At 59.9% G+C, this 57,671-nt stretch carries 43 protein-coding genes and 1 other RNA gene (1 of these 44 cut by a window edge); 11 read left to right on the top strand and 33 right to left on the bottom strand.

Going from position 1 to position 57,671, the window contains the following annotated elements; translation table 11 throughout:
- Nucleotides 1-259: 259 nt before the first annotated feature.
- The 8 genes from recR to MWL89_RS03570 form a co-directional block, all read right to left on the bottom strand.
- Nucleotides 260-856 carry a recombination mediator RecR gene (gene recR, locus MWL89_RS03605; RefSeq protein WP_102378963.1) on the bottom strand — a complete coding sequence of 199 codons (597 nt, stop codon included), beginning with the start codon at nucleotides 854-856 and terminating at the stop codon, nucleotides 260-262.
- 10 nt (nucleotides 857-866) lie between these two features.
- Nucleotides 867-1,175: a YbaB/EbfC family nucleoid-associated protein gene (locus tag MWL89_RS03600; protein ID WP_102378964.1), complete on the bottom strand. Its 309-nt coding sequence runs from the start codon at nucleotides 1,173-1,175 to the stop codon at nucleotides 867-869.
- A gap of 54 nt (nucleotides 1,176-1,229) precedes the next feature.
- Nucleotides 1,230-3,467 carry a DNA polymerase III subunit gamma/tau gene (gene dnaX, locus MWL89_RS03595; protein ID WP_244411788.1) on the bottom strand — a complete coding sequence of 746 codons (2,238 nt, stop codon included), beginning with the start codon at nucleotides 3,465-3,467 and terminating at the stop codon, nucleotides 1,230-1,232.
- A gap of 94 nt (nucleotides 3,468-3,561) precedes the next feature.
- Nucleotides 3,562-4,293 (bottom strand): VTT domain-containing protein, encoded by a 732-nt coding sequence (locus MWL89_RS03590; RefSeq protein ID WP_102378966.1) that lies wholly within the window; start codon nucleotides 4,291-4,293, stop codon nucleotides 3,562-3,564.
- A gap of 44 nt (nucleotides 4,294-4,337) precedes the next feature.
- An RNA gene (ffs, locus tag MWL89_RS03585) (signal recognition particle sRNA small type) lies at nucleotides 4,338-4,431 on the bottom strand.
- A gap of 119 nt (nucleotides 4,432-4,550) precedes the next feature.
- Nucleotides 4,551-5,963, bottom strand: coding sequence for an MATE family efflux transporter (locus MWL89_RS03580; RefSeq protein WP_244411787.1), 1,413 nt, complete (start codon nucleotides 5,961-5,963; stop codon nucleotides 4,551-4,553).
- 185 nt (nucleotides 5,964-6,148) lie between these two features.
- The gene (locus MWL89_RS03575; RefSeq protein ID WP_244411786.1) at nucleotides 6,149-6,814 is read right to left on the bottom strand and encodes a DNA-3-methyladenine glycosylase family protein; all 666 of its coding nucleotides are present in this window, start codon (nucleotides 6,812-6,814) and stop codon (nucleotides 6,149-6,151) included.
- 181 nt (nucleotides 6,815-6,995) lie between these two features.
- Entirely contained in the window at nucleotides 6,996-8,606 is a 1,611-nt protein-coding gene (locus MWL89_RS03570) for an FAD-binding protein (RefSeq protein ID WP_244411785.1), read from the bottom strand.
- A gap of 150 nt (nucleotides 8,607-8,756) precedes the next feature.
- On the opposite strand from MWL89_RS03570, the gene MWL89_RS03565 reads away from it, so the two are divergent.
- Entirely contained in the window at nucleotides 8,757-10,169 is a 1,413-nt protein-coding gene (locus MWL89_RS03565) for a response regulator transcription factor (RefSeq protein WP_244411784.1), read from the top strand.
- A gap of 151 nt (nucleotides 10,170-10,320) precedes the next feature.
- Here the strand turns inward: MWL89_RS03565 and MWL89_RS03560 are convergent, their stop codons facing one another.
- A complete protein-coding gene (locus MWL89_RS03560) occupies nucleotides 10,321-11,931 on the bottom strand; it encodes an FAD-dependent oxidoreductase (protein WP_244411783.1) in 1,611 nt (536 codons plus the stop codon).
- A gap of 302 nt (nucleotides 11,932-12,233) precedes the next feature.
- On the opposite strand from MWL89_RS03560, the gene MWL89_RS03555 reads away from it, so the two are divergent.
- Complete coding sequence (locus tag MWL89_RS03555) at nucleotides 12,234-13,640, top strand: helix-turn-helix transcriptional regulator (protein WP_244411782.1); 1,407 nt, start codon at nucleotides 12,234-12,236, stop codon at nucleotides 13,638-13,640.
- Between the two features lie 134 nt (nucleotides 13,641-13,774).
- Here the strand turns inward: MWL89_RS03555 and MWL89_RS03550 are convergent, their stop codons facing one another.
- On the bottom strand, nucleotides 13,775-15,787 hold the full coding sequence (locus MWL89_RS03550; RefSeq protein ID WP_244411781.1) for an FAD-binding protein: 2,013 nt from the start codon (nucleotides 15,785-15,787) through the stop codon (nucleotides 13,775-13,777).
- A 229-nt stretch (nucleotides 15,788-16,016) separates the two neighbouring features.
- Between MWL89_RS03550 and MWL89_RS03545 the strand changes: the two genes are divergently transcribed.
- Nucleotides 16,017-17,432: a helix-turn-helix transcriptional regulator gene (locus MWL89_RS03545; protein ID WP_244411780.1), complete on the top strand. Its 1,416-nt coding sequence runs from the start codon at nucleotides 16,017-16,019 to the stop codon at nucleotides 17,430-17,432.
- Between the two features lie 165 nt (nucleotides 17,433-17,597).
- Here MWL89_RS03545 and MWL89_RS03540 read toward each other — a convergent pair whose 3' ends face one another.
- The gene (locus MWL89_RS03540; protein WP_244411779.1) at nucleotides 17,598-18,236 is read right to left on the bottom strand and encodes a peptidylprolyl isomerase; all 639 of its coding nucleotides are present in this window, start codon (nucleotides 18,234-18,236) and stop codon (nucleotides 17,598-17,600) included.
- 243 nt (nucleotides 18,237-18,479) lie between these two features.
- The gene (locus MWL89_RS03535; RefSeq protein ID WP_244411778.1) at nucleotides 18,480-19,991 is read right to left on the bottom strand and encodes a helix-turn-helix domain-containing protein; all 1,512 of its coding nucleotides are present in this window, start codon (nucleotides 19,989-19,991) and stop codon (nucleotides 18,480-18,482) included.
- A 267-nt stretch (nucleotides 19,992-20,258) separates the two neighbouring features.
- On the opposite strand from MWL89_RS03535, the gene MWL89_RS03530 reads away from it, so the two are divergent.
- Nucleotides 20,259-21,935, top strand: coding sequence for an FAD-dependent oxidoreductase (locus MWL89_RS03530; RefSeq protein ID WP_244411777.1), 1,677 nt, complete (start codon nucleotides 20,259-20,261; stop codon nucleotides 21,933-21,935).
- Between the two features lie 32 nt (nucleotides 21,936-21,967).
- Nucleotides 21,968-22,627 carry a cytochrome c3 family protein gene (locus MWL89_RS03525; protein WP_102378979.1) on the top strand — a complete coding sequence of 220 codons (660 nt, stop codon included), beginning with the start codon at nucleotides 21,968-21,970 and terminating at the stop codon, nucleotides 22,625-22,627.
- Between the two features lie 112 nt (nucleotides 22,628-22,739).
- On the opposite strand, the gene MWL89_RS03520 is transcribed toward MWL89_RS03525, so the two are convergent.
- Both MWL89_RS03520 and MWL89_RS03515 read right to left on the bottom strand, forming a co-directional pair.
- Nucleotides 22,740-23,006 carry a hypothetical protein gene (locus MWL89_RS03520; RefSeq protein ID WP_102378980.1) on the bottom strand — a complete coding sequence of 89 codons (267 nt, stop codon included), beginning with the start codon at nucleotides 23,004-23,006 and terminating at the stop codon, nucleotides 22,740-22,742.
- A gap of 641 nt (nucleotides 23,007-23,647) precedes the next feature.
- Nucleotides 23,648-25,474, bottom strand: coding sequence for an FAD-dependent oxidoreductase (locus MWL89_RS03515; RefSeq protein WP_244411776.1), 1,827 nt, complete (start codon nucleotides 25,472-25,474; stop codon nucleotides 23,648-23,650).
- Between the two features lie 383 nt (nucleotides 25,475-25,857).
- Between MWL89_RS03515 and MWL89_RS03510 the strand changes: the two genes are divergently transcribed.
- The 3 genes from MWL89_RS03510 (at nucleotide 25,858) to MWL89_RS03500 (ending at nucleotide 29,893) form a co-directional block, all read left to right on the top strand.
- Nucleotides 25,858-27,324, top strand: coding sequence for a helix-turn-helix domain-containing protein (locus MWL89_RS03510; protein WP_244411775.1), 1,467 nt, complete (start codon nucleotides 25,858-25,860; stop codon nucleotides 27,322-27,324).
- Between the two features lie 357 nt (nucleotides 27,325-27,681).
- Nucleotides 27,682-28,773, top strand: a complete 1,092-nt coding sequence (locus tag MWL89_RS03505) for a D-alanine--D-alanine ligase family protein (protein WP_244411774.1) — start codon at nucleotides 27,682-27,684, stop codon at nucleotides 28,771-28,773.
- Nucleotides 28,766-29,893 (top strand): acyltransferase, encoded by a 1,128-nt coding sequence (locus MWL89_RS03500; RefSeq protein WP_244411773.1) that lies wholly within the window; start codon nucleotides 28,766-28,768, stop codon nucleotides 29,891-29,893. Before MWL89_RS03505 ends, MWL89_RS03500 begins: the two co-directional genes overlap by 8 nt.
- 77 nt (nucleotides 29,894-29,970) lie before the next feature.
- Here the strand turns inward: MWL89_RS03500 and MWL89_RS03495 are convergent, their stop codons facing one another.
- The 15 genes from MWL89_RS03495 to MWL89_RS03425 all read right to left on the bottom strand — a co-directional run bounded on the left by MWL89_RS03495 (nucleotide 29,971) and on the right by MWL89_RS03425 (nucleotide 48,595).
- Entirely contained in the window at nucleotides 29,971-30,159 is a 189-nt protein-coding gene (locus MWL89_RS03495; protein ID WP_102378984.1) for a hypothetical protein, read from the bottom strand.
- Nucleotides 30,160-30,219: 60 nt separating this feature from the next.
- Entirely contained in the window at nucleotides 30,220-30,555 is a 336-nt protein-coding gene (locus MWL89_RS03490; RefSeq protein ID WP_244411770.1) for a 4Fe-4S dicluster domain-containing protein, read from the bottom strand.
- 19 nt (nucleotides 30,556-30,574) lie between these two features.
- Nucleotides 30,575-32,935 (bottom strand): molybdopterin-dependent oxidoreductase, encoded by a 2,361-nt coding sequence (locus MWL89_RS03485; protein WP_244411772.1) that lies wholly within the window; start codon nucleotides 32,933-32,935, stop codon nucleotides 30,575-30,577.
- Complete coding sequence (locus tag MWL89_RS03480; RefSeq protein ID WP_244411771.1) at nucleotides 32,932-34,326, bottom strand: MFS transporter; 1,395 nt, start codon at nucleotides 34,324-34,326, stop codon at nucleotides 32,932-32,934. Before MWL89_RS03480 ends, MWL89_RS03485 begins: the two co-directional genes overlap by 4 nt.
- 141 nt (nucleotides 34,327-34,467) lie before the next feature.
- The gene (locus MWL89_RS03475) at nucleotides 34,468-34,803 is read right to left on the bottom strand and encodes a 4Fe-4S dicluster domain-containing protein (RefSeq protein ID WP_244411770.1); all 336 of its coding nucleotides are present in this window, start codon (nucleotides 34,801-34,803) and stop codon (nucleotides 34,468-34,470) included.
- Nucleotides 34,804-34,818: 15 nt separating this feature from the next.
- Nucleotides 34,819-37,179: a molybdopterin-dependent oxidoreductase gene (locus MWL89_RS03470; protein ID WP_244411769.1), complete on the bottom strand. Its 2,361-nt coding sequence runs from the start codon at nucleotides 37,177-37,179 to the stop codon at nucleotides 34,819-34,821.
- A gap of 257 nt (nucleotides 37,180-37,436) precedes the next feature.
- Entirely contained in the window at nucleotides 37,437-37,700 is a 264-nt protein-coding gene (locus MWL89_RS03465; protein ID WP_244411768.1) for a DUF2089 domain-containing protein, read from the bottom strand.
- A gap of 58 nt (nucleotides 37,701-37,758) precedes the next feature.
- Nucleotides 37,759-39,000 carry an MFS transporter gene (locus MWL89_RS03460; RefSeq protein ID WP_180995113.1) on the bottom strand — a complete coding sequence of 414 codons (1,242 nt, stop codon included), beginning with the start codon at nucleotides 38,998-39,000 and terminating at the stop codon, nucleotides 37,759-37,761.
- Nucleotides 39,001-39,285: 285 nt separating this feature from the next.
- Nucleotides 39,286-40,956 (bottom strand): PucR family transcriptional regulator, encoded by a 1,671-nt coding sequence (locus tag MWL89_RS03455; RefSeq protein ID WP_244411767.1) that lies wholly within the window; start codon nucleotides 40,954-40,956, stop codon nucleotides 39,286-39,288.
- A gap of 229 nt (nucleotides 40,957-41,185) precedes the next feature.
- Nucleotides 41,186-41,422 carry a zinc-ribbon domain-containing protein gene (locus MWL89_RS03450; protein ID WP_102378991.1) on the bottom strand — a complete coding sequence of 79 codons (237 nt, stop codon included), beginning with the start codon at nucleotides 41,420-41,422 and terminating at the stop codon, nucleotides 41,186-41,188.
- Nucleotides 41,423-42,124: 702 nt separating this feature from the next.
- Nucleotides 42,125-42,685, bottom strand: coding sequence for a 4Fe-4S dicluster domain-containing protein (locus tag MWL89_RS03445; protein WP_244411766.1), 561 nt, complete (start codon nucleotides 42,683-42,685; stop codon nucleotides 42,125-42,127).
- Nucleotides 42,686-42,695: 10 nt separating this feature from the next.
- The gene (locus MWL89_RS03440; protein WP_244411765.1) at nucleotides 42,696-45,215 is read right to left on the bottom strand and encodes a molybdopterin-containing oxidoreductase family protein; all 2,520 of its coding nucleotides are present in this window, start codon (nucleotides 45,213-45,215) and stop codon (nucleotides 42,696-42,698) included.
- Nucleotides 45,216-45,379: 164 nt separating this feature from the next.
- Nucleotides 45,380-46,069 (bottom strand): response regulator transcription factor, encoded by a 690-nt coding sequence (locus MWL89_RS03435; RefSeq protein WP_244411764.1) that lies wholly within the window; start codon nucleotides 46,067-46,069, stop codon nucleotides 45,380-45,382.
- Nucleotides 46,062-47,750 carry an ATP-binding protein gene (locus MWL89_RS03430; RefSeq protein WP_102378995.1) on the bottom strand — a complete coding sequence of 563 codons (1,689 nt, stop codon included), beginning with the start codon at nucleotides 47,748-47,750 and terminating at the stop codon, nucleotides 46,062-46,064. The genes MWL89_RS03435 and MWL89_RS03430 overlap by 8 nt, the downstream gene beginning before the upstream one ends.
- A 380-nt stretch (nucleotides 47,751-48,130) precedes the next feature.
- A complete protein-coding gene (locus tag MWL89_RS03425; protein WP_102378996.1) occupies nucleotides 48,131-48,595 on the bottom strand; it encodes a type II toxin-antitoxin system RelB/DinJ family antitoxin in 465 nt (154 codons plus the stop codon).
- Nucleotides 48,596-48,956: 361 nt separating this feature from the next.
- Here MWL89_RS03425 and MWL89_RS03420 point away from each other — a divergent pair, with 361 nt between their 5' ends.
- Nucleotides 48,957-49,211, top strand: coding sequence for a hypothetical protein (locus MWL89_RS03420; protein ID WP_102378997.1), 255 nt, complete (start codon nucleotides 48,957-48,959; stop codon nucleotides 49,209-49,211).
- A 54-nt stretch (nucleotides 49,212-49,265) separates the two neighbouring features.
- Here MWL89_RS03420 and MWL89_RS16290 read toward each other — a convergent pair whose 3' ends face one another.
- Entirely contained in the window at nucleotides 49,266-50,795 is a 1,530-nt protein-coding gene (locus MWL89_RS16290; RefSeq protein ID WP_279611954.1) for a helix-turn-helix transcriptional regulator, read from the bottom strand.
- Between the two features lie 175 nt (nucleotides 50,796-50,970).
- Between MWL89_RS16290 and MWL89_RS03410 the strand changes: the two genes are divergently transcribed.
- Nucleotides 50,971-52,728, top strand: a complete 1,758-nt coding sequence (locus MWL89_RS03410) for an FAD-binding protein (RefSeq protein WP_244411763.1) — start codon at nucleotides 50,971-50,973, stop codon at nucleotides 52,726-52,728.
- A gap of 298 nt (nucleotides 52,729-53,026) precedes the next feature.
- The gene (locus MWL89_RS03405; protein WP_244411762.1) at nucleotides 53,027-54,751 is read left to right on the top strand and encodes an FAD-dependent oxidoreductase; all 1,725 of its coding nucleotides are present in this window, start codon (nucleotides 53,027-53,029) and stop codon (nucleotides 54,749-54,751) included.
- Nucleotides 54,752-54,898: 147 nt separating this feature from the next.
- Here the strand turns inward: MWL89_RS03405 and MWL89_RS03400 are convergent, their stop codons facing one another.
- The 3 genes from MWL89_RS03400 to MWL89_RS03390 all read right to left on the bottom strand — a co-directional run.
- A complete protein-coding gene (locus MWL89_RS03400; protein ID WP_244411761.1) occupies nucleotides 54,899-56,449 on the bottom strand; it encodes a response regulator transcription factor in 1,551 nt (516 codons plus the stop codon).
- Nucleotides 56,450-57,087: 638 nt separating this feature from the next.
- Nucleotides 57,088-57,606, bottom strand: coding sequence for a hypothetical protein (locus tag MWL89_RS03395; protein ID WP_244411760.1), 519 nt, complete (start codon nucleotides 57,604-57,606; stop codon nucleotides 57,088-57,090).
- A 29-nt stretch (nucleotides 57,607-57,635) separates the two neighbouring features.
- Nucleotides 57,636-57,671, bottom strand: the end of a protein-coding gene (locus MWL89_RS03390; RefSeq protein WP_244411759.1) for an FAD-dependent oxidoreductase. It continues 1,656 nt past the right edge of the window; the window shows 36 of its 1,692 coding nt (coding positions 1,657-1,692); the start codon falls outside the window, past its right edge; its stop codon occupies nucleotides 57,636-57,638.

The following is a 57,671-nucleotide window of genomic DNA, read 5'->3' as shown; positions in this document are numbered from 1 at the left end:
CTTAAGATGGCAGAAAACAGCGGATTTTCGTTGCGGCGCGGGTTCCCGAAAAGAGAAGCGCGAGGAACGCCTGGCCCGATCAGGTGAAAAGCAACCGTATGCACAAAGGCGATCCGCCCGGGAGGCGCTTATCGCTCGGAGACGACGAAAAACATTCGTTTCCTGCCGCGAATCCAGAGCTTGCCGACGAACCAAGGGCAGAAACGCAATCAACCCGCTAAAAAAGACAGTGACACCTACCGCATCGACGGGCAGGCGGCTATAGCGTTCTTCGGCTTTCGATGGCGCGGCCGAGCGTTACTTCGTCGGCGAACTCAAGGTCGCCGCCGACCGGCAATCCACTCGCAAGACGCGTAACCTTGATGCCCATGGGCTTGATGAGGCGCGCAAGATACGTTGCCGTCGTCTCGCCCTCAACATTGGGGTTGGTGGCAAGCAGCACTTCGCCGACCTCCTCGGAAGCCAAGCGCGAAAGCAGCGGAGCAATATGGAGATCGTCGGGGCCGATCCCCTCCATAGGGGAAAGGGCGCCGCCCAAAACATGATAGGTACCCGAAAACGCCGCCGTGCGCTCTATGGGCGGGATGTCGCGCGGTTCGCTCACCACGCAGATGATTCCCCGATCGCGCTTCGCCGAAGCGCAGATTTCGCACAGATCGTCCTCGGCGTAATTAAAGCAGCGGGAGCAGAAGTGTACGGTTTCCTTCACTTCTGCGATGGCTTCCGACAACCGCATTGCTGTCGCCTTATCGGTATTGAGAATCCAGTACGCGATACGCTGCGCCGACTTCGGGCCAACGCCCGGCAGGCGCTCGAGTTCGTCAAGCAGCTTCTGTATCGACGGCGCAGCGTTCACGGCAGAACCCCTACATCAAACCGGGAATGTTCATGCCGCCCGTGATGGAGTTCAGGCGCGACGAGCTCGCTTCCCCAACGCCGCGCAGGGCCTCGTTCACCGCAGCGACGACCATATCCTCGAGCATCTCGATATCCTCGGGATCGACCGCGTCCTTATCGATCTCGATGCTCTGCAGCGTCATGTCGCCGAGCGCAACGGCCTTCACCATGCCGCCTCCCGCAGTGGCCTCGAAGGTCATATCCTTGATCTCGTCCTGCGCACGGGCAAGCTCCATCTGCATTTTCTGAGCCTGCTTCATCATCTTCTTCATATCCATTGCGGTACTCCTTTGTCGTAATCGCTTGCCACCGGCTCCGTTACGCAAGCCGGGCTAATCAACTTCTTCGATGGTGAATCCCTCGCCGAACCCCGCTGCGAGAATCGACTCGATATCGCCCTCCCCCGCAGCCGAAGCTGCGCCCGCGGGGGCCGAACCCTGTGCAGGCGCTGCGCCCACCGGAGCTGAACCCTGCGCAGAAACCGCACTCGGAGCGGCCGCAACGGCGCTCGCGGCAGATGACTGGGTAGACTGCGCGGGCGATGCAACCGACTGCGCGGGCTGCGCTGACGGAGACGGCACGGAAGCCGCCTGACCTGCACCTGCAACCGAGGCCGATCTCGGCGCCGAAACGGGCGCCTCGTCGGCGTCGAAGGGCACGTACACATCGTCGTACGCATCGACGGGAGGCAGGTCGGGGTCGGGCGCGCCGTACGCGGGAGCGGCCGCTCCCGCAGAGGCTGGCACCGCGCCGCCGCTTCGCGTCGCAGCGGGCTGAGGCCTCTGGGATGAAACCGCACCGGCAGTCTGCGCGGGCTGGGCGGCAGGCTGCGCTGCCGACGGCTGCATTGTCGCAGAAGAGGAAGGCGTCGAAGCGCCGTTGCCCTGCGCATAGCGAAACGGGATATCGGCGCCGGCAGCTTGGAAAAGCGCCGTTTTCACCACGTCGAACACTTCGGGCTTCTGCACCGCATTGTACGCGAACGCGTTCTCGGTCTGGAACTCGATGATGATCCCACCGCGCTCGGCATCGAAAACGGCTTTGGTGTTGAGAAAGAGCACGCCGTATGCGGCCTTTGCCTTCTTGATGCCCGAAAGCGCTGCCTGCCAGATGCGCTGCAGGGCTGCGGGGTTATCGAGGCCGCCTGCCGATGCGGGCTGGGCCGCCGAAGCGGGGGCAGCTGCGGGAGTATCGGTTGCGGGAGCAGCCGCCGGGCTATCCGTTGACGGATCAAAAGAGGGGACGGGTTCGGGCGAAGCGGCAGCCTGCGCGGGATCCTGCTGCATCGGCTGCGAAGTTTGGGCAGCGGGTGCCGGCTGCGCACTCTGGGCAGCTGCGGGCGCGGCGGCGGGCTGCTGGGCTGCCGAAGCCGCAACAGCCCCGGCTCCTTGTGCCGCTGCGGGCGATGCGATAACATGCGCCACCGCAGAATAGCCCGACTCGAGCGCTTCGATGCGCTCGGCGAGCGATTCGAGCGTAAGGTCGGAATCGGGGCGAACCATGCGGGTGAGGGCGATCTCGAAGGAGAGGCGCGGATTGGTCGAGGTCTTCAGCTCGGCCGACAGGTCGCCGAGCACGCCGAGCATCCTCGCCAGGCGATCGGGTCCGAACAACTCCATCTCGCTCACCAGCTCACGGCGGGTTGCCTCGCTGATTTCGAGCACCGTATCGGCTCCCGAGAGCGCAAGCACGTACATGTTGCGGATATGTTCGGCAAAATCGCGGGTAAACTGCGCCAGGTCGGCACCGGTTTCGATGTATTCCGCCGTCCAGGTGAAACACGACGCGATGTCGCGCGTACCGACGAAGCGGACGATCTCGGCCATGTCGTTGGTATCGAGCGATCCGAGCAGGCGCTCGGCATTCTCAAGCGTGACCTTCCCCTCGCCGAACGCGATAACCTGCTCGAGCGACGTGAGCGCGTTGCGCATGCCGCCTTCGGCCCGGTACGCGATGAGGTCGAGCGCATCGCCCTCGAACTCGACGTCCTCCGCCACGCAGATGGCCCCGAGGCGCGAGACGATGGCCTCGGAAGATATGCGGCGGAAATCGAAGCGCTGGCAGCGCGAATGGATGGTTTCGGGAACCTTCTGGGGATCGGTCGTGCACAGGATGAACACGACGTGCGACGGAGGCTCTTCGAGCGTTTTCAGCAGCGCGTTGAACGCGGCCGTCGACAGCATGTGGACCTCGTCGATGATGTAGACCTTCGAGCGACCGCGCGTCGGCGCGAACTGCACGCGCCCGATGATCTCCTCGCGCACGTTCTCGACGCCCGTGCGGCTCGCCGCGTCGAGCTCGTAGACGTCCGGATGGGTTCCGTTGGCTATTTCGGTGCAGTTTTCGCAGGTTCCATCGGGCTCGGCCGTCGGTCCCTTCTCGCACAGAAGCGCCTTTGCAAGCAGGCGCGCCGTCGTGGTTTTGCCCGTGCCGCGCGGACCGGTGAACAGGTAGGCGTGGCTGACCTTATCCTGCTCGATCGCGTTCTTGATCGTGCGCTCGATATGCTCCTGGCCCACCACATCTTCGAAGATCTGGGGGCGGTATTTTCTGTACAGTGCCTCTGCCATGCTATCGCCTTTTCCTACCCTCGCATATGTACGACGCGTCCTGACGGGCTTCGCGCCTCATTGGTATCAAGTTAGTTTACTGCACCTTGGCAGTCTATGCATCCGCCTCGGCATCGCCGTCAGTTGCCGCGACGGCAGCCGGAACGTTCGCCTCGGCGCCCTCGGTTGCGGCGACGGGCTTCTTCTTTCCGAACTTCGCCTTGAGCACGCCGCCCACTGCAGGGATGAGCGATATGAGAACGATCGCCACGATCACCAGCTCGAAATGCTCCTGCACGACGGGAATGCCGCCGAAGAAGTAGCCGAGCAGCGTAAACACCGACGACCAGACGATGCCGCCGAGCACGTTGAAGAAGAAGAACTTCTTGTAGTGCATGCGTCCCAAGCCGGCGAAGAACGGTACGAACGTACGGATGAACGGGAAAAACCTGCCGAGGAAGATGGCGAGCGGACCGTACTTGTCGAGCATGGCCTCGGTCTTTTCGATGCGCTCGGGAGTCATCGACTTGACGCGCCCCGAATCGATGATACGCCTGCCGAACTCGCGGCCGATCCAATAGTTGCACTGGTCGCCGACAATGGCGGCCACCCACACTACGGGCAACAGGATCGCCAGGTTCAAGCCCTGCCCGTCGGCTGCAAAGAAGCCCGCCGTGAACAGCAGCGAATCGCCCGGCAGAAACGGCATGATGACCACGCCGGTCTCGATGAAGATGATGAGGAAAATGGGACCGTATGCACCGAGGGGACCCAAGCTCGCTATCCATTCCGCAATGAAGCTACGGGGGTCTTGGAGCAGGTCGATGAAGAACTGGATGATTTCCATTGCAACCTATCGCATCGCGCGTACAACGTAGAACATGCAAGTATCCCGAATAGGCAAGGGCGCTCGTCAGCGGTCCCTTATGGCTGCTTCCTCCCGGACCTGACCAGGTTCAGGACTTGGCGCCGCCCTAGCCCATTCGAGATACTCGATCTTGAACCAGATCAGTATAGACGAACCCGCTGCAAGCGCCCGGGTATCGGTTGTCGAAGCAACCAAATTCACACAGACAGCGAGGTTTTGCGCACGGATCCATGCCCTCACGCCACCTTCTCAAGCGCCCTCTCGCTCAAGATCGACCGGATGTTCACAAGGAACAGCGTCGAGCAGAAGGCGACCGAAAGCACATCGGATAGGGGCTCGGCAAAATAGACTCCCCACACGCCGACGAAGTGCGGCAGAACGAGGGCAAGCGGGATGAGCAAGACGATTTTGCGCACGGTCGCAACGGCGAGCGAGAGCTTCGCCTGCCCGAGCCCCATGAAGATCGACTGCATGCCCAGCTGCAACCCCATCAGGCTCATCCCCGCGATGAATACGGGCGCCACTTCGCCCACCAGTTCAACGAGCTGCGCATCTTCGGTGAACAGCTGCGCAATCGACGCAGGAAACAACATGACGGCGACGGCGCAGACGAACTCGAATGCGAACGATACGGCGATGAGGCGCTTAGCCGCTCTCTTCACACGATCGAACAAGCGCGCGCCGTAGCTGTAGCTGACGATAGGCTGCACCCCTTGGGTGAATCCGTTCGCCGGGGCGAACAAAAGCTGCAGGATGCTTTGCAGAATGGTCAGCGCCCCCACGTACAGATCGCCGCCATAGGTTTGCAGCGTGCCGTTCAGAACGACGATGATCAAGCTTTCGGTAGCCTGCATGAAAAACGGGGCACCGCCGAGCGCGAGCACCGGGCGCACGATCTCGCCTTCGGGGCGAACAAGGCGCGCCTCGACTCTGAATACGCTCGATTTTCTTCGCAGGAAAGCGACCGTGAGCGCCGCACTCACCCCTTGCGAAACAACGCTCGCCACCGCCGCACCCTGGATCCCCATCCCGCAGACGAAAATGAGCAGCGGGTCGAGCACGATGTTGAGCACCGCCCCTGTCGCAACCGCGATGAGCGCGTACTTGGAATCGCCCTGCGCGAGCAAGAACGGGCACAGGCCCAGGTACGCCATCACGAAAAACGTGCCGACAAGGTAAATGGAAAGGTACGACCACGCGTACGGAAGCGTAGCCTCGCTTGCCCCGAACAACCCCAGCAAAGATCGTCCGAACAGCGCGAACACGACGATCAGGCATACGGCGAATATGACGAGCAGCGTCACGACGTTCGCCATAATGCGGTTCGCCCGCCCGGCATCGCCGTTGCCCAAAGCGATCGAAGCCAGCGGCGCGCCGCCCGCTCCCGCAAACGCCGAAAAAGATGCTATGAGCAGCACGATGGGCAAGCACACGCCCACCCCCGTCAGCGCATCGGCCCCGACGCCGGGAATATGGCCGATGAACACGCGATCGACGATGCCGTACAGCAGATTCACGAGTTGGGCGACCACGGTGGGAATGGCAAGGCGGGCCATCAGCCGTCCGAGCGATTCGGTGGCGAGAAACGCCTTCGAGTCCGATCCCCCCTCGGATGCAACCGCGTCCGCTCCCTTGTTTTCCGCTCCCATACACCACCACTTACCTTGTACGCCCGAAACCGCCGGTTCGCCCAGGCGGCTCGAACCGTTTCAGTTCCCGCTAATGCTGCCGTATCCCCTATGGTGCATAAGTATAAGTATTCGTCTTATCGATATCCAGAAGAGAGGATGCCCGAGCCGATGGTTCGGCGAGCGTCGAAGCCCGCCCGTTGCCTCTAGGAGCGCTTCTTCTGCTGTTTCCTCTTCGGCGCGTAGTCCTTCATGTCCTCGAGCGCGCCGCCCGCGACCTCCCAGAAGTACAAACTCGCAACGCTGTTGTACGGCGCGTAACGGCGGCGGTACTTCTCGAACAAGTCGCGCGGAATCCTGCGGTGATGGTGCACCATGCGCATCCCCTTCTGGATGCCCAGATCCCCGAAACTCAGGATGTCCTTCCGTTGCAGAGAGAAGATCATGAGCATCTCGGCCGTCCATACGCCGATGCCGTCGAGGGCGCACAGGTCGCGGCACACTTCTTCGTCAGGTTTCTCGCGCAGCGCCTCGAGATCGAGCTCACCTGCGGCAACCCTCTCCCCTGCGTTGTGGATGTAACGCGCCTTACTGAAGGTCATGCCGAACTGCTGCAACTCCTCGATCGGAGCCGCGGCGATACGCTCCGGCGTTACCTCGCCAAGCCCCTCGACCATGCGGTTCCATACCGTCTGCGCCGCCTTGCCCGATATCTGCTGGGCAATGATCGAGTCGATGAGCGACTGGAACACATCGGCGTGCACCTCGCGCTCGATAAAACCGATTCGCTCGATGACCTCGGCAAGCCGCTTATCCTTCGCCTTGAGGTAGGCTATCTCTTCATCGCCGTATTCGAAGTAGCGCTTTTCCATGAGATCGCCTTCCGTCGCTCTGAGCGCATGACCGCATTGCACGATCGGGGTCATTGTACACGAACGTTCGGCGCACCTGAATACACCCGAGGCGACAAGGCCCGCACGACACCGGGCCCATGGCCGCTCTCGTCGTGCGGGTCGTTGATATCAAGCGCGGGCATAGATGCCGCCGCTGCCGTCAGAGCACGGTTGCCGCAATCTCCTCGGCAGCCAAAACGCCCGACGTGTGCGCCCAACCGACCGTCTGCCCAAGCGCCCAGTAGTAGTCATTGTGCATGGTTCCCACCGATTCGGTCCCAACAGCATACAGCCCGCTTACCGTAGCTCCCGCCTCTGAAGCCTTTACCTCCATCTTCGGCGTCACGCTCAGATCTCCGCATGTGCCGAAGGGGGTCGGAGCCATGCGCACAGCGAAATACGGACCGTCGCCATACGGCACGAGATACTTCGCATCCTTGAAGAAAACCGGATCTTCTCCTGCTTCGCATAACGCGGCATACGCTTCGAATTCCGCAGAGAACACCGACGGATCCCAGCCGACGGCCTCCGCAAGCGCCCCGGGGGTGGCTCCCTCGAACAGCACACCGGAGTCTTTCATCGATGCCAGATATGCATCGGTAACCGTATCCGGATCGGCTTCTTTCAAGCCGTCGATCGCAGCCCGATCCGCTATGACGAACAGCCACGGTTCGTCATAGGCAACCCCGTTCGCGCCGCCGTACGTCGGCACCCAGCAAAACGCGTCCTCCGAATGAAAGCGCTTACCGAACCGGCTGACGTGCATCCGGCCCTTCGCGGGATCCTGCATGACGTTGCCCAGCGCCTGAACACCGCCAGGATACGATACGTAGTTCTCGTCGATGGGATAGAGCGTATCGCAGCAGAGGATGCCGAGATTCCACGGTTTTGCCGCCCCAGCCGCCCATGCCATTGCGGCTCCTTCGCCGTTGTTCAGCACAGGATCGCGGCCGAGCAGCGGCACCGAGCACAACTCGTTGATCATGTCTTGGTTTGCACCGTACCCGCCCGAAGCAAGCACGACGGCCTTTCCCATAAAATCGACCGTCTTCGAACCTTGCGTTGCCCGAAGGCCGACAACGGCGCCGGATTCGTCCACGATAAGCTCCTGGCCCGTGCAACCTGTATGCATAGCTCCCCCGGCCGAGATCACAGCATCGACCATCTTGCCGTACGTCTTCTTGCGGTTGTCGTCGTCTTTCGGCGGCTGCGAGATGCGGTACTCATTACCTGACAATCCGTTGGTCGGGGGAGTTTCCTTCATGTAGAACCCGAAGCCGTAACCGCGCAGCCAATCGACGACACGGCCGCAATTGCGCAGATACGTGCTCAATACCTCATGATCGCAATGGTAGTGAACGGCCTCGAGCCACTCTCTGTAAAACGCCGGGATGTCGGCTTGCAGCCCTTGTTCGAGCTGGTATTCGCTGTTGAGCGAAATATAGCAATTGCCCGAGCAGACCATGCCCGTTCCACCGATGTTTTCGGTTTTCTCTACGATAAGGACTTTGGCGCCGTTCTCCGCCAAACGCGTGGAGCATGCTATCCCGCCAGGGCCGCACCCCAGCACAACGACATCGCCTTCGAACGTTTCGTCGGCTGGATCCATCGACCCGAGCACGCTGACTTTCGCCGGTTGCCCTTCCTCCACGCGCGAGGCATCGCCGCTTCCGCTCGCTTGGCTGGCACATCCCGCCAACAATCCGGCCGAAGCAACGCCTACGCCACCGATGGCGGCTCCTTTGAGAAAATTCCTTCGCGTGATGCTCATAAGATCATCCCCTTTGGTAGTATTTCCATTATCCGATTCGACGGCCTTGCCGCCTTTCGTATCATCGAGGCGACGGCGAGCACGGGCATCGGCCCAAAGGGGTCGAATTATAAAAACTACGAGTTTTTCGTATTGACCTAAAAGGACGATATGGCAAAAAAGGGCAGATCAAAGGCTTTTGACACAACGGTTCTACCGCTGTTTTTTTGTTGCCAGCTGGCAACGCTCGGCCTGCTCCGGCAAACGCCCTCCTATTCTTTATGGGAGACGGAGATCAATGCGTTTCCCGTTTTCAGCCTCTGGATTGCCAGAATCCTTTCGGTAGCCGTTCTACTCGTTGCGCTTACCATGGCGTTGAGAGGCTGCCGCTTTCTGCGGCTCCGCACCATGCTGGCCGTCAACGGAGCATCACTCCTCATCGGCTTCGTTCTTACCTTCTACTACGCCTATAGCCTGCCGGTCTATTTCGCTGCGCAGTGCTTGATAGGGATCGCCCATGCATGGATACTTCTCTGCTGGGCGGAGTACCTCACCTCGCTTGAGAAACCCCATCGAAATCGTTCGATCGCCTTTGCGGCGCTGATCGCCGTACTCATCTTTACGATCATGAGTGCGGCGCCCCAAAGCATGCAGGCCGTTTGTTTTCTCGCCATCGCATGCGGCAGCGTGCTGCCGCTTTTCCTCACGCCGCAAAACGGTGGCGAATACGACAAGGAAGCATCAGGAGGAAAGGCGCTCGACGCTCGTCGCAGCCTTGCTTCCATTCCATGGGAATTGGTCGTGCTCATGGCAAGCTATGCCATGCTTTTCAGGATTCTCGTATTCTTCAACTTCCCCGCCGTCGACGGATCGATGCAAACCGTTGCAGCAGCGGTAATCCGCATTGGCGGCATGATCTTACTTCTCTTGTACCTTTCGCGCGTCCGGTTCGCACCGAACACCCAGCAGATGATCATCCCCCTGTTCTTCCTCACCCTGCTCGGGCTGCTCCTCCTGCCAGGACGCGAGGGAATAGTCGCCACGGTCGCCGTGGCGCTCGTCGAATCTAGCTGGACGTTCTTCTACGTACTGATATGGCTTATCCTCCCCGAAATCGCAAACTCCAAAAAAGCAGACCCGTTTGTCGTGCTCGTCGGCGGATGGACGGCGCTCAACCTGCTCCTCCTTTTGGCCGCTCCCCTTGCTTACTTCTTCGAAGTGCAGGTCAACCAAGGGACGCTATCGCTTACCGCATTGGTTCTGATAATCGTATACACCCTCGCCGTCGCGTTGCTGCTCTACCGCAACAGCGCGAAGCGCCTTCTGGCAAAGCAATCCCCCTCGTGGGAGAAAGAGCAGGAAGACCACTTTGCCGCGTTAGCCGAAGAACACGGATTGACTCCCCGCGAAAACGACGTGTTTCAACTGCTCGTACAGGGCTACAGCCTGCCGGCCATAGAAAAGGAATTCGTGCTGTCGCACAGCACCGTGAAAACCCATGCCCGCCATGTGTACGAGAAATTCGGTGTATCGGGAAAACAAGAACTCATCGAGCGCGTGAAACGGTCGCAGCACATCGGTTAATCGATGCCGCCCGTTCTTTTCTCCGAGAGACAGGATGCCTGGAAAACAGCCTGACCGCTCCACGAAGCACCGTTCACATGCAGAAAGACGGACGGACGGTCGTTTGCCCGCCCGTCCGTCTTTTGTTCGAATGAAGCCGAATCCCGGGATCCTATTTTCCAGCCACGTGCTTACCCGTCAGATACCCGAACACAATGCAACGCCCGACCGAAAGGCCCATGGTCGAAAGCGAGTAATCGATCGCCCCGTAGAACGGACCCGAGCAGTTGCCTGCCGCGAACAGGCCCTCAATGGGTTCGCCGTCGGCGTTCTTGCATTGACCGTTCACGTCGATCAAAAGCCCTGCGGGTATTGCGGACACCGCATATTCGCGGGGCATCGCGTAGAAAGGCGGGGTGTTCACCAGCTGCATGTACTTCGAAGCCTTACCGAAATCGAGGTCGGCGCCCAATTCGCACAGCTCGTTGTAGCGCTCAACCGTCGCAACGGTGGCCTCGACAGGCAGGCCCGCAGCTTTCGCCAGCTCCTCGATGCTATCCGCCTGCAGAAGCGTGCCATCCTCGACGAACGCCGCAATCTTCTCGGGCGTGCCGTTTGCCACGGTTGGAACCGTCGGATCGCTCCCCCAGCCGTATATCTGATCGGAGTAGTTCGCGTCGAAGATGGTCACCATGCGGTGCTCGGGCTGATCGCGCAGAATCGTATTGCGCGCACCGTAAGGAACATCCTCGTACATGAAGCGCTCGCCGTTGACGTTGACCGCCAAGAGGGGTTCTTCGCGAAAGCATCCTTTGCCGCCATGGATCATCTTGCTGTGACCGCCGGGCTCCATCACAGCGCCCGCCAAAAGGCCGATCAGGTGTCCGTCGCCTGTCTTGTTGATCTGCTTGCGGTTGAACACGAGCGCGTCGGGAACGTACTTGGCGAGCATAGCGTCGTTGTTCTGGAAATCTCCCGTCGCAAGAATCACGCCTTTTGCGGCAGAGAATTTCTTGTACGTTCCGTCCTCGGCCTTGCCAACAACACCCGTCACCGCGCCGTTTTCCACAACAAGCTGCACTGCAGGCGTATTGAAGAAAAACTCGACACCATCTTTTACCGCCTGTTCGGCAAGCGCCGTCGTCGGCGCCTGCATGCTATCGGGAAACAGCAGACCCCTCACGAAGCAGTTTCCGTCTTCGTAAACGTGGTCCATCGAATCGCTTTCCTTGCATGCATCAAAGCCAATCTCGGTAAGCCTATCCTCATACCACTCAAGCACATCCTGCGATTTGTCCGCAAACTCTTTCAGAAGAGCCATATCGGGCTGATGAGCATTGAGCTCGTGCATCTCGTGCAGGTACGCAGCAATACCCGCTTCGGTGCTCTGATCCTTCATGACCCGAGCCGCCAACATGCCTTGCGCAACGGGATTCGCCTCTTTCTGTAGAACCGCAACCGTTGCACCCGCCTCACAGGCCGCAAGCGCTGCGGGCACGCCCGTGGTTCCCGCGCCCACTACCACTACATCGAAGCTCAATTCCTCCGCAAAGTCAGAGATCTGCTCGGCTACAGCAACAGAACCCTCGAGTTCGGAAGCGGCCACGCGCCCATCGGCGTACGTCGCCACCCCGTCGGCTCCGTCGGCCCCCTGCGTTGCATCGGCTTGCCGGTCGCCCGCCGGGGCGCACCCAGCGAAGGAGGCGGCTGCCACCGTCGCCGCCGCGCCGCCGAACGCAAGAAAACTGCGGCGACTCATCTTGGTCGTATCGATACTTCCCATAATCGATCCCCTTTCAATTCCCGGGCTCCCATCGCGAGCCCGTATCGTTACAAGCCGGCACACGGAGCCGCCCTTCGGCGCAGCCCCATCCGATCGGCGACGCCATTGTGGGATGAAACCTGTCGTTTCACGAGAAGAGAAGGCGGATGATCATCTGTCTGCGAGGGATGATATTTATAACCCCTCGCTATATTGCCTGATCAGAGAAACGGCAGTACAGAATCAAAACAAGACCGCGAGGTTGCGCCGCTGGGAGAGGATTGCCTCCTTGCTATAATCATTGGCAGGCGGAAAGGGATGCCATGGAAAGCACTGCGGCGGACAGAGATCTCATCTTGTCGAAGACGGGCTTGTTCCCCCTTCGGTTCCTTGGAGTGGGCGTGTACCTCGCCTGGCTGTTCACCATACACTTTTCAACAAGTGTCTTCGAGACGTCCGATCGCGCCCTCGATTCGCTCATACTTTCGAACCTTGCCAACCTGACCTGCTTGGTGCTCGCCGCTTTTTTCGCGCGAAAAATCGCCCCCATCTCCACCAAAAAGGGGTTTGTCTGGACGGCCGGTGCAAGCTCGTTTCTCGGAACAGCCGTCGCCTCCCTTGCACCGCTCGGCGCGGTGGCGGGCGATTTTCTGTTTGTTACCGGCAACGCCCTTATCGGCGCGGGCACTTCCTTGCTGATCTTGATCTGGAGCGAATTGTATGCAAGCCTTCCGCGAAGAGATGCGAGCATTTTCTACTCGAGCTCTTTCATGCTCGCAGCCATTCTCTTCTACGCGGTTTCGATGCTTGACTCGCTGTGGCAAATGGCCGTCATCGCTCTTTTGCCCGTCGTTTCGATGATAATGCTCACGTTGAGCTTGCGTCTGTTGCCCGATCAGGCAGAGGAGGTAAAGGAGAGCGCGGAATCCCACTGGTCGTTCCCTATCCGCCCCTCCATTTTGCTAGCGGTGTATGCTTTCGCTTCAACCCTCAGTAGGTCGATGAGCTTCGACTCGAACGATGTGGGAATGCTCGGCATGCTGCTCATTGCGGCAATCGTGCTCGTATGCAACGTGTTCCTGTTCGACAAATTCGATGCCCGTTTGCTCTACAAAGTCACACCCCCGCTCATGATCGGCGGATTCCTGCTCATCTCGTTCTTCTCCGGTTTTGACGGCTTGGGAAACGTCCTGATAAACGCAGGGTTTTCGGGATTTGTCATCCTTACCCTTATCGTGCTGAGCAACATATCCTACACTTACGGCGTTACCGCCATCTGGCTGTTCGGCTTGACGCGCGCGTTTCGCGTGCTGGCAAGCACCGCCGCCGCATACGGTTATTCCTGGGCCGCATCCGTCGGACTCGACGACAAAGCAGTGTTCGGAGCGTTTGCCATCGTGCTCATTGCAACCTGTGCGATGTTTTTCCTTTCCGACAAAGATTTCACCAGCACCTGGGGCATCAACCCCCTTCCCGCCAAGAGAAACGATGCCGTCGAGGAGTTTTTTGAAACCCTGCAGGGCAAATGTTCGATCATCGCCCACCGGTTCGGACTGACCCAACGAGAAGAAGAGGTGCTCGTTTTGCTCGCGCAGGATAAAAGCATCGCTGAAGTCGAGGAAGCTCTCGTCATTTCGAACGGCACCGCCAAGAGCCACATCAGGCACATCTACGCCAAGCTCGACGTGCATGCGCGGGAAGAAATCGTCGAGATGGTTCGGGATCTTTAACGCGGCTCCCGTCCAAACCCTATACGGCTACCGGTGTCTCGCAACAAAGATGGCTGCAGCTCGCCGGCAAGCTGCAGCCATCGTGGATCACCGCAAGTTCGCACGATCCGGGAATGCCCCGAACGCACCCAACGCTATTGCAGCGTAGCAACCTCGGCATCGTGCGTCTTGATCTCAACGCCCGCTTCAGCCAAGCATTGCTCGACCGCGATAATGATGCCTGCGCTCGTTCGCGTAGCGCCGGAGATCGTGTCGACGGCAGTCGAATTGGCTTCGACGATCATCTGCGGCAGCTGGTCGATCGCCAGGGTGCCCACGTCTTTAGTCTCGTTGTGCTCCACCACTTCGACGTTCTCAATGGTATCCCCGTCGATCGTCACGCGCACGGCGAGCCTGTCGTTCATGCCCCAGTAGCGTCCGATGTACTGGTTATCGGCGCACTCGAACTCGGTAAGCGCATAGTCATCCGCAAAGTTCACCGCATCGCCGGACAACAACGATTCCTGGCTCACGTCGTCTTTTGCGGCGGCCGCGTTGGCGCCGGCCGTGGTTCCCGTGACGTAGTTTTCACCCATGTTGCCGCCGCCATTGTAGTTGCCGACCCAAAACGATCCGCAGGTGCCGGCGGAATACAGATGGGGAATCGGCTCGTCGTCCCAGCCGATAACCTGGCAATCGGTATTGCGCTGTGGGCCGCCGTCAGTGTTGGTGACCGCGGGAGTCAGCTTGAACGCATAATACGGGCCGTCTCCGATGGCAACAAGCCCCTCATCGCGGCCGCAATCTTCATCGAGCCCCGATTCGCAGATGCCGTTCCATCTCTCTACAGTGCCAGCCAAAGCCTCACCGTCGATGCCGATCTGCTCGCCTAGGGCAGCCAGGGTATCGCCCTTGACGAGCCAACCCAGTTCGAGCTCCTGCTCAAGCCCATCGCTCCAGCTCCAGTAAGGCTTATGCCCATCTACCCGGGCGGCCTCGTCGAACACCATCCACGTGTTCGATGGCCAAGGCATGTGCGTCCATGTGCCATGGAAGTTAGTCTGGCCATGACGCGAGTTGCGCGTTTCATTGGCCGCTTCGTTCACGAAGCGCGTGCCGTCTCCCGCAACGATGATCGCGCTCGTTTGGCCCATGTCGCCGTACCAGGCGTTCGGAGGCGTCTTGCTCCCGCTCGCGCAGGTCCATCCGAACGAACACCCGGTGTAGGGATTCTTGTAATTAGGGTCGGGTGCGGCACAGCATGTCATGTGCCACATCTTGGCGCCCACGGCGCCAGCCGCCACGATCCCGTCGCCCGTATTGAAACTGCACCCCTTGGCCAAAAGCTCCGTGTACCCGATGTAGTTCTGGATCATCTCCTGGTTGTTCTCGAAACCGCCAACCGCCAGCACAACGCCGTTGATGGCCCTGATATTGTACCGTTTGCCGTCGATCGTGGACGTAACCCCATGGACGATCTTCGTCTCAGGATCCTGGATGAGGGTTTCAAGGGGCGCGCTGTACCATACATCGATGCTGTCCTTCATTCCTTCGATGATATCGCGCAGGGTTCCGAGGGCCGCATTGACATCCTGGGCGTTGTAGCGCGGATCGGGACGAAGCGTGATTTTCCGAAAGCCCGTGAACTCCTCATCCGGATACAGCTCGGGATATTCGGGCCTCGTTGCGAACTCGATGACGTCTTCCGAAACACCGTGCTCGATCAGCCAATCGTAAAACGTCATCCAGCCGTCCACCTGAAACTCCGCGATCTCATCGCTTGAAATCAGGTTGTACTCACCGCGAAGGTTCGCCATGAACTGAACCATCAGATCCCTATCGGTGGGAGCCATGTAGTTCTGGCCGAACCGCGAATTGCCGCCAGCATGCGCCTTGTCGGCCTTCTCCATAAGCAACACTCTCGCGCCGGACTCGGCTGCTGAAATCGCCGCGTAAGCACCTGCGGCACCGTAGCCGGCAACGACGACGTCGTATTCGGCATCCCAAGTTACGCTTGCCTCAGAGCCGCCCGACGCCCCGCTCGCTTCACCGCCCGAAGAGCCGTCCGCACTCTTCGGCGCACAGCCCGCCAGACCGGCAACCGCACCGCCCGCCGTCAGCAAAGCCGCGCCCTTCAGAAAATTCCTTCTCGATACTTCGGTCGTCATACCCTTCTCCCTTCAATGCAACGGATGTCCCCGCGCGTTCGTCAGCAGCCGCCTTCCACATGCGATCATCGCCGTCGAACGCGACCCAGAGACTACCAGCGAATAGCCGCGCTTACTGTAAGCAGCCGAGTCCCAAACGAGGCATGGCCTGCTGATATTCTTCTACGTAATTTGCATGCCGAACGGATATGCTATGATGCCCACGTTAGGGGATCAAAAAAGGGAGCTTATGTTCTGGGAAAAGGTCAATGCCCTTTATGACAAGATGCGCGGCGTCACAACGGTATCTTTGCCGTTTCTGGGCTTCGGGCTCATCCGAAGGTGGTATGCTCTGCTCGCATCTCTTGGCGTCGAGAGTTCTACCGCACTGCTTCCCCTGCCGACCATCTCGATAAACAGCTTTACCGAATGCGCGTTCCTCTTCGTACTCATCGTCCTCGCCAAACGATACGCCCCCTTGTACCGCCGCGGTGCATTCGTCGCCGGATCGGCAATCGCGCTTTCGCTTGGCTCGCTGCTCGTCTTGCTGGGCTCTTTCTGGGAACCCGTGCCGGCGTTTATCGTACTTGGCGAGATACTCGTCGCCGCAGGCTTTACCACGTTGTTTGTGGTTTGGTTGGAGCTCTACGGATGCATTGAGCCAACGAAAATCGCCCTTGCGTACGCGGCTTCGTTCGTAGTCTGCAGCATCGTCTGGGAAACGCTGCAACAATTCAGCGCTCCGAGCGCCGCAACCATCGTCTGCCTCGTGCCGTTTGCCTCGATCGCCCTTCTTATCGCGGGATTTCGCACCATACCGGCAACGCATGTGCCGAAAAGCGATGCACGCCAACCCTCCCTGCGTCCCCTGTGGCGGCTTATCGCATGGGTGGCGGCTCTCAGCTTCGCGTTCGGCATAGCGGACAGCGTCACTTCTTCGATCATTCAAGCACCTTCGTATTTCGGGCGGCTTTTACCGAACCTCATAATACTTATTGGCGTTATGTTCTTCAAAAGCATATTCGATCTCGGAGTCATATACAGAATCACGCTGCCGCTCGTCATCGTCGGCTTCCTCAACCTTCTGCTTGCGACAGATAATCTGGACATCGCGCAATTCTTCTTGAGCGCGGGCAGCGAGAGCTTCCTTGCCCTGGCCTTCATCATCGCATGCAGCTCGGCGTATCGCCGACGGTTTTCTGCTGCTTACATCTGCGCAATCGTATTTGCAACCCATGCGCTGTTCATCAGGATCGGACAAAGCGCTGGCTCGGCCGTGCACTACGTCAACCTATTCGATCAGGGCCTCGAATACGCCGCCATCGCCGTTCTGGGAACATTGATTTTTTCGGCCTCGATCGTGGTCTTCCGCGAAAAGGATTTCTATCTTCAATGGGGCGCTGCGGGAACCTCGCCCAAAGCGGCGACGGAGGAGTCCCGACTGCGAGACAGCATCGCAAGATTCTCCTCCATAAACAAGCTCAGCGCGCGCGAAGAGGGCATCGCCCTGCTCATGGCCCAAGGGAAAACGAACCAAGAGATCGCGAGCGAGCTGTTCATCGCCCCAGGAACCGTAAGAACCCACGTGAGCCGAATCTATGCGAAGCTCGACGTGCATAGCCGGGAGGAGTTCATCGAGGTGCTCGAGAAAAACTCGGCCGTATAACAGGCGAAATATCCCGCCCATCTCGCACCACAAGGAGGCCTATCGAGCCCTGGGACGCCGATAGCCCAGGGCAGCGGTTTTGCATCGTCAAAGCAACTGGGTACAACGCAAACATCAACCCATGGAGCAACCGACACCGATCGCTGACCTCCTTTGCCGCTCCGCCTATACCGCAGCCTTCGATCGGCCCTCGCTCTCAAGAACCGCCCCCGGTTTCGGAGTCTCAAACGCAACGGCCTGCGCAAGCGCGTCTTCGTCTGCGTACATGATTTCTATCCCCTTGATGGCGTCGCCTACACGCAGGGCCTCCACGACGTCGATGCCGCCGACCGTCATCCCGAACACCGTAAAGGCGTCGTCGAACTCGGGCTGCTCGGATAGCGAGAAGTAGAACTGGCAGCTGCCGGAGTTCGGCTCCGATTTATGCGCGAAGCACAGGCTTCCGCGCACGTGCTTGTTGTTCGGCTTTCCCGCATACTCGTCCTCGATGGTATAGCGCGCGTCCCCCACCCCGGGATGGATGCCGCGAATGAGTCCGCGCGATGCGGCCTCGACCTGCGCCGGACCGAGCGTACGCGTGATAGGGCAACCGCCGAGCACAACCGAGTTCGGCTTGTATGCGTGGAACTTGAGGCTGTCGTAAAACCCCTTGCACGCAAGCTCGATGAAATTGCCGACGGTTTTCGGCGCATTGGCCCCATCGAGCTGCACGGTTACGACGCCCTTCCCCGTCGTTATCACGGCCACTTCGCTTCCGTTGGGTTTGTAGCGCGGCGTGTACACGGGCAGTACGATTCGAGACATAACGCTTCCTTCCATCCTTTGCGCGCACCGCCTGGCCCCCATGCAGCCTGCGAACCGGCGCGAACGCCCTCCTTGCTTCCTCGCTACCCGATGCTAGCAAAACCGAAGATTCGCGCATCCGATGGAGCACCCTATTTTGGCGATTCGAAAGTCATCGGTACGCCTCCGCACCGTCCGCCCGCAGGAAAATCGGGCAACCGCACGCGAGCGCCTCGAACAAGACGCGGCGAATACGGCAGGGGTTCAGATCCCAACGTACGACTCGACGAGGTCGATGAGCTCCTGTTGCTTGTGAACCCCTAGCTTGTGGTACACGTTTTCGATATGGGTCTGGGCCGTGCCCTTGGCAATGCCGAGATCCCTCATGATGATCGCAAGCGTTCGCCCGCGCGCAAGCAGCAAGAGCACATCCTTTTCGCGCGGAGTCAGCCGGTATTCGTCTGCAATCGCATCGCATCCCGTCTCGAGCGGGTTTCCTGCCGCATCCGCCTCCCGCACGATCGCCTTCCCCCCGTCGCGATCGAAAAGCCGCCGACCTGCAAGCTGGGCGAACGTACCTTCAGGAAGCACGAGAAACGCCGTCACCACCAGCACCATAACGCTGACGATGCCGATAGACGACACCTGCAGGCTTCCGTACACGATGCTCTCGCGTACCGTACCGCCCGCAAAATAACCGATTCCCATGCCGAGCATCGTGGCAGCGGTCCCCAAACCGAAAATGACGTACTGGGAAAGACGAACCTGCTGGTTTTGGGCAAGAGCAACCAGCAGTATCCACGTCAACGTATCGAAAAGCTCGTAGCCTACGCCGATCAGCAAAATCGAAAGATACCAATGATCGGAGAAGAACAGGGAAACGATCGCCATCCCAAGCGCCATGAGGGGAAGCGCTATGCGATACCCGAACAAGGGGTTGAAAACCCGTCCGAGCAGCACGGAAAATACAAGGAACAATGCGCCCGTCACAACAAGTGCAAACAGCGAGCTGCCGCCGATCGCGGAAAGGGGATCCACGGCACCGCCCGACGGCAAGGCGTCGTACATCCTGCACAGAAAGCTGAATATCACAATGCTCACGAGCAACCGCCCGATAACGTGGTAGGGCAACGGTTTTCGCCCCGATGTGCTTTCGCCCCGTTCAATAGCCGGATCGCCAGATGCCGTATCGCCGCCGTCGGCGAGCTCGACGCCCGTGCTTTTGCTTGTAGAAACCAGCAGGAGCAGAAACGACGCGATAGGATAGAGGCAAAACGCCAAAAGGCCCCCCTCGAAGAGCACGATCGCAACAAGAACCGCCGTTACGATCGCCGAAGAAGGATAGCAGTACAGGGAAAACGAGGCCTTCCGACGCGCGAATCCCACTCCCCAGAGAACCTGAAGGCAGCTCGATGCAACCCCGCTCAACACCATAAACGCAACCATACCGATCGTGCTTTGCCCCAAAACGACTACGGGAGACCCGAGTACGCAGACCCCGACCATCGCTCCCGTTATCGCCTTGAACCGGCGGTCGAAGCGCGCGCGTTGGGCAACCCGGTAAGCAACGAATGCGGCGGCAAGGGTGCTCAGGGCGCCGGGGATCAGAAACAACCAGTCAGAAACACCGATTTCAGACACGACGAACGGGGCCGAAAGGCATAGGACAATCCACGCTCGGCACAGGGCGAGCCCGAACATAACAACATAGAAGTCCAGTGATCGGAACGCCCCCAGAGCATCCTCGAGGCTTTCCCGCGCAATCGTTTCCCGCATCCCATTTCCCCCAAAGCACACGTAAGCCCAATAGCCACCCTCAAGTAACTCACACCTTGTCAGATGAGGCATCGGATGGAGAACCCTAGTGGCAAAAAACCGACGCATCGACGCGGAGCCTCGCGGTATCTCGAAAAAATCCGATGCACCGCTGGAGGGCAGATGCTTTCCAAGCCCGTACCGTATCGATGGGCGTAACGCACATGCAAAGCGTTACGAAGCCGTGCTGAATACGATAGCACGGCGGATTGCGAACAAGGAGGAAATATGGACAAGTTCACCAACCATGCCGGCTTATCACGGCGCTCGTTTCTGAAAGGCGCTGCAGTTGCCGGTGCCGCCATGGCGGGTACGGCCGCACTCGCTGGTTGCACGTCGGGCGCTTCCGCAACAGGATCGGCAGGGAGCGGAGAATGGCTTCCGACAACGTGGGACTACGAGTGCGACGTGCTCATCATCGGATACGGCGGTGCCGGCATGTGGGCGAGCCTCGTTGCCGCCGACGAGGGAGGTTCCGAGGTCCTGATTCTCGAAAAAGCCCCCATCGAGGGCGGCGGCAACAGCCGCATCAACAACGGGGAATGGACCGTGGTTGCCGACCCCGAACGCTTCAAGGCCTATTGCAAGGCGTTTAGCCACGGACTCATGGAAGACACCATGATCGACGCCTATGTCGAGGAAGCCGCACGCCACACCGAATACGCCGACAAGTACGGCATGAACTACGAGGTCGCCGAAAAAGCACTCGCCGGCACCATCCCCGAGTACCATTTCCTCGACGACAACGCCTACGGCGGATGCATTAAGATCTCGTCGGTCGAGGGATTCGGCATGCAGACCTACCGCGAGCTCGATGCGCAGCGCGAGAGCCTCGGCGTGCAGGTGCTGTTCGATTGCCACGATGAGAAACTCATCCAAAACCCCGAAACGAAAGAAATCGTCGGCTGCCGCACGATGATCGGCGACGAAGAGAAAACCGTCAAGGCGCGCAAAGGCGTCATCCTCACGACAGGCGGATTCGAGTTCAATGAAGATCTGCACCGCGAGTACCTCAAGTGCTACCCATGGCACTTCGAAGGCTGGCGCTACAATACCGGCGACGGCATCAAGATGGTGGAAGAGGTCGGAGCGAAGCTCTGGCACATGTCGATGGTCATTTCGATGTCCTCGATGTACACCCGCGATCCAGAAAACGATTTCGGCGTCGACGCCTATCTGCCCACGAACTCCTATTTCTACGTGAACCGCCTGGGCAAGCGCTACGTCAACGAAGCGGCCAACGGCGAGACACCCCACAACGGATGGCACGTATATACGCAGTTCAACGATGAGATCGACGACTACGACCGCATACCCACGTGGGTCGTTTTCGACGAGACGAACTTTACGAGCGGTAAGATCGGCGTCAGCCAGGGCGACTTCTTCGAGTGCGGTAACATGACCTCGCAGCTGCCCGACGAACTGCGCGATTGGGACGGCTGGAGCGAAGACAACATGGTCGAGCTCGAGAAGGGGTGGATCACCAAAGCCGACACCATCGAGGAGCTCGCCGAGAAAATGCAGGAATGGGATCACTGGATGGATGCCGAAACCCTCAAGGCAACCTTCGACGATTACCAGGCAATCTGCGAAGCGGGCGCCGACCCCAAATTCGAGCGCGATCCCGAAACGCTCCAGAAGCTCGATGGGGGCCCGTACTACTGCTACACCCTCTACCCCGGATCCTGTTCGACGCTCGGAGGCCCCAAGAAGAACGAGCACGCCCAGGTGGTCGACGTGCGCGGCGAAGTCATCCCCCGTCTGTACTCCGCGGGCAGCTTCGGCAACTTCCAGGCGCACAGCTACGGCATCACGGGCGGCAACAACTCCGAGAACATGGTGTGGGGCCGCATCGCAGGACGGCACGCCTCGACGCTTGAAAACTGGGACGCCGAGAAGAAGTAGGCACGGCAGCACCGTCGAAGAAGGGAATTGCAATGGATACGAACACGAATAGAACCAACCGGGGCGTCGCGCTGCTCGCCGTCTTCGGTGCGGTCCTCGCTCTTGCGACGGTACTGGCGATCTCGGTCGGATGCGCCCCGAAAGAGGCCGACGACGCGCCGAAGCCGACTGATCAGGAGCAACCGTCTGCTACCTCGGCGATGGACGGCCAGCCGGTCGGCTGGACCATGGAAAGCGACTGTTCCCTATGCCATACGGTGGAAGCCGAAGGCGCAGCCGAACCGGCGTGCCCCCAGGCGGAAGCCCATGAAGCGCAGGTCTGCGGCGATTGCCATACAATGGAATCGGAGCTTTCGACCGCCCATGCCGATGTGAAGTTCGGCGACAAAGCGCCGACGAAGGCAACCGTCGTGACCGTCGAGCCCCAAAGCTGCATCGACTGCCACGGCTCCATGGAAGAGATGGCCGCACTCACGGCGAGCTCGACGGCGCTCACCGATTCCAACGGCGTGACGGTGAACCCGCACGAACGCCCCGAGGGATCCAAGCACGACGAGCACCCGGCCACCTGCACCGATTGCCACAACAACCATTCTCGGGATCTTCCGAAGGATGCCATGAAATACTGCGCGCAGTGCCACCATCGCGGCGTATTCCAATGCGGCACCTGCCACGAACTCAGAGATCGATAGAAGAATCGGCGGCTCCCGCAATGGGAGCCGCCGACGGGATGGTTTCAAACCAGCACGGAGTGCGCGCGTATGCGTGAGCTTGCAACCTCACGCCTTCAAAGCCCAGTAGCCGCTACTTTACCTGATCGGGATCGACCTCAAGCTGGATGTCGGCGTTATCGCCTCGGGAGATCTCCTCCGCTCGCTCTTCGAGCGCGATGATCGCCTCGTCGATTTCTTCGTCGGTGGGTTCGTCTCGCTTCGACTCGGTCTCTTCCGCTCCGGCACCCGTCGACAGCTCGTCGGCCGCCTCCTCGATCGCGCTAGCCGATTCGGTATCGTCGACTTCTATACCCGGCTGCCTGCTTGCCCTGTGTATGGCTTCCAATGTCGCATGCATGACGATGTCCTTTCCTCGCTGTATCAACCGGTAAAACCGGGGGTTCTCATTAAGGTAAGTATCGACCATCCCGCAGAGCCATTCAATGAACGCACCGTATCGGTCTAGCGACAATCGGGTGACAGAGCGAGAACACCCCCGGGCAACGCGGCGAGCGCGCCAGCGGCGGTCTGACGGCGTGGCCGAAGATCGAACGTTGGGCTTCATCCGCCGGCGAGCCATTGCCTGGATAAGCTCGCCCGAAGCCACAAGGCGCCCGATCGCCGTCGAGCGCTGCGCGGGAGCATGCAGATCCCGGCTCACCGGCGAATCGGCCTCGATTTACGGGAAAATCCTCATTGTGTAGCAATTAGGGGCCGATTCGAGCGGGTATTCAGACTACCACGGACCGGTGCCGGATAGGGCTTCCGCGTTTGCGCAGGTCAAAGATTCAGACATCCGGAGGGTCCCGCCCGGAACGCAACACGATGAGGATTTTCCCGTATATCGGGACCCGACCGCCGTTTGCCGCCAAGAAGCCGGAGCCAGCATGCAAGCAGCCGGCGCATAGGCACCGGCTGCTTTTCCATCGTGCCGCCGCGAGTGGAAGGGAGGATACGGCAACACGAAGGGCATCACGCTTGTTCAGCGCTTTGAAACGGTTAGATGTCGAGGCTGGGGATCTTCGCGTCGGCATCGCCGCCAGCGGCGTTGATTCCGGCGATACGACCGAAGGTCACGCAGCGCCCGTGGCCGATACCCGGCACATAGGTGGGATAGTCGCCTGCACCGAAGAACTCGCCGGCGGCCGAACCGCACACGTACAGCCCGCCGATCGGCTGGTCCTCGGCGTCGAGCACCTGGCACTCGGTGTTAGTGCGCAAACCGCCGCACATGGTGAGAAGGCTCGCAACCAGCTTGCCCGCGTAGAACGGCGGCTCCAGGATCTTGCCCATAACCTCGGGGCGCTTGCCGTAATCGAGGTCTTTGCCAAGATCGCACAGCTCGTTGTAGCGATCGACCGCCGCTATGAGGTTCTCAGCCGGCACGCCCATCTGCTTGGCCAGATCCTCAAGCGAGTCGGCCTTCAGCGTCTGGCCGCTCTCGACCTCGCCCTCAAGTACGATCTTCTGCGCTTCGAGGTTGTACTCGCCGCCCACGGGCTGCGTGAGCTGACCCCATTGCAAACCGCCGCCCAAACCGGCGTCGATCTGTTCCTTCACCTGCTCGAGACCATGCGAGTCGTAGATGCTCCAGGCTTCCTTCTGCGTCTGCAGCGCCTTCGTGACGCTCTTGGACTGGGTGTTCACGTCCTCGTTCTTGAAGCGCTTGCCCTCCCAGTTCACATGCAGAAAGCCGTAGCTCGCCGCACCGAAATCGAGGTGCATGACGGCCGAATGCGGCTCGGACTTCTGCATGGCCGCGCCGGCCCAGATGGCCTGCTTGTGCATGTCGCCGGTGTCGCAGTCGGGCGGGTTGTAGAAACGGCCGTCCATAGCGTATGCCGTCATAGGCGAATAGTACTGGAACATCTCGTCGTCGGCAGCGTAGTCGCCCGAGGCGATGATGACCGATTTCGCGTTGATCTGCATGTACTCGTCTTTACCGGTAGACACGATGGCGCCAGTGACGGGGCCGTCGCCCTCGCGGACGAGTCGCTCGCTCTTCGTTTGCCAGCGGATCTCGCCGCCCAGATCGGCGATGGTCTCGTACAGCGCCGGCACGAGCACCGCGTTGCCGTACACATCGCCCACGCCCGAGCCCTGGTAGAACGTGAAGTTCACCGTTTCCTCGTACTTGTCGGCCTGATAGAAGATGTGCGTAACCGGATACTCGGTGTAATCGGGGCCCTTGTAGTAACCGTCCCACAAAAGCGCCTCGAGGTTCTTCTTGGTTGCCAGATCGTACAGCCAATCGAAGCATGCGCCGCTCTTGTGCGCGAACTCCCACAGCAAAGGCTCCTTCACGCGGCCCTGCGCCCAGTTGATCCAGCGGCGCACCACGTTGTTGTAGTCGGGCTCTTCCATGAGGCCCTCGTCAGCCAGCTTCTGCTGCACCTTCGTATGGAACCCGGCGATATGCACGCCGCGCGCGATCACCATCTCGGGGTTCTTGTCGACTACGATCACTTTGCCGGCACCCTCCTCGAGCGCCGCAATGCTGGCGCAGCAGCCGCCGAGGCCCGCACCGATGACGAGCACGTCGCAATCCTCCGTGCCCGAGATCTTGTCGGCAGCGATGGCCTCGGGAGCGATCTCCCAGCTGTGCATGCCGGCAACATCGGGGCCGGCCGAAGCCCCGCTATCGGCTACGGGAATGCCGCCTGCAGCGTCGGATCCACCAGCGGCCGCCTGGCCTGCTCCGGCGTCGGTCGTGCCCTGCGGAGCGCAGCCCGCCATGCCCGCCATCGCCGCGCCCGCAAGCGCAGCGCCGCCGAGTCCGATGAACGAACGGCGCGAGAGTCCCTGTTTCGTCGTGTTTTCCTCCATGTAATTCCCTCCTGGATTGAAACGTCCTGTTCCGCACGCCCTCAGCATGCGACGACTTCGACACTACGCCCCGTCCCGCAACCCGTCATCCCTTGGGCGGGGGGAAACGACCCGCTCACACAGGAAAATCCCCCGAGCAGGGGGATGGTCGTTTCGGCGGAAACCGTAAGAACTCCTCTATAATGCAGATACGAATCGGAACCTCGGGGCGCATATCGGCTGCGCGCTTGAACGAGCTGCCTGGCAATCGAAACCGCATACGGGGTTCCGAACGGCGCATCGAGGGAAGCGGCCCCGTGCATCACAGGGAGGAATCGCCTGTGTTGCACCGAGCCGAACGTGCATTGGGAGACGGCTGTGGCCGTGCGCAGGGAGGAGCCGATATGAAAAGCCGCTTGCTCGACGGGAGCTTGCGCAAAGAGCTGTGGCGCGCGCCCGATCTCATCGGCTTCGCCGCTCACTGGACGTGGATCTGGTGCGTGTTCTGGAGCTCGCTGTTCTACAGCGAAGGCGCCTTCATCGCCACCTCGACCGCCGACGCGTTCGCGCTCGAACCGCTTTGGGTTACTTCGTTGCTCGCAAACGTGATCACCATCGCATTCCTGCTCATGCTCTCCCACTTCCGCAATCCGCTCTCGAGCATCCGCGCGCTCCCCTGGGCCGCAGCCGCCCTCACCGCCATCGGAACCCTGCTGATCTCGCATCCCGCAACCGTGCTCGCCGGCTCGATCGCCTTACCCGTCTACCTTGTAGGTTCGGTGCTCACGGGCGTCGGATCGGCGATCGTCGTCGTGCTCTGGGGCGAGCTGTTCGCCTCGCTCGGCTCTCAGCGAACCGTCAATTACAGCGTGGTTGCATTCATGATCGCCGCAGTCGCCTTCCTCGTGCTGACCGCTATCCCGGCGGACGTGAGCCAGATCCTCGTAGCTGCGCTGCCCGTTGTGAGCATGGCCTACCTCGTGCGGTTCAAGCGAAGCATCCCGCATCTGGCGCGAAGCAAGAAAAACGTGCACATCGAGAAGAAACCGCCTTACAAGCTCATAGCCATCTCACTGTTCTTCGGCATCTCGTTCGGCATCATGAAGGGGCTGTTCGCGCCCATCGGGCCAGAACTGACCGGCATGCGCGACCTGCTCAACATCATCGCCATCGTCGGCGGATCGATTGCGGTATTCGTCACGACGAGCATCTACAAGATGGACTTCGACCATATGACCTACCAGGTGGCGCTGCCCCTCATGGCGGCGGGCTTTCTGTTTCTGCCCCTCCACGAACCGTTCAACGTCATCGGCACGGGCGTCCACCAATTCGGCTACCAGTATTTCTACATCGTGCTCTGGGCCATATGGCCCGTGCTGGCATCCAGATCGAAGCTGCCTGCAAGCTGGATCGCGGCATGGAGCCTGTTTTCGATCCAGCTCGGCCAACTCGTCGGCTCGATTGCGAGCGGTTGCATGCTCGGATTCCTCCGCACCGACCTCGACCTGGCGATGCTCTCGGCCGCCATCATATTCCTCATCCTGCTCATCGCGCTGTTCGCCCTCGGCAACGGGTCGGCCAACACCGGCTGGGGCTTCGTCAAGCCCATCGAAGAAGCCGATTCGTCATCCGAGTTCGAAAAATCGTGTACGCGCCTCGCCCGCCAATACCGCCTGTCGCCGCGTGAGATCGAAGTGTTCTTCCTGCTTTCGAAAGGGCGCAACCGCGCGCACATCAAAGAGGAGCTCGTCATCTCCGACGAAACGGTGAAAAGCCACGTCAAGAACATCTACCGCAAAACCGACGTCCACTCCCAGCAGGAGCTCATCGACCTGATCGAAGGCGAAAGCGCGCCGAATGCCGACGGATAGCGCCCCGCTGCACGAGACGATCGGCCGCCGCCTTCGGAGGAAGCCGGTTGCGGAAGCATAGCCAACCGCGTTACAGCGGCAAGGCTTGCCGCGACGGCAAAACCGATCCGAGAGCGGTGCCGCCCGCAGCAAAGCCGTTTGGTGCAACGCGGTTTCTTCAGAATAACTTAATGCTCCTTAAGGTTTTCGTTGACGATTGTTTCGAGACGCTTAAGCCCGCTTCGAGGTAGCCTGGATGCACGGGCACGCAGGTTCGGCCGCACACGGCAAAGGCCGTCGGGAACCCCGAGCCGCATAAAGGCCGAAACGTACACGACCTGCGCGCTTCTTTTTTCGTCTACCCTGAAGGAGAACGCCATGGACGCAGCAAAGCCCACGATCGGGATCCTGTTCGGCGGATGCTCGAACGAGTATCCCGTATCGCTTCATTCGGCAGCTGCCGTCATGCAGAGCATCGACGCCAAGCGATTCGACATCGTTGCCATCGGAATCGACCGCTCGGGCGGCTGGCACCGATACGGCGGCGACGCTCGGTCGATCGAGGACGACTCGTGGCTCGAAACGGGGCGCTGCACCCCCATCGCACTGCCGTTCGGGCAGGAAGCGCACGGCGTCATCGATCTCTCGTCGGGAACGCTCGTGCATCTCGATGCGGCGCTGCCGATCCTCCATGGCCGCAACGGCGAGGACGGAAGCGTGCAAGGCGCCTTGCAGCTTGCCGGCATCCCCGTCGTCGGCTGCGGTGTTACGGGATCGGCGGTCTGCATGGACAAAACCATTTCCCACCGCATCGCCGCAGCCGAAGGCGTCAGCGTACCCGAGGGAGCGCTCGTCGATATCCGCATGAGCAACCTCGAAATGCGCCATGTTGCAGAACGGATCGGATACCCCCTGTTCGTAAAGCCTCCGCGCGAGGGATCATCCATGGGGCTCAGCCGAGTGGAATCGCCCGACTGCTTGGCTCGGGCACTTGCATGCGCTTTCGCCTACGATTCGGAGGCGATCCTCGAGCGAGAGATCGACGGCGCCGAGATCGGCTGCGCGGTACTCGAATCGGGCGGCACCCTCATCGTGGGCGAGCCCGATGAAATAGAGCTCAACGGAGCGGTGTTCGATTACATCGAGAAATACTCGTGCGAGGTAGCCAGCATCGTCGTACCCGCCCGCATCGCCGAGCGCGATGCGCTTCGGGTAAAGCGGGCTGCAAAGCGATTGTTCCGCGCGCTCGGCTGCACGGGATTTGCACGCATCGATTTCTTCTTGGCAAGCGACGGACGCCTGCTCTTCAACGAAGCGAATACGATTCCCGGCTTCACGGCGCACAGCCGCTTCCCCTCGATGCTCGAGGCGGCCGGACTGTCGCTCGAGGAAGTGCTCACCGTCGCAATCGAAGAAGCGCTCGCAAACGCGGAAACGCCGGCCGACACGCACATGCTCGCCTATGCCTGAGCGCCGCGCCTACCCGGCGATCGATCTTTTCCGGATGGTGGCGGCGTTTCTCGTCGTCGCCATCCACGTAGCACCGTTCGCTTCGATCGACCCCGCGGTCGATGACGTCGTCACCTATTCGTTCGGGCGCATCGCCGTACCGTTTTTCTTGGCCACCACGGGATTTTTCGTACTCGCACGCCACCGCGCGGGCTCGATCCTCGCAAGCAGATCGTTTCGCTCGCAGCTCAAAAAGCTCTGCATTCTCTACGCGATCGCAACCCTCTTGTACCTGCCGGTAACCGTCTACGCGGGCAACCTGCCCGACTCGCCGTTTGCCGCCTTTCAAGCCATCGTATTCGAGGGCACGTTCTACCACCTTTGGTACTTCCCCGCCGCCATTCTCGGCTGCGTGCTCGTTGCGTTTCTGCTCGATCGGTTCGGAACGGGGATCTCGCTCGCGATCGCAGCCGCGCTGTACCTTATCGGCATTCTCGGCGACAGCTATTACGGCTTCGCCTGCCAAATCGATGCGCTGAGGGGCTTCTACGATGCCGTGTTCGCGGTATCGCCCCACACCCGCAACGGCGTTTTCTTCGCCCCGCTTTTCCTGTTGATCGGGGTCGTCGCATCGAAACGAAGTTCCGATGGGTCCAATGCGGACATCCAACGCATGGGACTGCTCGTATCCGCCGTGCTACTCGCAGCCGAGGGGAGCTTCGTGCACGGGTTCGGGCTCGACCGCCACGACAGCATGTACTTCATGCTCGTCCCCGCAACGTACTTCCCGATCGTCGTGCTCGCACGCATGCGACTGTCCCTCAACGCCTCCTGGGCGCGCGACCTCTCGCTGTGGATATACATCCTACACCCCCTCTGCATCATCCTCGTGCGCGGCATAGCGAAGGCATGCGGGCTCACCGATATCATCACAGGAAACTCGCTCGTATTCTTCGGGGCGGTATGCCTGGCTTCGCTTGCGGTGTCGCTTGCGGCGGTAGGAGCGAAAAACGCATGGAGGAAACGGGGTTGCCGGAGATCGAACCAAAAACGGCTGCTGCCGGCGACCGAAGCACCGAATAAAGGGCGCAGCAGGAAAGCGCCGCACGACGGCGATAAGACCCGCAAGCAGGTGCCCTAAGCCAGCCTGCCTGCGGTATGCGAGAAAAAGCACGGGCGGAAGGCTGCAAGCCCGTCCACCCGTGCGCTCAAGACCTGCTACTCGTCTTCTTTGATCTCGTAGTCGAACTTGGTTTTGCACCACGGGCACTTTGTCGTGAAGCTGCCGAATTCGCGGCTCGTAACGATCTTGCGCAACGGCTTACCGCAGTTCGGGCACACCTTCGGCGCTTTGTCGGCAATCTCTTCGATGCCCTCAACGTCTTTCTGGTTCGGACTGTATGCCATGTCGGGCCTCCATCTCAATCGTATTCTTGCAGTCGGGATTCAACCCCGTTTTCCAAACGCTTACGGCACGAAGCAGGTGACCCCGTCACCGAGCTCGGCCATGCGGGCGGGCACGTCCTCGAGGGGAACGGCCTCCATGCACTTCGCGAGGCAGTGGTGGGCGCAGGCGGGCTTGAGGCCCTCCTCGAGCCTCGAGGCGCACAGGTCGCAGAGCGTCGAGGGGACGGGCACGTAGTTCCAGTACCACTCGCCCCCCAGGCGCTCGGGGCCGAACTCGGCGAGCTTGATGCCCCACTCGTCCTGGGACTCGATGCCCTTCTCCTGGCGGCAGGCCACCTCGCAGCTGTGGCAGCCGGTGCAGTACTTGTAGTCGATGAGCAGCGCGTGCTTCTTCACGGTCGTCTCACCTCGCTTTCTATTCGTCGTCGTGCTTGGCTTCGTAGCTCAAGGGAGCGTGTGCATCGGTCATGCTCTCGGGTCCGCGGCTCGCAGGTGCCACGTACGCCGCCGGATCCGAATCGCCGGCTTCGTAGCCGTCGACCTTGTAGATCTTGGCGAGCACGTTCTTGTAGGGAGCGCCGTAGCCGAGCTTGCCCACCTTGTACATCGGAATGAGCTTGTTGACGTTCGATTTCCAGGTGCCGAACAGGTTCGGGTACTCGCCGTCCTCCTCGGGATACCACCAGCCGTGCGTGGCGTGGATGACGCGCTCGGGCACCTCGTTGGAGATGCGGGCGCGCTCGACGCACTTGCCCAGGGAGTTCTCGATGCACACGAAGTCGCCCGCCTTGATGCCGTACTTCTCGGCCGTCTTCGGGTTGATGGTGACGAGCGGGTCGGGCGTGATGTTGCGCAGCGTGGGCAGCTGGCGGTGCTCCGAATGGAACGACACGAAATCGCGTCCGCCGGTGGTGAGCACGAGCGGGTACTCCTCGTACAGATCGGGCGTGCTGTAGGGGCTCATCGCCGGCTCCATGAAGTAGGGGAGCTCGTCCTCGCCGAAGTCGTCGTAGATCGAAGAGCACACCTCGATCATGCCCGTCGGCGTGTTGAAGCCGGGCTCGCCGTCGGGGCGCAGCAAACCCTTCTCGTACTTGCGGTACTCGAAGTTCTGCTGGTATACGCCCATGTCGCGCAAGTCGTTGAAATCCCAATCGTACTGGGTGCGGATCTGCGCGTTAAAGAACTCCTCGGCGGTCTCCCACGGCCACGCCTCGGGGTTGAGGCGCTTGCCCACGAGCATGTCGATCTCGAGGTCGGATCGCGCCTCGCCGGGATCGAGCGCCGCGTTCATGGCGCCGAGGAAGTGGGTGTTGCGGCCGAAGTGCGGAAGCACCACGCCGTCGTGCTCGGCGAATCCGCTGACCGGGAGCACGAGGTCGCACAGGCCCATGATGGTGGGCGTCATGAAGCAGTCCTGCGCGGCGTTGAAGTCCATCTTCATAAGCGCGTTGTACCAGCGCTCGGGCTCCGCGTACACCGTCGGGGAAATCGGGTTGGTCGCGTAGAAGTAGGCCATGTGGAACGCATAGGGCTCTTCGGTCTCCATGACCGTGAGGACCTCGTCAGGATGGGCGAACGGCCCGCATGCGTACGCCGGATGGTCTTCCTTCGCATCGATGCGCTTCGCCATGGTCTCGGGCTCGACGAACTGCGCGGTTTCGAAACGCCAGCGTCCCATGAAGCTCGAGGGCAGAGACAGCGTGATGCCGCCGGGCACGTCCATGTAGCCGCAGATGGCGGCAAGCGCGAGCAGCGACTGGCCCGCCTGCGCGCCGTTCTGCTGGGTGTCGATGGCAAGACCCCACATGATCGAGGAGGGGGCGTTCGTGGCGAAGGCGCGCGCCGCGCCGCGGATGACGTCGGCAGGAACCCACGTGATGCCCTCGGCCCACTCGGGCGTCGTGTCCTTCACGCGCTCGGCAAGATCCTCGACGCCGAACACCCAGTTCTCGCAGAACTCATGATCGTAGAGGTCCTCGCCCAAAACAACGTTGAGCATAGCGAGGCCGATGGCCGCGTCGGTGCCCGGGCGCAGCTGCAGATGGTACTCGGCACGTGCGCCGAGCCAGGTGAGGCGCGGGTCGATCACGATGAGCTTCGATCCCCGCTTCATGAGGTCCACGATGGCATGGCCGTAGAAGCCGTCGGGATTGGACTGCAGCGGGCTCTTGCCCCAGAGTATGATGTACTTCGGCACCTCGTAGCGCGGGTCGTCGTAGCGATCCGGGAAGTAGGCTGCGTAGTCAAGCTCGGGGTATCCCGCGCCCAAAAGGAAGTCGGCGACGACCGTACGCGGCCCGTAGCACGATCCGCCGGACATGGAAAACGAGCAGTTCGGCGTCTTGAAGCAGGCCTGAGCCATCGGAGGCGCATACAGCGTCGCCTCACGCCCGGTTCCCTGGAACAGGTAGATGGTCTCGGGGCCGTAGTTCTCCCAGATCTTCTTAACCTCGGCCTCGAGGATGTCGAGCGCCTCGTCCCAGGTGATGCGCTCCCACGTATCCTTGCCGCGATCCTCTTTGGCGCGCTTCATGGGGTACTTGATGCGATCGGGGCTTTCGAGGAAGTCCTTCATCGCAAGACACCGCGGACACAGTCGTCCCTGGCTGATCGGATGGTCGGGGTCGCCCTCGACCTTGACGAACTTGCCGTCCTTGTCGGTGTAGATGAACATGCCGCATCCCACTGGATGATCGCCCGGAGGAGACCATCCGCAGGTACGAACCCTGATCAGCTCCCCCTCGTCGCTTTTCCATGTCTGAGCTTTTGTCATAACCGTTCTCCTTCCTGAGATGTATTTCCTCCGTTGAGCGAATCGCTCGGCAGTGTTCCGAGATCTTCCATTGCGACACCTTTCGTCTCCGTCTTAATGAGCAGTTTCGTGAACAGGGCGGCCAGGCACAGCGGGACGAGGAACACGACGAGAACCGTCGAGAACGTCGATCCTGATGCGAGGGCGCCGCCGATCACCATCGGCGTTATGAAGCCGCCGATTCGCGCAACCGTGGTAACGCAGGCCTGCCCCGTTGCCCTGATCTCGGTGGGATACGCCTCGATCGTGATGGGCGCCGGAGACATGTAGGCGTAGTTGATGGCGAAGCCCATGAATATGCATGCCACGATCATCAAGCCGCCGAATCCGAACACCGCTGTGAACACAACCGACAGCCCGGCGAGGAAGAACGCGACGTATGCGCTCCTGATCCTTCCGAGACGGTCGGCGGCGACTCCCGCCACCACGGCGCCCGCGCAACCGAGCAAGTTCATGAGCGTGGTGTACCCGTAGCTCGCGCTTACCGAATACCCGCTCTGCAGCAGGATCGTGGGCATCCAATTCGTCAATCCATACGAAAGAGCGCACGTGGTAAACGCAACCAGCCATATGCCCACCGTAACCTTCAAGTACTTCTTCGACACAACCTGGCGGAGCTGGCCGCCCTTCTCTGCCTCGGGTATCAGTATCTCATCGGCCGTATAGCCGCCTTCCTTCGGCGCGTCGAGCGTATCGTTGATCCTGTTCACAATCTTGAGCGCCTCGGTCGTCCTCCCTTTGCTCAGCAGCCATTGCACCGATTCGGGCATGATGAAGTGCATGAGGATTCCGTACAGGAAGGGAAATCCTCCGATGAGATAGCACATGCGCCAGCCGAAGTTCGGAACCACGTACATGGCCGTCAATCCGGCAAGCACCCACCCGAGCATCATGAACGTCTTGGTCATGGTCACGAACACACCGCGATGCTTGGTCGGCGCGTATTCCGAAACGATGGTGACGCTTAAGGGGATGACGGCGCCGACTCCGATGCCCGACAGTATCCGGCATACGGCGAACGCATCGTAGGTATGGACGAAGAAGATAGGCACGGTGAGCAACGCGTATATCATGATGCTCACGTTCATCACATGCTTTCGGCCGAACCTGTCGGCAAGGTAGCCCGACAGGAAACCGCCGATGAGCATTCCCAGAAGGCTGAACGAAGCCAGACTGCCGGTAGCGATGAAACCCAGCTGCATCTCCTCGGTGATCTGAGGCATCGTAAACGAAACGATCATGTAGTCGAACCCGTCGAACACCATCGCCAGCCCGACGAAGAGCAGGATCCGAACGGAGAACTTCATGCCTCCCGGTTTTTCGATGATGTCCGAAACGTAGACTTTATCCACAACAGAATCCCCCTTATTCCCAGCAACAAAGCAATCGATCCGAGGTTTCGCCCTGTTCGGGCGGTGGCCCGCAGCCCGGCCGGTCGGTCGACCGAGCTGCGGTTCTTTCCACCGCCACCACGAGCAGGTTCGTCAAACCGACTACGGCACGAAGCAGGTGACCCCGTCACCGAGCTCGGCCATGCGGGCGGGCACGTCCTCGAGGGGCACGGCCTCCATGCACTTCGCGAGGCAGTGGTGGGCGCAGGCGGGCTTGAGGCCCTCCTCGAGCCTCGAGGCGCACAGGTCGCAGAGCGTCGAGGGGACGGGCACGTAGTTCCAGTACCACTCGCCCCCCAGGCGCTCGGGGCCGAACTCGGCGAGCTTGATGCCCCACTCGTCCTGGGACTCGATGCCCTTCTCCTGGCGGCAGGCCACCTCGCAGCTGTGGCAGCCGGTGCAGTACTTGTAGTCGATGAGCAGCGCGTGCTTCTTCATTAACATCACCTCGTCCTAATCCTGATGGATGGCTTCGTAGCTCATAGGCTGCGGAGCGCCGTTCGTCATGCTTTCAGGCCCGCGGCTCTCGCGCGGCACGTACGACTCGGGAAGCTCCTTGGCGGCGTCGAAGTCGTCAACCTTGTAGATCTTGGCGAGCACGTTCTTGTACGGCGCGCCGTAACCCGTTTTGCCGACCTTGTACATGGGGATGAGCCGGTTGATGTTCGACTTCCAAACACCGTACAGATCGGGATACTCGGGATCGTCTTCCGGATACCACCAGCCGTGCTCTGCATGGATGACACGCTCAGGCACCTCGTTGGACACGCGGGCGCGCTCGACGCACTTGCCCAGCATGTTCTCGATGCACACGAAGTCGCCGTCCTTGATGCCGTACTCCTCGGCCGTCTTCGGGTTGATGGTGACGAGCGGATCGGGATGAATGGAACGCAGCGAGGGGATCTGACGATGCTCCGAATGGAACGACACGAAGCTGCGGCCGCCGGTGGTGAGCACGAGCGGGTACTCCTCGTACAGATCGGGCGTGCTGTAGGGGCTCATCGCCGGCTCCATGAAGTAGGGAAGCTCGTCCTCGCCGAAGTCGTCGTAGATCGACGAGCTCACTTCGATCAGTCCCGTCGGCGTGTTGAAGCCGGGCTCGCCGTCGGGGCGCAGCATACCCTTCTCGTACTTGCGGTACTCGAACGGCTGCTGGAACGCACCGTACTCGCGAAGCTCGTTGAAGCCCCAGTCGTACTGCGTGTGGATCTGCGCATCGAAGAACTCCTCGACCGAATCCCACGGCCATGCCTCGGGGTTGAGGCGCTTGCCCACGAGCATGTCGATCTCGAGGTCGGACTTCGCCTCGCCGGGATCGACCGCGGCGTTCATGGCGCCAAGGAAGTGGGTGTTGCGGCCGAAGTGCGGAAGCACGAACCCGTCATGCTCCGGGAAGAAGCTGACCGGAAGCACGAGGTCGCACAGACCCATGATGGTGGGCGTCATGAAGCAATCCTGCGCAGCGTTGAAGTCCATCTTCATGATGCCGTTGTACCAGCGCTCGGGCTCCGCATAGCAGGTGGGCGATATGGGGTTCGACGCATAGAAGTAGAACATGTGGAAGGCGTAGGGCTCCCCGGTCTCCAACGTGGTCAGCACCGAATCGGGATGGGCGTAGGGGCCGGTCGCGTACGCCGGATGATCTTCTTTCGCGTCGATGCGCTTCTTCTCCGTTTCCTTTCCGACGAACTGCATGGTCTCGTAGGTCCAGCGCCCTAGGAAGCTCGAGGGCAGCGCCAGCGTTATGCCGCCGGGCACGTCCATGTAGCCGCAGATGGCACCGATGGACAGAAGAACCTGTCCGGCCTGCGCGCCGTTCTGCTGGGTGTCGATGGCGAGGCCCCACATGATCGAGGACGGGGCGTTGGTGGCGAAGGCGCGCGCCGCTCCGCGGATGACGTCGGCAGGCACCCACGTGATGCCCTCGGCCCACTCGGGCGTCGTGTTCTTCACGCGCTCGGCAAGCTCGTCAAGGCCGAAGACCCATTCGTCGCAGAACGCATGGTCGTAGAGGTCTTCGCCGATGATCACGTTGAGCATAGCCAGCCCGATGGCCGCGTCGGTGCCCGGGCGCAGCTGCAGATGGTACTCGGCGCGCGAAGCGAGCCAGGTCAGGCGCGGGTCGATCACGATGAGCTTGCTGCCCCGCTTCATGAGGTCGATGATCGCATGGCCGTAGAAGCCGTCGGGGTTGGACTGCAGCGGGCTCTTGCCCCAGAGTATGATGTACTTCGGCACCTCGTAGCGCGGGTCGTCGTAGCGCTCGGGGAAGAACGCTGCGTAGTCGAGCTCGGGGTATCCCGCACCCAAAAGGAAGTCGCCGATAACGGTACGCGGCCCGTAGCACGACGCACCCGACATCATGAACGCGTTGTTCGGCGTCTTGAACACGGCCTGCGCCATGGGCGGGGCGTATTCGGTGGCCTCGCGCCCGGTGCCCTTCGAAAGAAAGATCGCTTCGGGACCGTAGGTATCCCAGATCTTACGCACTTCGGTCTCGAGAATGTCGAGCGCCTCGTCCCAGGTGATGCGCTCCCACGTATCCTTGCCGCGATCCTCCTTGGCGCGCTTCATGGGGTACTTGATGCGATCGGGATGCTGCAAGAACTCACCCATCGCGAGGCACCGCGGGCACAAACGGCCCTGGCTGATCGGATGGTCGGGGTCGCCCTCGACCTTGACGAACTTGCCGTCCTTGTCGGTGTAGATGAACATACCGCATCCCACCGGATGGCAGCCCGGAGGCGACCATCCGCACGTGCGGGTACGAACCAGCTCGCCCACCTCGGTCTTCCACTCTTTATCCATAGTCATAGACGTTCCTTCCTCTCGGCACGCGCTCGGGCCCCCGCTTCCCATTCCTCGATCGCGTGTTCCTTCATCTCTTCCGTCAAAAGCGTTCCGCATTGCTTGCATGCCTTGAAGACGAGCATGTTCTTTCGCCCGCATTCGGGGCAATACACGAACTTCGGCTTGCAGTTATCGCACGTCACACGGCAGCTACCGAAGCACATGGCAGACCTCCCGTCTCCCGTACGCGCTCTGCGCACCTTGGGCTGACATTGCGTACGTTACGGCTGGCTCGGTGGCTTGGGCGCACCGGGAGCCTTCGGGGCACCGGGGGCCGCAGGCGCACCGGGAGCTGCGGCGGGGGCGCTCGGTGCGGGAGCCGCGCCGCCAGCGGCGGGAGCCGCCAGCGATGCCGGATCGATCCCCTCGAGACTCGTTTTGCAGAACGGGCATTTCTTCGGAAGCAGACCTTGCGTCACGTTGATCTTCTTGCCGCAGTTCGGACACGCCGCACCGGCGTTTGCTTCTGCTGGTCTGAAACACATAGTGAGCTCCTTTCGCTCGGATGTAACTTTGAGAGAACGTTCCTTGTCTTGTTTCGGCTTACTGCTCTTCGGCAGCCTTCTTCTTGGCCCCGAGCTTCTTGCCCTGATCGGGAATCAAGAACATCAGGATGCCTCCGACGACCAGATACACAGCCGCGATGGTGAAGAGCATTTCGAAGTTCGAACCGCCGCCGGCCAAAGGAATGGTTATGTTCGTCAGGGCAAGCGAAGCGCCCGCCAGAACGAACGTCTGAACCAAGCCGCCCGCCGTAGCCGCCTTCTCGCGCCCGTAAATCATGACGGGCCACGTGAAGATCATCGCGAGCAGCGCACCGAGGCACCAACCGGTGATGAAGTACACGACGTACATGATGACGCCGACCGGCATCTGCCAGCCGAAGTAGATGCCGAGAGCGGTGATGACGGCGTAGATGACGATGACCGGACGGTAGGCCTTGATGGCTTTGACGATGAGCGGGGTCACGACCGAACCGATACCCATGCCGATGGTGATCGCCGTTGCGAAACCGCCGGCGGCAACCGGATCGAGACCGCGGGCGTTCACCAGCGACGCGTTCGTAAACGCCATCAGCGGCACCTGGGCGGCCATGAGGAAAAACGCGCCGCCGCACAGTACCCAGATCCACGGCGTCTTGATGATCTCGACGAGACTCTTGAGAACCTTTCCGCTGTCTTCGCCCTTGGCTTTGTCTTCCGCCGCCGCAATCTCATCGGAGCGCTCTTTGCCGAACAAGAACCAACCGATGAAGAACACCGCGGATACCACAGCCGTCACGATGAATGCGAACTCGATGGAGGGCATGAGCGACGTCAGGCCCACGCCGAGCGTATTCGCAACCGGCGTGGTCGTGGTGGCTATGCCGACGGCCAGAGCGATCGTGGCAGGCGGGAACCAACCGCCGAGGATCTTGGCGCGGTTAACGGCCATGAACATGCCCGTGAAGCCGCAGAACATGTTGGAAATGTACTGCGCTTCGAACGAGAAGGCGAAAATACGCGCAACGGTCGCAATCAGAACCATGCCGGCTGCGATGAGCACGATGTTTCGGGTTCCGATCTTGTCGGAAAGGATGCCCGACACGAAAGCGAAGAAGATTCCGATGAACTGCGAGGCGGAATAAATCGATGCATACTGTTCGGGCGTGAAGCCGTAGTGCTCCATGAACTGCACAGACATGCCTGCCAGCTGGTTCTGCGCATACGACGCGATAAACACGCCGAGCCAGACCAGCGCCAGGACGATGGCAGCCTGGACGTTCTTGTTCTTCAGTGTGAACATACACAACCCCCTTTGTTGTGGGATGCATGCAGCCAGAGCGCTCATGCGCTTTATCTGCATACGTATTCCTTATTCCAGAAGATCCCCTGAATTAGCTGTGTGCAGTACGAATCGCCGGCCAGCTCGAGGTACGCATCCTCATCGTTCAAACCGCCTCGTCCAAGGAGGTGCGCACTCGCTTCCTACACTGTTTGCATTGTATGAAACGAAGCGAGAACCGCGCATTGGCGAAGATTACAAATTAGGGGGCATTATTTGGAAAAGAGGCTAGGAGCGCAGGTCAAGCTACAGGTGGTCTTCAAGGAGCAATCGATGGTAGTCGAGTATCATGCGGCTTCTGAGCAACGGGGACTCAAACGAGATGTCGAAGCGCTTTTCCAATCTCGATATATGGTACAGAACCGTGTTCCGATGGACATGTACGAGCTTCGCCGTATCAGTCGCGTTGCGGCCGTTGTTCAAATAGACCCAGACCAACTTAGCGATTTCGGTACCGGCGGCTTTGTCTTCTTCGGCGAGCCTTTTCAAAATGCTGTGGTCGAAAGAAAACTCCACGAGATCGGAGTCGTAACCCTCGGTCAGAATGTAGTATTTCAGTATGTGCTCGAACGCGTAGCAGGGAATATCGGCAAACCCGTACAGCGCCTCGAATTCGTTTCTCAACGGAGCGCGCATCGCATACGCTATCGACGCCTGGCGATGAGCGAGCTCGATATCCCGCACGTCGAAGAACACCTGGGAGGCGCCTGCGGCAATTCCGAACGGTTTGTATATGTGTTCGTCCACATCGCTGTACACTCCCCTGCCGGACAGTGCCGCTTCGCTTATCGAGGCGGAGTAGAGCAAAACGAGCAGATCGCCCTCGTGCATGAACGGGTACACGAACCCGTTGTTGAGGTTTTTTGCAGCCTCGATCACGTGCGAGCGCTCTTGGAACGGCTTCCGGGAGCTGAACTGGAAGCGAAGCAGCCTGAACTGCTCGGATGCGGGAATGGCTGTTTTCGCCAACTGCGCATCGATGTAATCCTCGGTCATCGGCTCTTCGTCGATCAATCCCGCGAGGACCCGATGCCACGGCGATTCGAGGTTGACGGTCGTTTTCCAAAAATCGTTGCATATCGAAATGACGCGCCTCATGAACTTCAGGAAAAGATCCCGCAAGCTCTCTATCGAACCGTTCTCGCATACGAGAACGACGTGGAACAGGTAGGCGTTGTCGATAAAAACCGGGTAGTGCAATGCAGGGTGCCGATGCCTCTCGTTCGGCCCGCAGAATACCAGCCGGCTTTTCTCCCCGACGTTTGCCAATACCTGTTCTTCGATCTCCTTCACCTCGTGCTCGCTGTAGCAGTTGTTGTCAACCAGGTACCGATACCCCTCTTCGGGAGGCTCGATGCCGCGCGAGTAAGCGATCAGGTTATACCCCGTATCGGTAATGCACACGAAGTTGCCGAGCATATCCTCGCTGAGAGAGATCAGCCGATCGAGCCGTCCGCGGTTGTATACGACCCGATCCATTTCGTTTTCCCAAATGAGATCGTTCACGAACAACGATTGGAGCTTCGAATCGTACGAGTAGAACCTCTTGTTCTGCTTCACGATCACAACGCGATTGCGACGGCTCTTGAGAGTTGCCCAATCAGGAACCTGCTCCTCGTCGGTCAGCACGACGCAGAAGCTGCTCGGATTATCGTCGAGAAGGCTTTCGGCTATCTCGTCATGGCAGAGAAACAGAACATCCCTGCGATGACTCCAATCGAAATACTTCCTTTTACTCGGGATGGAAGCATACCAGGTAAACCGCTTCGAGCAGCTTTCCGGCACATGAAGCAGCTCGAACCCTCTGATGGCTTCCAAAAGCATGTTGTAACTCACGTCGCCCAGCCGAAGCGCCGACCCAGCACCGAATCCAAACGACGTGCCTTCATCGTCGTGAAGGGGAAAATCGTTGCGCATCGCCTACCTCCCCCAGAGATGTTGATTGCGATTGCATGGTGAAACTTGGAACAGGATACCCAATACCCGATAGCGCCGCAAGCGTAAGCCGAAAGGTACGGTTTACCTAACGGGCGTGCGAATCGGACGGTCTCACCCCGAAAAGCGATTTCCCGAACGCGCAAACCAGTCGGACCCCGCAAGAAAGCAGCTTCTTGCGGGGTCCGACGCTATTGCGGTAGTGCTGTTCCTATTGGCCGGGAGCCTTCGGCGCACTGGGAGCGCCGGGTGCCTTCGGGGCACCGGGGACGCCAGGCGCACCAGGGGCCTTGGGCGCACCGGGGGCACCGGGGACGCCGGGCATACCGGGAGCAGGCGTAGCCTCCGCTCCGCAGTTCGGGCACTTGTCTGCCGTAGGATCGACCTCTGCTCCGCACTTGGGGCACTTAACGGGGCCGGCTTCGATAGTGGGTGGTCTGAAGCACATATCGTTTCCTTTCTCTCACAAACTACTTTTTCATTATGCTCACAACATCTGCATCGCGTCTTCGAATCGTCGATATCCGCACAAACCATGCATAGGCTGTCGCACGCTCGCTGCCATGCGGTTGCGGGCAACCAATCCCGAACCGTAGCAACTGCACATTATTCTTCCAGAGGAAGCGTTGGTTCGCATCCCACGATTTGCTTGATACCGGCCATGAGTCCTCAGACTAGATGTCTGATTCTTCCTCATACTGAGGTTCGTATGAGGGAAAGGACTACTGGTTTCAGCCTAATCTCCTAAATGCGATCCGAAACGTCCGAACGAGTCTTTAGCCTCGCAACCAAACGTGACTCAACAGAGCAAACCATGGGTTCGAACGAGTAATTGCAGAGGGGCCTTTGAGCCGAACGATGGAAAGCTTCGCCATCGTTCAGTGTTATGAAGGAGCCCTTCATGGACAAGGAGGAAGCACGTGCTCCGTTCGCCTACCTGCTTTCCAAAAGCGATTTCAGCCGCCCTGGATAGGGCGACAGCAAGCGGAAAGTCAGGAATCTGCATCTATATGCCGTCTTCCGCGTAGGGCGATGGAGACGAGTCCGCAGTGAAAGAATTGCATGAATAGGGAAGCGCCCGAGGCCGAAAAGGCCTCGGGCGCATATCGACATGTTTCGAAGTAGCAGAATCAAGAAAAGCCGCCAACCGCTACACGACGTAGAACACAGAGGGATTGGTACCGGCTTCCGGCATGTAGACCTCCGCCTCAAACTCGGTGATCATCTTCGAAATCTCGCTATCGGGATCATCGATATCGCCGAAGTAGCGCGTGCGGGTCGGACACGCCGCCACGCAGTACGGCAGCTCGCCATCCGCTACGCGGGTAGAACAAAAGTCGCATTTTCCTGCAATCCCCTCGTCCTTGACCACGACAGGAATCTCATACGGACAGGTAACCGCACAATCGCCGCATCCGATGCAGAGATCCTTGTCGATTGCCACTATGCCGGTTTTGGCATCCTTCGCGATCGCCCCCGTCGGGCAATTCGCGAAGCAGACCGGGCTCTCGCAATGGTTGCAAAGCGTCGGACGGAACTTCATGGTAACATTCGGAAAGGTGCCCGTCGCCTGGTAGAGAACATCCCCATCCAAGCTGATTACGTGGCTGTAAAACGCATCGTCGCTAACCTGGTTGGACATTTTGCAGCTGACCACGCAGGTCTGACAACCCGAGCAGTAGCGCGTATCGATAAGCATTCCGTACGTCATCGTTGCCTCCTTACGCCTTCTCAACTTGAATGCGGACGTCGTTGAACGGGCTGCTGGTAGCACTTATGAACTCCTCAACCGCGTTCTTGGTGTAATGCGTCAGCATCTGGTAGTGACCCTCGATAAACTGCTCGGGCGTCCAACCCTGCGACATGCCGGTAGTGCCCGGGATGATGCCATCCGAAACGAATGCGCGAAGCTTCATGGATCCGCGATCGTTGAACGCACGGACCACGTCGTCGTGAGCGATTCCGCGCGCATCGGCGTCAACGGCGTTCATCACCAGATACGGCTCGGCCTCGATAGCCTTGATGGCCGTAGGCAGCATACCCTGCGTATGCACAGCGGCGCGGCTGTGCCACTGTATGAACTGCAGGGGGTAGGTGTCCTTGAAGGCGTCTTCAGGGTTGTCGTCGACGCGTTGGCATGTCGGAACCTGCTCGCCGAAAGGAACCAGATCGTCTCTGTAGAATTCGATACGTCCGGTGGGCGTGCTGAACTTCTTGTCGCCGAACGGGTAGGAGGGTCCGTACACTCCGTCATCGCGAGCGAAGATGCCGGTCTTGAGCATCTCGTCCATGTCGAAAGACTCCATGCCGGGATGCTCGCTTCCCCCCAGGAACGTACGCACCCATTCCTCGTCCGTCTTGCTCCAATAATCGCCAACGCCTAGCTCTTTGGCGAGAAGAGAGAAGATTTCGCAGTCGGACTTGCTTTCGCCCATGCGTTCGATCTGCGGCTGATTCATACGTACGAACGGGCCATCGTTGGTCACGTCCCAGCACTCCCAGTAGGTGGCAACGGGCAGCACAATATCGGAGTACTCGGTGGTCCAGGTCCGGAACGGGTCAGCCGTCACGATGAAGTCGATGGCCGGGAACACCTCGTTGATGATCTTGTTGGCATCGGGACTCTGGTTGATAAAGTTCGAGATGGCAATGTAGAGAAAGTCCACCGGCACCGGATTACCCGTGAGGGCGGCATCGTAGAATTCGGAAGACTTGAACGCGTTGCCCGCGATGAGCTCGTCAGCCATGAGGCTGTAGGGTCCGAGCAGTACTTCGTAGAAAGCACCGAAAGCGTCGGATTTCTCACCTACGTCGTACCATTCGCCATCGTTGAAAATGGAACCGGCGCTGATGAAGTTCACCGCATCGCCCGTCGTAGCAATGGGAACGCCTAAATGCTCGCGACCCACGCCGCCCCCAGACTTGCCGATGTTGCCGCAGACGGCACCCAATGTGACAGCCGCGCGCGAAGTGGCATAGGTATAGCGGGTGCGGTTCGTGCCCTGTGTTACCTGGATACCCGCTGGCGTAGCCTCCGCGTATTCTAGGGCAAGCTGATGAATAACCTCAGCGGGAACGCCCGTCACCTCGGCCGTGCGATCAATCGGCCACTTGGCAGCCTCAGCCATCAGATCGTCCATAGCGGGATGGCAGTTTACACCATCAACGTTGAAAGAACCCGTGAGCGCAAGGGTGCTTTCGGGACCAGAAGTCTGATCGTCCTTGCCTCCGGCATCTGCAGGGTCGATCTCGACCACGGAATTGCTTGCAGTATCCCAAGCGCAGTACGTGCCCTCAGACGGATGCAGGTACTCACCGGTCTCATCGTTGACCAGCAGTGGGGCGCACGTGTAGTTGGCGAGATAGGCCTTGTCATGCAGGTCGTTCTGGAAGATGAGGTTCATCATCGCCAGAATGAGCGCGGGATCGGTGCCGGGATTGATGGGGACCCATTGGTCGGCCATTGCGGCCGTTGAGCTCAGGCGCGGATCGACAACTACCAGTTTGGTGCCCCGGCGCCGCGCCTCGGCGATATGGCGAGCCACGGGCGTGTAGGTGTCTGCTTTGTTGGCACCGAAGAACAACAGGAACTTCGAATTGTACCAGTCTTCGCCATCATGACCGGGAGCCGGGTCGCCGCAGGTCATGAACATGCCGATCGACTCGCCGTGGTCTCCCATGATGTGTTCGGGCTCCCAAGTAGAGGCGCCGATGTTAAATGCGAAACGGTTAACGGACTGGTTCGCCAGCGTCGTCAGGTTTCCGGTCATTCCCCAGAAACTTGCCGCCTGCGGGTTCTTTTCCATGACGGCTTTCAGCTTCGCGGAAATCTCTTCGATGGCTTCATCCCAGCTGATCTGCTCGAACCGGCCAGAACCCCGCTCGCCCGTGCGCCTCATGGGATGCAGGATGCGTGCGTTTTCGTCCTGCACCTTCTCAACGAACGCCATGCAGCGCGCGCAAGCGTTGCTGTTGCCGGGGCGATTGGGTAGCGGACCCGGCTCTACGCCGATGATCTTGCCGTCCTTGATCTTGCCCTGCAGATAGCAATACGAGCAGTTGTACCCGCTGGCAACGCCCACCGTTTTCACGGTGGCTTCTGCAGCGGTTTCTGCGACCTTCCCAGTCTGGTCTGCAGGTTGGCAGCCGGCAAGCGCCAAACCGGCAACTCCGGCTGCTGCAGCGACAAAACCCCTTCTGCTCATGTCCATCTTGAAAGAATTGAGACTAACATCGCTCATAAGACCCTCCTCCTCACTAACGCTCTCCCTAGCGTCCACTCGTCGGAGACAGGTTACCAACGCAGCCAATGCCAGATATTAAGGAACCCATTAAGAAATATTACGAATTATTAAGACCGCGCAAAGCATTGGACTTGCCGCACCCGAGATGGCCTTGCCGCCGTTCACACAAGACGGTAGCCATACCCCCATTCGGTTAGCAGATGATGCGGTTTAGCCGGATTCTCCTCGACCTTTTCCCTGACCTTGCGGACCACCACCGCAACGACGCCGGAATCACCTATATAGTCTTCTCCCCATACACCCTGCAGAAGACGCACGCGAGAGATCGCTTCCGTCGGATGCTGTGCAAGAAATGCCAGCAGATCGAATTCCTTTGCCGTGAGAGACACCTCCGCACCGCGGACGACCACGGTTTTCGAGCTTAGGTCAACGGAGAGATCGCCCAAATCGATTACGCCTGGATTCTTTCTTTCCACTGGAAATGCATCGCGTCGGCGTAGGCAGGTCCCTATCCTCATGATCAGCTCTTCGGGCTCGAAAGGCTTCGTCACGTAATCGTCTGCCCCCAGCTTGAATCCCATGCCCTTATCGACCAGATCACCCTTCGCTGTAAGAAAGATCACAGGGACCCTGATATCAACTTCGCGAATCGCCTCGCAAACCTCGAAACCGTTGAGTCCCGGCATCATGATATCCAAAACGACCAGATCGGGAGTTGCGTCTTGGAATAACCGCAGTGCCGACTCACCATCGGAGGCGGTATCAACCCGATAGCCGTTCTTCTCCGCATAGTATTTGACTACCTTGAGCACGCTGGGCTCATCGTCGGCCACAAGAATCCTGTTAGACATCATCCTCTCCCCCCTCGGATACCACCGCAACATAGGGAAGGACGACCGTGAAGATGCTGCCTTCCCCGACCGTGCTCTTTACTTGGATGGACCCGCCATGCAACTCCGCGTATTCCTTCGCCAGAGCAAGCCCAAGACCACTGCCGCTCGTAGGTTTGTCCATATGATCGCTTGCCTGCACGAATTCCTCGAAGATTGCGCGCTGTTCCTCCTCCGGTATGCCCGTACCGTTATCGATAACGCGGAACCTTACGGTTTCGTCCTTCTTGCAATGATACGATTCGATGATGACGTAGCCATTGCTGGGCGTATGCTTGATAGCGTTGCTGATCAGGTTTTCCAAGATATGGGACAACTTGACCGAATCCGCAAGAAACAGCGGCATGTGCTTCGATCTGAAGAACGATAAAGCGAGATTACGCTCTGCGGCTAACGACGTCAGGGATGATTCCAGATGATAGAACACCTCATCGGTATCGACCACCTGCATCTCGAACGAAGCCCTGCCCGCCTCGAGTTTCGCTGATTCCAGGATATTTTCGATAAGCCTCAGAAGGTCACGCGAGTTGCTGGCAATGGACTCTATCGCATCTGCATTCAAGTCGCCTGCCGAACCACTCGCTTCGCGAAGGATATTCGCATATGCGATAATCGCCGTGAGGGGCGTCTTGAGTTCATGGCTCATCATGGTGAAGTAATGCGACTTATATCGGTTGTCCGCCTTCAGGCGCCCGTTCAGAGCTTCCAACTCCTCGGCCTGCGAGACCAGAAGCACATTTGCAGACTCCAAGTCAAGGGTTCTCCTCTTGACCTCCGATTCGAGTCCCAGATGAACGGCCTCGAGCTTCTTCGAGGCATCATTGAAGAAAGAGACCAGGCTGCTTATCTCCCCTTTTGCTCCGATCGCATCGGCGTTCAACCGCTCGTACGATCGATCGGTGCCGGATCGTTCGATTGCACGTTCCAGCTTACCCAGCGGCTTTGATACGTATTTCTGGGTGAACCAGTAGCTAGCCAGTATGCATCCCGCCGACAGCACCACGAGGAATATGCCCTGCAACAACGCATTTTCGAAGTAGTTCTGCTCGAACTGTCCAACGGGCGTGGCTATGCTGATGATGCCCACCAGATCACCGTCGACGAAGCCCTCTTTCGGGTATCCCGTCTCGTCGATTTCTCCGGCGATACCCCCATGGCAGCTCTCGCACGTGCCATCCATACGCAACGGAGCGGCGTATCGGAAATAGCCCTCCTCGGCTCTCACCTTCCCGAAAGCCGTGTACTCTTCGAGGCTCGGATCGTCCGCAAAGGCAACGAGCGCCTCCGTCTCGAAATCATCAGCGCGATTCTGTTCGCTTCTCGGATTCAGCGCAGCATAGCTGATGATGTAATCGGTACGTTTCGAGAACAGCGCACCAACAGACAAGCCCGCCTTGGAGCAATAGAGCCCCTTCTGGTTGTAGACGCCATCCCTGTCATAGTTGATCCTGCTCTGATTGACTGAGATGAAATCCCAGATAGCGCTCATGTTTTGAGAGAGGATATAGGCCTGATCCCGCATGGTGTCTTCAGCCTGCTTTCGCTGAAGAGAGGAGCTGAGGGCGATGTTCACCAGCAGCAGCACCACGATGATGGCCGTAACCGGCAATGCCAGATGGTAATGAAGTCTGCGCTTCTTCAATCGAGCAACCCCGCTCCCTTCGACCCTTTGCCCCTGCGCGCAGAATGACAGATATGAAACGAGAGGTCAAGGAAAAGGCATACCGGGTACGAACCTCTTGTGCAAGCAACTCTTGGTAAGAAGCTACATCAAGGCAGACGGGGCGCTGCTTTTGGCTTTTTGTCCGGAGACTATCGGACGCTAAGGGCTCTTGCGTTACGCACAACACGCCCATACAAAGCACGACGACTTTGTAGGCGGACATATGCACGCGCTCCCACAGCTTGCAAAGTCTTTTCACAATCACATGCAGATACGTGCAATTCTGATCGCAATGAGCCAAACCCAGCAATCGACCTCGTTGATTTGACGACAAAGCGGGCAAACGCGAAAACCGTCTGCTAGCGCGCGTAGAGAAGCTCTTCGGTTTCCTTGATCGAACCGAGGTATTTGCGCGAGAGGTTCGAGGTCAGCGCCGCATGCACCGGCACCCCGAGAGCATCCTCCAAATCGCGGGCGAACCTATTAACGTCGAAGGCCGATCCTTCGTCGATCGCATCGACCCGCAATTCGACAGCGCTCGAGCCGTCGGCGGTTCCGGAAGCATAGGAACCGTGCAGCCAGACTTTGGCAACTTCGCATCTCGCTGCCGCAGTGCGCACCGCATCGCGCAGCTCCCAGTACGATAGACCGAACCGCGTGCTTTTCGGCGGCAACTTGAGATCGAACGGTAGCCCTTGCTGAAGCACAATCTGCGAATAAAGCGCCGCTATCGCCGCCGAATGGGATATGCCGAGGGAAGACAGAACGCTTTCCGCCTCCTCTTTCAGGCGGGCATCGAGCCGCGCGCTGACCGTTGTGTACATGGCATACCTCGCAATTTAATATATATTAGGTTTAAGTATTATATACGATTACAATGTATTACAGCTAAAAAACGTGTCATTCCGCAGTCCTTAGAATGGGCATCAGGTGATTTATCGACAATTTTTCGTTAAAACACACTATTCGTAGTGTACAAACGAATTATTTGCCACTATACTTAGTGCCATTCGGGCATCTTGCGGGTATGGTAGGTAAGCATTTATGCAAAAGCAGCGCACCACCGGCACCAAGCCACATAAACGGAACAGCGGGTCGTTCAGTCAACCCCACGGTGCATCGCTCGCTTCAAACCGCACCTGCCGCCCTCAACGCGACAGCGTCCCTCTCGCAGAGAATCCCTACATGCGCTCGTCGAGCTCCATCTATTCGGGCGGAGAGCGGGCGATATTCAGAAAGCAGGGTCAAACGCGGCGCAATGCGATCGTCCTGTGCATCATGGTGGGCATCTGCATCATCATGGCGGGAATCCTCATCGGGTTCTCGCTCGGCAAAGGCGCTGCACTCGCCGAAGCGGGCACCACGGCGAATCAGGGCGAAACCACCCCTGCCGTCGTTTCGCCCGACGAACGTGAAGCGGATCAACCTGCAGCCGCATAGCATCGCGTCGAACCCCGTGAACCCCTTGGCCAAGCGCCGATAAACCGCTTCGCGCTATCGGCTCAAAAGGCCCTCGCCCGCACGGGAACCATCGTTGAAGATCGAAAGGAGTTCTTCGCGCGACGACACTCCGAGCTTGCGATAGATGTTGCGAATGTGCGTACGCGCGGTGTTGTCGGATATGAACAGGGTTTTCGCAATGAAGGACGACCCGTATCCCCGACTCAGGTATTCGAGCAGCTCGCGTTCGCGATTCGTTAAGCCGCGCTCGACCGCCAATGCATCGATTTGCTGATGGCGGTATGCCTCGAGCAGCTCCGGATCAACCTCGACCGACGAGGCAGCGTCCTCTTCGTCGCCTAACCGGAAAAGCTGACGCCACGAGGAGTACCCTAGATTGATTATCACCACGGCAAAGTAACCGCATATCATTACCCAAACCACCGGGCCCATCGCATCCGACGAGGCAATACCTCCCCCCGCCGCCAAACCGAGCAGCGTTACCAAGTTACCCGAAAAGAACGCCGCGCCGAACACGAACGGCAGCGAGAACTCGCCCGCCGCCGCAATAGCGACAAGCGACGCGAGGGCGAAAAGCGAAAGGAACATCATGGGCGAGAAGATGACCGATGCACCCAGATAGAAAGGCGAACTTCCCGCAGGAAACCCGCCGAGGATTATCGATACCGCTACGAATGCGGGGATCACGAGCTTTTCCACCAGCAGGACGAACGGCGTTTTATGCGGCATGAGACACACTGCGATCGCGATAACCGCCGCTATCGCACCGCCGATGAACTCGCTGCGCAATGTCGCACCATCCAAGCTGAACTCGCAAGAGGCCGAAACGAAGATGCATACGAGAAAGCCGAGCAACGGCAGCCAGATGACCGAAAGCAGATTGCGAAGAGAATCTCCGAACCCGACGACGCCCGCGCCCGACGGAGCGTCGGATAGTGCCGCCGCCTCAAGACCGCGCGCTTCGCGCCCTTGCCCAGTCGATCGTCTATCGCCTGTTACAAGAGGAGCGAGCCCACCAGCCACTGCACAGAGGACGAAAAGGATCGCAGCGGGAACCGCGGGCAGCAGCGACAAGCCCCAAGCCAGCAGCGATGCGCTGATGCAGGAAAGCGCCCCGTACAGCATCACGTTGCGCACATCCATCGCGTACCGCCCCATCCACGCCATGACGAGGGGCATCGAACTCACCCCGAGCACAACGCCCAAGCAGGCAATCGCAGCGCCAAAGTCCCGTTCCGCGAGCAGCAGGACCCAGAGGGCGGCTTGCGACAACACGTACACCACGGCTGCAGCGCAGAGAGCTGCTCCGCCGAATCCCGCCCATCGGGGCTTCTTTACCGCATAGAGTCCGAGAACCACCGACAGCACCAAGCATGCCGCAGCCATGGCGAGCACGAGGCTGTCGACTCCCGCAGCATTGCCGGACAGATCGCGGATAATGCGCGCATTCGGAATAAAGAGCGGCATCGATGCCAAAAAGGGACCGAGCAGAAGCAACGACGGCCGAAGCACGAGCTTGGATCGAGCGTTGAGGTACCGCAAAAATGCATGGCTGTCGTTCATATTCTCCTCCCGCGCAAATTGTACCGCACGAAGCCTCCAGAGAAACGGTTTTGATGGCTCCGAAGACAATATACTGCAAAACGGTGATGCCTCTCACGCAACGCGATGATCGACCGCAGCGCACAACCAACGTAGGCTCGGATACGTTGTGCAACCGATCATCAAGGAGGAGATCATGACTCGATTCGATTCGGACGAGAACATCGCGCCCGAGCGCAGAGAAGGACTATCGCGCCGCGCATTCCTATCAGGAGCCGCCGCTACCGCTGTCGGCGCAAGCGCCTTGGCCATGCTCGGAGGATGTGCCGCCCAGCCGGCAGCGAGCTCCGGCTCGGCCGCCAATGCAGCCATCGGGGGCGCGGGCGAAGAGCTTGCCGTAAGCCCCACGGGTGCGAACTATCCCTGGCCGGCCAACCCGCCCGAGATCGCCGATGCGGATGTCGAGGAGGAGATCGACGTCGACGTAGCCATCGTGGGCCTCGGCGTTTCCGGCGTCGCTGCTTTTCGCGCGGCAGCCGAAGCAGGTGCGAGCGTAGCCGGCTTCGAGAAGGGAGCCGAACCGAGCGTGCGCTCGAGCCAGTACGCCTATCTGAACGGCTCGATGACCGAGCGGTTCAACCTCGGCACCTTCGATCTCGACGAGGTGATCAATCACGAGTTCACCGATTGCTCGAGCATCACCAACTATTCCATCATTCGCAAGTGGGCCTATAACTGCGCCGACGCATTCGATTGGTGGTGCGCCGGCGACGACGAGCTGTACTTCCCCGAACCCGGCGAGGTAATCGGCATGATGGGCGACCCCGATCATCCGGTAGCCGTCTCGTCGATGAGCGATCCATCGATCGACTACAAGAACGAAAACCAGGCAGCATACCCAGAGAACCTCTCGTTCACCGATCATCCGCACGTGGTGAACGCGAATCTGCAGAAAGGCATAGACAAGGGCGGCACGGCGTATTTCGGTCACTTCGCCGAAAAGCTCATCATGGAAGACGGAACCTGCACGGGCGTGTACGTGCGCAACGCCGACACGGGTCTGTATAAGAAGGTGAACGCCGCCAAAGGCGTCATCCTCTCGTGCGGCGATTGCGGTTCCAACCCCGACATGATGGCTTACTTCTTCCCCGCCGTCGTTGAGAACGGCAACGGCAACCCCTGGCCGAATATGGACGTCGAGGGAAATCGCACCAACACGGGCGATGTCTACAAGATGGGTTTTTGGGCGGGCGCTGCTTTCTCGCAGTACCAGGCGCCGATGGTGCACGTGATGGGCGGTCCGGGCGACACGGATGCCCAGGATGCCTCGATGGGCTTGACCGCGCCGCTTCTGCGCCTCAACTACCACGGCAAGCGCTTCCAGAACGAAGACGTGGCCGCCACCGAATGCGAATTCGCGTTTGACATGCAGCCCAAACGCAAGGCGTTCCTCGTCTTCGATTCCCACCTCGACGAGCAGCTTCCCCTCTTCATCAATACGTTCGCTTCGCCCCTGGAAGAATTCGATGCACGCGTGGGCGACGGAACCATCTTCAAGGGCGAGACGCTTGAGGAGCTGTTCGCCTCGATCGAAGGGATGGATGCCGAAGAGGCGGTGAAATCGGTCGAGCGCTACAACGAGCTGTGCGCTGCGGGATACGACGAGGACTTCGGCAAGAAGGAGAAGTACCTCCTTCCCGTGCAGGACGGTCCCTTTTACGCTCAACGCATGGGCGTGGGCCTGTGCCTGTGCACGATGGGCGGACTTTCCTCCGACGAAAACGCCCACGTGATCTCGACCGAGCGCGACATCATTCCGGGCCTCTACGTTTCCGGCAATGCCCAAGGCGATCGCTTCGCCGTCAAGTACCCCTTCAAGCTCTCCGGCACGAGCCACTCCATGGCCATGTACTACGGCAAGGTAGCCGGAGAAAACGCCGCGAAAGGCGTCTAGCGCATACCTGTCTCCCTCCCACGAAAGGGCCTGCGTTCAAAATCGAGCGCGGGCCCTTTCAGGTTTCTCTATCGGCATATCTATCAGGTAAAACAGGTTCCCTCACCCCTTTTCGGGTATAGTTCCTTCCGGCGTTTCAAGCCCGACAATACCCGCAATCGCGCGATGGCAGGCACGTTTTCGCCTCCTATAGTGAGAACCGTCCATCCGCCAGCCGAGCCTTCGGCGCGAACCAAGCGCTCGAAGAAAGCTCGGTCGACGAACACGGTAGAACCAACGATTACTTTGGGAGGAAATCATGGGAGAGAAAACCATCAGCCGCCGCAGCTTTCTGGCAGGACTCACCGCAACGGGAGCCCTTGCCGCAACCGGTGCACTCGCAGGATGCGCCCCGAGCGCTTCGGGCGAGACGGGCTCAACGGGAAAGACCGACGCCGGCGCATCCGCATCGTGGCGCGACAAGCCCGAACCTATCACCGACATTGCAGAAACGCTTGAGGCCGACATCGTCGTCGTCGGCGCCGGCAACGGCGGGCTCGTCGCCGCAACCACCGCCGCGCAAGAAGGCGCGAAGGTCATCGTAATCGAGAAGGGCGGCGATATCGCGATGGCGCGCGAGGCCATCGGTGCACTCAACTCGAACCTCGAACCCGATCACTACGAAGACCCCGCCAAGCTCATGAACCATGCCAACATGACGCAGTCCGGCGATGCGAACATGCTCATGTACAAGACCTGGGCGGAAAAATCCGGCGAGATGATCGAGTGGATGAAAGAGACGCTCGAACCCAAGGGAATGCTCTTCCCGTTCGAGTGGCACTGCCCTTCGCCCGATGTCGCCCCCGAGGCGTACTACCCGGCCATGTGCTACAACCCCTGCCTCGACGAGTACAACCCCGACGGCCCCAACTACGGCGCCTATATGCACCTCGAGATGATGCGCGAGGTGTTCATGGAGCTCGGCGGCGAGATCCTGTTCACCTCGCCCGCCCAGCAGCTCGTCCAGGACGATGCGGGCAAAGTCACCGGCGTCATCGCCACGTCGAAGGATCGGGGCAACATCCAGGTGAACGCGAACAAGGGCGTCATCATCTGCACCGGCGGCTACGGGGCCAACGAGGAAATGCTCAAGGACCTTTGCCCTGTCGTATCGGAGTACTGCGTACTCGGCGACAGCGTAACCGAAGAGGGCGACGGCATCCGGATGGCGCTTTGGGCAGGAGCCTATCTTGAGCAGGGCGGCTCGTGCATGATCTGGAACCGCGGCCTCATGAACGACGACACCGGGTTCGGGCGCCCGTGGCAAGGGCAGATCTTTTTGCCGGGAAGCCAGCCGTTCCTCCACGTCAATGCCAACGGCGAGCGCTTCATGAACGAGGACCAGTGCTACCCGATGAGCTATTCGGGCGGCCTCAACCAGCCCGGCCACTTCTCGTGGGAAATCTGGGACGCGAGCTACTGGGACGACATCGTGCAGTTCGACACCTGCGGCTGCTCGCGTCTTGCCCCCGCGCCTTCGGGCACCGCGTTCAACGCCGACGTGTACGACTGCGAAGCCATGAGCAAAGAGCACCTCGACAGCTTCTGGTTCGCTCCCAACCTTGAGAGCGGCGCCATCAAGAAGGCCGACACGCTCGAGGAGCTCGCAAGCGCTATGGGCTTCGACGACGACAAGACCGCCGCATTCGTCGCATCGGTCGAACGCTACAACGAGCTGGTTGCAGCCGGAAAAGACGAGGACTTCGGCAAGGAGCCGTTCCGCATGAGCGCGGTCGACGAGCCTCCCTATTACGCAGCGCGCATCGCCGGCGAGCTGCTCGTCACCACCCATGGCGTCGTGACCGACACGAACAGCCAGCCGCTGCGCGAGGACGGCACCGTGATCGAGAACCTCTACGTCTGCGGCAACGACCAAGGCGGATTCTATCCCCACAACTACCCGAGCAACTTCACCGGCATCAACGCCGGACGCGTGGCCACGTTCGCCCGCATCGCAGCCAAGCATGCGCTCGGCGCATCGTAGAAATCGAAGCAACGCGCTGCACACCGAAAGGGCTCCCGTCGGAGCCCTTTCTTTTCGAGCAGAGCGGTTGCGGGAAGCCGGTGCGCCGGCGTCAACCGCGCACGGTGCGCAAGCCGGTACGCCTTCGAGCGCCGCCCCGCAACCGCCTCAGTGGACCAGATCAATCAACTCTTGTCGCGAATGAACCCCAAGCTTCGCGTAGATGTGCTTCGCATGGGTCGCCGCCGTCTCCTTCGATATGACGAGCGCATCGCGCACATAGGGTATGGACCTTCCACGCGCGAGCAGCTCGAACACCTCGGTTTCGCGAGGCGTCAGCTCGAAGTGCACCGCTAGTTCGCGGATTCGGTCAGCGAGTTCCGCGCCCGAATGCTCCCGACCGTCCACCTCGCCGGATCGGGCCGCCAGGGCGTCCGCGGAACCGTCACGCGAGCCTCCCTGATCAAACGCAAAGCTTTTGGTGTCGTTCAGCACGAACATGGTAACCACCACGAGCACCGCAATCGACACCGCTGCCACCTGCACCACAGAAAGGCTGCCGTCGCCGAGAGGTTCGGTCAGCCCCGCATACAGCAGAACACCGAGAAAATCGCCGAGGTGGACGAAGATCCAGCCAAGACCGTACGACTGCACCGCCGTCGCCTTTCCTGCCACCGCATACCGCGCGAAGTACAGCTGGGTTATCACGCAGAATGCGAAGCGCGCAGCAATGGATACCAGAAACGCCCAGTATCCTCCAAAGCCCGTACCGAACAGGATCAACGCCACGAACCCCATCACGAGCGCAGGGCACATCCATCGGTAGAGAAACGCGATCGAGATGCGTCGGGGACCCACCGTCGAAGCGAACGAGACGACGGCCATGAACGCGATGCTCGCGAGCAGCACCGCCTGGAATTCGGGGGCATGCTTGTCGGGAGCCGGCCAGAACGTTCCGAGCAAACACACGAACAGGCACGCCACCAGTATGCCGAGCCCTGCCCTGCCCATCGAGGCGAGCACGCTCACGAGGCTTTGCTTGGCGAGGTTGCGCGCGTCGTTGTACGCCTTTTGCTCCGAAGCTCCCGAATGCTCCGCAGTGGCCGCTCCGCCCACATCTTTCCAGGAGAGATAGAAGCACAGCCCCGAAAGAAGCGGCAGCGAGGTCACGAACGCGAGCGCGATCCAGCCGTCCATCGCCGATACGAGCAGCACGAGCAGGGCCGAGAAGATCGCCGACGCAGGAGCGAGAAACTCGCCGTCCTCCTGGGAAACGCGTGCGTAGTACTCGCCCCACATCACCCACATGAACCCGCTGCCGAACCCGGTGAGTACAGCACCGAAAACGAACAAAGCGACCGTGAGCGCGACATCTCCCGTAATACCGAACAGAAGCGGGGTCGAAAGCGCCGTCGCAACAGGCGCGACGAAGAAGAGGGATGGATGCTCGGTCGGAGACCCGAACCGCTTTTCGCCGAGCACGATGGCGACGAGCATGACAACCGACATGAACACGGGAAACCCGGTGAAGAACAAGAGCTCGAACGACCCGTACGCCCCGAGCCACACGCCGAGCTTGCCCGTATACCCCTCGACCACCTCGGTGTAGAACACGCAGAACACCCAGGCAAGCAAGAAAGACCAGCCGAACCGCCGAAGCGGCGTGAAGCGCGCAACCATGCGCGCGATGCCCTGCTCTTGTCGGTTGCCACTGCTCACTGCATCAATCGGCTTTCCTCGCCTGCCCGCTTTACCGGGCGCCTGTACTCGATCGATCCATTATAGCCGCAATCGGATAACCCCATCCCAAAACCTATGGTGCTGTAAAGATTGCGAATACCCATGGCCGGGACGCGCAATCATCGGCGCACATTCACGCCCAGCGATCACGAGGGGGCTCCGCCGATGGGAATCAGCCATGAGGGGGCGCCGCCAACGGGAATCAGCCATACCCTCATGCAGCGCGGCATACTGAAAATACGGGTTTTTCATCAATGTGTTGTGTTTTCGCCCCATCGAAGGCCACTGAGGCCTCAAAAACGGAACCTCCGTCGAAGCCGAACAACGAGAAAGCCTTTGATCAGGCAATGCGTTGACGAGAAACGCAACCGCGCTTTCATGCGCCGCCCCATATACAACACTTCGAAGAAAAACCCGTATGTATTGCCTTTGCCGCTGTTAAGCTCGCATTGACTTGGCACGCCGGGGTCTCAAACGCCGGGTCGCGGCCGGAGGTCCGCTTGGACCTCCGGCGGATTGCGTATGCGACAGGTTTGGGCTTATGCGACAGGGGGGAGGCGAGGCCGCATCGACCTCGCCCCCCTGAAACCTGCCTCGGCGCTCGGCGGCGCCGAGCGTTATTCTTCGGCCTTCTGGCACACCGCGAGCGTTTCGACGTAATCGACCCGATACGCTTCGAGCTCGCTCTCAAGCCTCGAGAGCTCGTCGTTTGGCAGCATGGCATCCCTCGCCTCGTCCACCGAGGCGAATCCGCCCGCCTTGAGCGCTTCGTCCGCTGCGGCCCGTTCGTTTTGCGCGGGCCCCACCTTGAAGCCGCGCATGGCGGCGAAGTACAATCGATCGCGCTCGTACAGCTCGACCTCTTCCTCGGGCTTGCCTGCATCGCGAGCCCGCTCCGCCAAGGCCAGCGCTTCGCTCATGTTCGCTTCGAGCTCGTCGAGTTCCTTGCGAACGATGCGATAGCGGCGATCGGCTTCAACCGCCTCGCGAGCCCACGTTGCCTTCGCCACCCGTGCGCCGAGCTCTTCCATGCGAGGCAGCGCGCCCACGAGCGCCTCGAGGTGCTCGAACATCTCGTCGATCGAGCGCTCACACGCAGCAGACGCATTGGGAACGCTGACATTTTCGGTATCCACAAGCACCTCCTCGCCTTCGTCCGTACGTCCTAGATCTCCTTGTACGCACCCGCAAGCTGCTCGCC

Origin of the sequence: Raoultibacter timonensis, from assembly GCF_022845715.1 — a bacterium.
GTDB classification, from domain to species: domain Bacteria; phylum Actinomycetota; class Coriobacteriia; order Coriobacteriales; family Eggerthellaceae; genus Raoultibacter; species Raoultibacter timonensis.
Note: the sequence above shows the minus strand (reverse complement) of the source record. Positions and strands in the feature narration are given on the sequence as shown.

Coding starts and splice junctions, on each gene's coding strand:
- MWL89_RS03535 (WP_244411778.1), bottom strand. CDS start 19,991: ATGCGGGAAACGATTGCGCGGGAAAGCCTCGAGGATGCTCTGGGGGCG.
- MWL89_RS03530 (WP_244411777.1), top strand. CDS start 20,259: ATGGACAAGTTCACCAACCATGCCGGCTTATCACGGCGCTCGTTTCTG.
- MWL89_RS16290 (WP_279611954.1), bottom strand. CDS start 50,795: ATGAACGACAGCCATGCATTTTTGCGGTACCTCAACGCTCGATCCAAG.
- MWL89_RS03505 (WP_244411774.1), top strand. CDS start 27,682: ATGGACGCAGCAAAGCCCACGATCGGGATCCTGTTCGGCGGATGCTCG.
- MWL89_RS03555 (WP_244411782.1), top strand. CDS start 12,234: ATGGAAAGCACTGCGGCGGACAGAGATCTCATCTTGTCGAAGACGGGC.
- MWL89_RS03510 (WP_244411775.1), top strand. CDS start 25,858: ATGAAAAGCCGCTTGCTCGACGGGAGCTTGCGCAAAGAGCTGTGGCGC.
- MWL89_RS03405 (WP_244411762.1), top strand. CDS start 53,027: ATGGGAGAGAAAACCATCAGCCGCCGCAGCTTTCTGGCAGGACTCACC.
- MWL89_RS03445 (WP_244411766.1), bottom strand. CDS start 42,685: ATGACGTACGGAATGCTTATCGATACGCGCTACTGCTCGGGTTGTCAG.
- MWL89_RS03495 (WP_102378984.1), bottom strand. CDS start 30,159: ATGGCATACAGTCCGAACCAGAAAGACGTTGAGGGCATCGAAGAGATT.
- MWL89_RS03565 (WP_244411784.1), top strand. CDS start 8,757: ATGGCAAAAAAGGGCAGATCAAAGGCTTTTGACACAACGGTTCTACCG.
- MWL89_RS03475 (WP_244411770.1), bottom strand. CDS start 34,803: ATGAAGAAGCACGCGCTGCTCATCGACTACAAGTACTGCACCGGCTGC.
- MWL89_RS03435 (WP_244411764.1), bottom strand. CDS start 46,069: ATGTCTAACAGGATTCTTGTGGCCGACGATGAGCCCAGCGTGCTCAAG.
- MWL89_RS03540 (WP_244411779.1), bottom strand. CDS start 18,236: ATGTCTCGAATCGTACTGCCCGTGTACACGCCGCGCTACAAACCCAAC.
- MWL89_RS03425 (WP_102378996.1), bottom strand. CDS start 48,595: ATGTACACAACGGTCAGCGCGCGGCTCGATGCCCGCCTGAAAGAGGAG.
- MWL89_RS03575 (WP_244411786.1), bottom strand. CDS start 6,814: ATGGAAAAGCGCTACTTCGAATACGGCGATGAAGAGATAGCCTACCTC.
- MWL89_RS03455 (WP_244411767.1), bottom strand. CDS start 40,956: ATGCGCAACGATTTTCCCCTTCACGACGATGAAGGCACGTCGTTTGGA.
- MWL89_RS03440 (WP_244411765.1), bottom strand. CDS start 45,215: ATGAGCGATGTTAGTCTCAATTCTTTCAAGATGGACATGAGCAGAAGG.
- MWL89_RS03525 (WP_102378979.1), top strand. CDS start 21,968: ATGGATACGAACACGAATAGAACCAACCGGGGCGTCGCGCTGCTCGCC.
- MWL89_RS03420 (WP_102378997.1), top strand. CDS start 48,957: ATGCGCTCGTCGAGCTCCATCTATTCGGGCGGAGAGCGGGCGATATTC.
- MWL89_RS03545 (WP_244411780.1), top strand. CDS start 16,017: ATGTTCTGGGAAAAGGTCAATGCCCTTTATGACAAGATGCGCGGCGTC.
- MWL89_RS03520 (WP_102378980.1), bottom strand. CDS start 23,006: ATGCATGCGACATTGGAAGCCATACACAGGGCAAGCAGGCAGCCGGGT.
- MWL89_RS03560 (WP_244411783.1), bottom strand. CDS start 11,931: ATGGGAAGTATCGATACGACCAAGATGAGTCGCCGCAGTTTTCTTGCG.
- dnaX (WP_244411788.1), bottom strand. CDS start 3,467: ATGGCAGAGGCACTGTACAGAAAATACCGCCCCCAGATCTTCGAAGAT.
- MWL89_RS03515 (WP_244411776.1), bottom strand. CDS start 25,474: ATGGAGGAAAACACGACGAAACAGGGACTCTCGCGCCGTTCGTTCATC.
- MWL89_RS03590 (WP_102378966.1), bottom strand. CDS start 4,293: ATGGAAATCATCCAGTTCTTCATCGACCTGCTCCAAGACCCCCGTAGC.
- MWL89_RS03470 (WP_244411769.1), bottom strand. CDS start 37,179: ATGACTATGGATAAAGAGTGGAAGACCGAGGTGGGCGAGCTGGTTCGT.
- MWL89_RS03580 (WP_244411787.1), bottom strand. CDS start 5,963: ATGGGAGCGGAAAACAAGGGAGCGGACGCGGTTGCATCCGAGGGGGGA.
- MWL89_RS03500 (WP_244411773.1), top strand. CDS start 28,766: ATGCCTGAGCGCCGCGCCTACCCGGCGATCGATCTTTTCCGGATGGTG.
- MWL89_RS03450 (WP_102378991.1), bottom strand. CDS start 41,422: ATGTGCTTCAGACCACCCACTATCGAAGCCGGCCCCGTTAAGTGCCCC.
- MWL89_RS03465 (WP_244411768.1), bottom strand. CDS start 37,700: ATGTGTTTCAGACCAGCAGAAGCAAACGCCGGTGCGGCGTGTCCGAAC.
- MWL89_RS03550 (WP_244411781.1), bottom strand. CDS start 15,787: ATGACGACCGAAGTATCGAGAAGGAATTTTCTGAAGGGCGCGGCTTTG.
- MWL89_RS03570 (WP_244411785.1), bottom strand. CDS start 8,606: ATGAGCATCACGCGAAGGAATTTTCTCAAAGGAGCCGCCATCGGTGGC.
- MWL89_RS03410 (WP_244411763.1), top strand. CDS start 50,971: ATGACTCGATTCGATTCGGACGAGAACATCGCGCCCGAGCGCAGAGAA.
- MWL89_RS03460 (WP_180995113.1), bottom strand. CDS start 39,000: ATGTTCACACTGAAGAACAAGAACGTCCAGGCTGCCATCGTCCTGGCG.
- MWL89_RS03600 (WP_102378964.1), bottom strand. CDS start 1,175: ATGGATATGAAGAAGATGATGAAGCAGGCTCAGAAAATGCAGATGGAG.
- MWL89_RS03485 (WP_244411772.1), bottom strand. CDS start 32,935: ATGACAAAAGCTCAGACATGGAAAAGCGACGAGGGGGAGCTGATCAGG.